This is a genomic window from Nostoc sp., from assembly GCF_036917415.1.
In the GTDB taxonomy this organism is placed as follows: domain Bacteria; phylum Cyanobacteriota; class Cyanobacteriia; order Cyanobacteriales; family Nostocaceae; genus Nostoc.
The window spans coordinates 57672-100808 of the sequence record NZ_JBALDJ010000123.1 but is presented as its reverse complement, the minus strand read 5'-3'; the positions used below and the strand labels follow the sequence as shown (position 1 = coordinate 100808).

Annotated in this window: 35 protein-coding genes, 1 tRNA gene and 4 pseudogenes; 14 read left to right on the top strand and 26 right to left on the bottom strand. The window is 41.6% G+C overall.

Features of this window, described 5'->3' with window-relative positions; translation table 11 throughout:
* The first annotated feature begins 363 nt into the window (after positions 1-363).
* Complete coding sequence (locus V7K41_RS30305) at positions 364-795, top strand: hypothetical protein (protein ID WP_334854204.1); 432 nt, start codon at positions 364-366, stop codon at positions 793-795.
* 38 nt (positions 796-833) lie between these two features.
* On the opposite strand, the gene V7K41_RS30300 is transcribed toward V7K41_RS30305, so the two are convergent.
* The 6 genes and pseudogenes from V7K41_RS30300 to petB form a co-directional block, all read right to left on the bottom strand.
* Positions 834-1205: a hypothetical protein gene (locus V7K41_RS30300; RefSeq protein ID WP_334854203.1), complete on the bottom strand. Its 372-nt coding sequence runs from the start codon at positions 1203-1205 to the stop codon at positions 834-836.
* Positions 1206-1300: 95 nt separating this feature from the next.
* A complete protein-coding gene (locus tag V7K41_RS30295) occupies positions 1301-2482 on the bottom strand; it encodes a glycosyltransferase family 4 protein (protein WP_334854202.1) in 1182 nt (393 codons plus the stop codon).
* A gap of 71 nt (positions 2483-2553) precedes the next feature.
* A pseudogene (locus V7K41_RS30290) lies at positions 2554-3294 on the bottom strand (GDP-mannose 4,6-dehydratase); the annotation flags it as partial.
* 519 nt (positions 3295-3813) lie between these two features.
* Complete coding sequence (locus tag V7K41_RS30285) at positions 3814-4257, bottom strand: ATP-binding protein (protein ID WP_292724166.1); 444 nt, start codon at positions 4255-4257, stop codon at positions 3814-3816.
* Positions 4258-5043: 786 nt separating this feature from the next.
* Complete coding sequence (petD, locus tag V7K41_RS30280; protein WP_094352635.1) at positions 5044-5526, bottom strand: cytochrome b6-f complex subunit IV; 483 nt, start codon at positions 5524-5526, stop codon at positions 5044-5046.
* A gap of 254 nt (positions 5527-5780) precedes the next feature.
* A complete protein-coding gene (gene petB / locus V7K41_RS30275) occupies positions 5781-6428 on the bottom strand; it encodes a cytochrome b6 (protein ID WP_094332660.1) in 648 nt (215 codons plus the stop codon).
* A gap of 407 nt (positions 6429-6835) precedes the next feature.
* Here petB and ctpA point away from each other — a divergent pair, with 407 nt between their 5' ends.
* Complete coding sequence (gene ctpA, locus V7K41_RS30270) at positions 6836-8080, top strand: carboxyl-terminal processing protease CtpA (protein WP_334854201.1); 1245 nt, start codon at positions 6836-6838, stop codon at positions 8078-8080.
* A gap of 74 nt (positions 8081-8154) precedes the next feature.
* Here the strand turns inward: ctpA and V7K41_RS30265 are convergent.
* Positions 8155-14052: pseudogene (locus tag V7K41_RS30265) on the bottom strand (trifunctional serine/threonine-protein kinase/ATP-binding protein/sensor histidine kinase).
* A gap of 361 nt (positions 14053-14413) precedes the next feature.
* Here V7K41_RS30265 and V7K41_RS33055 point away from each other — a divergent pair.
* Positions 14414-14570, top strand: a pseudogene (locus V7K41_RS33055) (IS701 family transposase); the annotation flags it as partial.
* A gap of 120 nt (positions 14571-14690) precedes the next feature.
* On the opposite strand, the gene ylqF reads toward V7K41_RS33055, so the two are convergent.
* From ylqF to trmFO, 8 genes are all read right to left on the bottom strand, one after another.
* Positions 14691-15572 carry a ribosome biogenesis GTPase YlqF gene (ylqF, locus tag V7K41_RS30255; RefSeq protein WP_334854199.1) on the bottom strand — a complete coding sequence of 294 codons (882 nt, stop codon included), beginning with the start codon at positions 15570-15572 and terminating at the stop codon, positions 14691-14693.
* A 73-nt stretch (positions 15573-15645) separates the two neighbouring features.
* Positions 15646-16053, bottom strand: coding sequence for a VOC family protein (locus V7K41_RS30250; protein ID WP_334854198.1), 408 nt, complete (start codon positions 16051-16053; stop codon positions 15646-15648).
* 34 nt (positions 16054-16087) lie between these two features.
* A complete protein-coding gene (locus V7K41_RS30245) occupies positions 16088-17506 on the bottom strand; it encodes a DUF3370 domain-containing protein (protein WP_334854197.1) in 1419 nt (472 codons plus the stop codon).
* A gap of 28 nt (positions 17507-17534) precedes the next feature.
* On the bottom strand, positions 17535-17699 hold the full coding sequence (locus V7K41_RS30240) for a hypothetical protein (protein WP_334854196.1): 165 nt from the start codon (positions 17697-17699) through the stop codon (positions 17535-17537).
* Positions 17700-18002: 303 nt separating this feature from the next.
* Complete coding sequence (locus tag V7K41_RS30235; protein ID WP_334854195.1) at positions 18003-18581, bottom strand: Uma2 family endonuclease; 579 nt, start codon at positions 18579-18581, stop codon at positions 18003-18005.
* A 377-nt stretch (positions 18582-18958) separates the two neighbouring features.
* Positions 18959-19031, bottom strand: a tRNA-Arg gene (locus V7K41_RS30230).
* A 44-nt stretch (positions 19032-19075) separates the two neighbouring features.
* On the bottom strand, positions 19076-20263 hold the full coding sequence (locus V7K41_RS30225) for a murein hydrolase activator EnvC family protein (protein WP_334854194.1): 1188 nt from the start codon (positions 20261-20263) through the stop codon (positions 19076-19078).
* A 502-nt stretch (positions 20264-20765) separates the two neighbouring features.
* Positions 20766-22082: an FADH(2)-oxidizing methylenetetrahydrofolate--tRNA-(uracil(54)-C(5))-methyltransferase TrmFO gene (gene trmFO, locus V7K41_RS30220; RefSeq protein ID WP_334854193.1), complete on the bottom strand. Its 1317-nt coding sequence runs from the start codon at positions 22080-22082 to the stop codon at positions 20766-20768.
* A gap of 389 nt (positions 22083-22471) precedes the next feature.
* On the opposite strand from trmFO, the gene V7K41_RS30215 reads away from it, so the two are divergent.
* Both V7K41_RS30215 and V7K41_RS30210 read left to right on the top strand, forming a co-directional pair.
* Complete coding sequence (locus V7K41_RS30215) at positions 22472-22726, top strand: hypothetical protein (protein ID WP_334854192.1); 255 nt, start codon at positions 22472-22474, stop codon at positions 22724-22726.
* Between the two features lie 332 nt (positions 22727-23058).
* On the top strand, positions 23059-24330 hold the full coding sequence (locus V7K41_RS30210; protein ID WP_334854191.1) for a ribulose bisphosphate carboxylase small subunit: 1272 nt from the start codon (positions 23059-23061) through the stop codon (positions 24328-24330).
* A gap of 283 nt (positions 24331-24613) precedes the next feature.
* Here V7K41_RS30210 and V7K41_RS30205 read toward each other — a convergent pair whose 3' ends face one another.
* The 3 genes from V7K41_RS30205 to V7K41_RS30195 all read right to left on the bottom strand — a co-directional run bounded on the left by V7K41_RS30205 (position 24614) and on the right by V7K41_RS30195 (position 27251).
* Entirely contained in the window at positions 24614-25567 is a 954-nt protein-coding gene (locus V7K41_RS30205) for a DUF4351 domain-containing protein (protein WP_334854190.1), read from the bottom strand.
* Between the two features lie 175 nt (positions 25568-25742).
* Complete coding sequence (locus V7K41_RS30200; RefSeq protein WP_334854189.1) at positions 25743-26492, bottom strand: hypothetical protein; 750 nt, start codon at positions 26490-26492, stop codon at positions 25743-25745.
* Positions 26493-26855: 363 nt separating this feature from the next.
* A complete protein-coding gene (locus V7K41_RS30195) occupies positions 26856-27251 on the bottom strand; it encodes a hypothetical protein (protein ID WP_334854188.1) in 396 nt (131 codons plus the stop codon).
* A gap of 818 nt (positions 27252-28069) precedes the next feature.
* Between V7K41_RS30195 and V7K41_RS30190 the strand changes: the two genes are divergently transcribed.
* From V7K41_RS30190 to V7K41_RS30165, 6 genes and pseudogenes are all read left to right on the top strand, one after another.
* A complete protein-coding gene (locus tag V7K41_RS30190) occupies positions 28070-28192 on the top strand; it encodes a hypothetical protein (protein ID WP_334854187.1) in 123 nt (40 codons plus the stop codon).
* 272 nt (positions 28193-28464) lie between these two features.
* Positions 28465-28932, top strand: coding sequence for a DUF4870 domain-containing protein (locus V7K41_RS30185; RefSeq protein WP_334854186.1), 468 nt, complete (start codon positions 28465-28467; stop codon positions 28930-28932).
* Between the two features lie 317 nt (positions 28933-29249).
* The gene (locus V7K41_RS30180) at positions 29250-30347 is read left to right on the top strand and encodes a Gfo/Idh/MocA family protein (protein WP_334854185.1); all 1098 of its coding nucleotides are present in this window, start codon (positions 29250-29252) and stop codon (positions 30345-30347) included.
* Positions 30348-30386: 39 nt separating this feature from the next.
* Positions 30387-30491: pseudogene (locus V7K41_RS30175) on the top strand (HNH endonuclease); the annotation flags it as partial.
* Positions 30492-30530: 39 nt separating this feature from the next.
* Positions 30531-30776, top strand: a complete 246-nt coding sequence (locus V7K41_RS30170) for a hypothetical protein (RefSeq protein WP_334854184.1) — start codon at positions 30531-30533, stop codon at positions 30774-30776.
* Positions 30715-30846 carry a hypothetical protein gene (locus tag V7K41_RS30165; RefSeq protein WP_334854212.1) on the top strand — a complete coding sequence of 44 codons (132 nt, stop codon included), beginning with the start codon at positions 30715-30717 and terminating at the stop codon, positions 30844-30846. Before V7K41_RS30170 ends, V7K41_RS30165 begins: the two co-directional genes overlap by 62 nt.
* A gap of 118 nt (positions 30847-30964) precedes the next feature.
* Here V7K41_RS30165 and V7K41_RS30160 read toward each other — a convergent pair whose 3' ends face one another.
* Positions 30965-33661: a DUF3536 domain-containing protein gene (locus tag V7K41_RS30160; protein ID WP_334854183.1), complete on the bottom strand. Its 2697-nt coding sequence runs from the start codon at positions 33659-33661 to the stop codon at positions 30965-30967.
* A 531-nt stretch (positions 33662-34192) separates the two neighbouring features.
* On the opposite strand from V7K41_RS30160, the gene cax reads away from it, so the two are divergent.
* A complete protein-coding gene (cax, locus tag V7K41_RS30155) occupies positions 34193-35290 on the top strand; it encodes a calcium/proton exchanger (protein ID WP_334854182.1) in 1098 nt (365 codons plus the stop codon).
* A 317-nt stretch (positions 35291-35607) separates the two neighbouring features.
* On the top strand, positions 35608-36744 hold the full coding sequence (locus V7K41_RS30150; protein WP_334854181.1) for a serine/threonine-protein kinase: 1137 nt from the start codon (positions 35608-35610) through the stop codon (positions 36742-36744).
* A gap of 229 nt (positions 36745-36973) precedes the next feature.
* On the opposite strand, the gene gndA is transcribed toward V7K41_RS30150, so the two are convergent.
* Entirely contained in the window at positions 36974-38458 is a 1485-nt protein-coding gene (gndA, locus tag V7K41_RS30145) for an NADP-dependent phosphogluconate dehydrogenase (protein ID WP_334854180.1), read from the bottom strand.
* 216 nt (positions 38459-38674) lie between these two features.
* Between gndA and V7K41_RS30140 the strand changes: the two genes are divergently transcribed.
* Positions 38675-39412: a Ycf66 family protein gene (locus V7K41_RS30140; protein ID WP_334854179.1), complete on the top strand. Its 738-nt coding sequence runs from the start codon at positions 38675-38677 to the stop codon at positions 39410-39412.
* 45 nt (positions 39413-39457) lie between these two features.
* Here V7K41_RS30140 and V7K41_RS30135 read toward each other — a convergent pair whose 3' ends face one another.
* The 6 genes from V7K41_RS30135 to V7K41_RS30115 form a co-directional block, all read right to left on the bottom strand.
* Positions 39458-39910: a nuclease gene (locus V7K41_RS30135; RefSeq protein ID WP_334854178.1), complete on the bottom strand. Its 453-nt coding sequence runs from the start codon at positions 39908-39910 to the stop codon at positions 39458-39460.
* The gene (locus V7K41_RS30130; RefSeq protein ID WP_334854177.1) at positions 39907-40191 is read right to left on the bottom strand and encodes a hypothetical protein; all 285 of its coding nucleotides are present in this window, start codon (positions 40189-40191) and stop codon (positions 39907-39909) included. The genes V7K41_RS30135 and V7K41_RS30130 overlap by 4 nt, the downstream gene beginning before the upstream one ends.
* A gap of 90 nt (positions 40192-40281) precedes the next feature.
* A complete protein-coding gene (locus V7K41_RS33050; RefSeq protein ID WP_442943308.1) occupies positions 40282-40413 on the bottom strand; it encodes an HNH endonuclease signature motif containing protein in 132 nt (43 codons plus the stop codon).
* Positions 40414-40442: 29 nt separating this feature from the next.
* Entirely contained in the window at positions 40443-40691 is a 249-nt protein-coding gene (locus tag V7K41_RS30125; RefSeq protein ID WP_334854176.1) for a hypothetical protein, read from the bottom strand.
* Positions 40692-40846: 155 nt separating this feature from the next.
* Complete coding sequence (locus tag V7K41_RS30120) at positions 40847-41872, bottom strand: GGDEF domain-containing protein (protein WP_334854175.1); 1026 nt, start codon at positions 41870-41872, stop codon at positions 40847-40849.
* Between the two features lie 886 nt (positions 41873-42758).
* A complete protein-coding gene (locus V7K41_RS30115; RefSeq protein ID WP_334854174.1) occupies positions 42759-42998 on the bottom strand; it encodes a heavy-metal-associated domain-containing protein in 240 nt (79 codons plus the stop codon).
* Positions 42999-43137 lie beyond the last annotated feature (139 nt).

The following is a 43137-nucleotide window of genomic DNA, read 5'->3' as shown; positions in this document are numbered from 1 at the left end:
TGCACTTGATTCAAATACTATGGCTGTCTCTTTTAAAATACGTGTTATCGGGAATGACTATGGTGTTCTTTATTTTTTATTTATAAACACCCTCTTAGTGATTTTAGCTAATGTCTGTGAGTGCAAGACCTTTCTGGACAGGGAAAAATTATGTTTTTTTTGTTGCCTTCCAGACATCAATTGTAGAGACGTTGCAATGCAACATCTCTACAGATATACACCGATTAAATCTTCACAAATAATCATTAACGGACTGGTATTGCTTTATACGGCAGCTTTTGGAACTAAGACGGATTGCTGTCGTCTATATAGATCGGACTGTATAACAATATTGCTCTAAAAAAATCTGGAGCATTAATTAAAATGAAGATGCTTAGGCTACTTGCAATTATTCCCACAGCTTTGGCGATGAGTTTGGTTTTCACTGAGGCTAATTTGGCACAGACACCAACAATCCAAATTAATCGGAATTCCCAACCAGATCCATTGATTTTGAACGGAAAGTCTGGGGGAACTGTCAAAAGTAATTGTGGCAATATTACCAGTGAACCTAATCAAGTTATCCAAGTTACAGAGTCACTACCTTATTTGCGATTAGCAGTAGAAAGTAAAGGAAAGCCAACACTGTTGATCGACGGGCCTGGAGGGCGCTTTTGTGTACTAGCAGATAGTTATTCTGGAGGTAAGTCAGAACTTTCTGGTTATTGGCAGGCAGGAAAATACTCACTGTATGTAGGCGAACTATCCCCGCAACAGTATACTTACACCCTCTCAATCTCGCAAAAAAATAAATAGTCGTCATTAGTCATTAGCAAATGACAAATGACAAATGACTATTCTTCCAGTGATTTGGCTGGAACTTCGACAGCAGTGACATCAATTGTGCCTTCTGGTGTGAAGCGCTGAAAATGACTATTTTGTACTAACAGTAACTCTTTACAGTTAGGACATTGCAACTGACTGTTATTTAAACCTGTAAATTCATATCCACAGACGGGACATCCATCGGCAACCAAGTTGCGTTGCAGCCACCAACGAAAGCCAAAAAAAGCCACAATAGGTGTCAACAACAGCAACCCAAAAATAATTAGCAATGAATTAACTAACCAACCCAAGCCCACTGATGCCAGCAACCAAAAAACTGCTAGCAGGGTGAGCCAAGGGCGGAGATTTAAAAGATTCAATTGAAATGACTTAAAGCTCATTTTTTAAATATCGTCCTGCTCTCCTTCTAGGATAGCGATTTTAGTCATTAGTTTATGACTCAGTTTATGAGTCATTTGTTATTTGTTATTTGGACTCAAATGCGCTTCATTACTGAGGATAGCAGCATTTTTTGCAAGTGCTGTTGGAAGGCATTTATGCCAAACAGAGCGATCGCCTGTTCTCTGAGCCACTCTCCATCACATCGCTGGTCATCTCCTTGAAGCATTTCTATACAAGCTGCTGCTACAGCATCAGGACTGCGGTGTGGTACTCGCCATCCCAGTTTACCATCCTGCAAGGGGTCAGCAGAACCATCGTTGTCACCGGATAATACAGGTACTCCACAAGCCATTGCTTCTAGATAAACTATGCCAAAGCCTTCTTGCGAAGGCATAATATAAGCATCAGCAAGGCGGTAATGTTCCATTAATTCTTCTGTGGCAACGAAACCAGCAAATACAACGCGATCGCTCACACCTAAATTTTCTGCAAGTTCAGCTAATCGCGGTTGGTCATCGCCGCGACCAATTACCAAATATTTCACTTCTGGAAAAACCTGAGCGATTTGTGGTAATGCCCGAATGGTGACATCTACACCTTTGTAAATATCTCCTGACCATAACCGCGCTACTGTCATTAACACTTTCGCACCAGTTAAACCATACTTCTGGACTAATTTTGGTTGTTTGGAACCAGGAGTAAATTTATCCGCATCAATTGCACAAGGCATCATTTGTACCATTTTCGGGTTTAGACTATTAGCAACACAAGCGCGATCGCGGCTGTAGCGACTAATTGTCCAAATTCTATCTGCTGATGTCAGGGCGCGACGTTCCTGATTTTTCAACGGTTCCCAGACTTCTTTGCCGTAAGTTAGCAAGGTGTAAGGAATCCCCAAGGGCTGGCAAAGTGTTTGGATTAATACTGCTAAGTTAATATGACCGCAGAAAACCTGCTGCGGACGGCTTTGCAACAGACACTTTAGTAAAGCCGCTGCCATTTGCAATCTCCCTAAATAGGGAGACTGATTTTTAAAGTAATGAAATCTTAAGTTCTCGTCTTCAAACGGATTTAAGCTATCAGCACTATCTCGCAGTAAAAAAACTTCTGCCTTATAGTCTTGGCTCAATCCCAGATAGGCGCGAAAAATATCTTTTATATACGATTGAATACCACCTTCGTGAGCAAAAATTTCTAAAAACACGAAGACATGGTTAGTTTTTTTGTTAACTTTATCACCTAAATTCAGATTTTTTGTCACTGTAGTGATTTGCATCTTAGATTATTTATACTCGCGGTAAGGGCGCGATGCCTGCGGCAAGGACTTCATCCTACGCACCGCTTTTTAACCTTACCAGTGCCAATCACATATTCTTCTGGCTGATCAATTTGCAACATTAGCCACATGGCCTCTACATAATCACCTGCAAAGCCCCAATCACGTTTGGCATCGAGATTACCCATTTCTAAAGTGTTAGTTAAACCCAATTTAATTGATGCAGCCGCTAAAGAAACTTTGCGTGTGACAAACTGAGGTGCGCGTAGAGGAGACTCGTGATTATATAAAATTCCGCTACAGGCAAATAGTCCATAGCGCTGTCTGTGATGCACCGTCGTCCAGTGGGCGTGCATTTTTGCCGCAGCATAAGGATTTTTTGGACGAAAAGGGGTTTCCTCATCTTGAGGTGAGAGGAATACATCGCCAAACATTTCTGAACTACTGGCTTGATAAAATCTGGTAGACAAACCAACTTTTCGTACTGCTTCCAAGAGCCTAGTAGCTGTACCAGTTATTAAATCAAGGGTTCCCAATGGGTCGTTCCAGGAGTCGGGTACAAAACTGGGAGCTGCCAAATTGTAAATTTCTTGGGGACGCAGTTGTTCAACTGCGGTCAACAGTGCCGCATTATACCTCAAGTCAACCGTAAAAATTTCTACCTGATTTGCCAGTATTCCCAGTTTTATCAAATTAGGTTGTCGATGTGGAGGTACTAATCCGACAACTCGATAACCACGGTTGAGGAGCAAATGGCTGAGATAGTAGCCATCTTGACCAGTAATTCCTGTAATTAGGGCTGTCTTAATCATATTTTGTTCCCTATTTTGTCTATCTCTTTAAGCACTAAATAGCACTTGTTGGAGAACAAAAATTAAGACTCTCAACACTGCTGACAAATCTTAACAAGGGAGCTAGTGTAACTCGAATGCTGTTTTTACTATATTCACTAATTCTTTTTATACAAAAATCTTATTTAAAATTTTACAAAAAAATCATAATGAATAAGCAATTTCACGTAAAAAACATATTACTCCAATTTAAATTGGAGTATACTCTTATCAATCAAATAACCATATATATTAGCAGAAACTGCTCTATTTTAAAGTGAGTGGTTCAATTTTGAGTAAAAATTTTGTTAGCTTGTTGACAACCATAGGAGAAGTTTTATTTTCTTACCCCTAAGTACGATCGAGCTAGCAAGAGAGTGTTGTAAAGAAGACAAGCCCTCTTTTTTGTGGATATTCCCTCTCTACGCTCCACTTCTGCTCACAAGCCAAAATTGACATCAGAAGTATTCTTACCTTCCTTTACCGTTGACTATTTCACTGTTACTTTTGTGTTTCTACAGAGTATTTGACAATGAGCAGGCAATTTCTACCATCCGCACCACGTTCGTATACAACCCGGTCAGCCAACCGCCGCAGGAGAAACCATCCATACCCACCTACTTGTAGAGTACCTGGGGCTGGCTCTGCGATCGCATCAGGATTGAAAGGTTTTCCGTAATCCCAAATTCTAATCTCTAGTCGGTCAATCCATAGATAAACGTTAATCTCAATGGTTGTTTCCGGGGGTAAAGCATGATGAGCGTGACGAACAGCGTTGGTAAAGCCTTCTGCTAATGCTAAATTGAGGCGATCGAGTTGGGTTTTTGACCAGCCAAGTTGAGACAAGTGTTGCAGACAAAATTGCTCAAACCATTCTTGCACCTGGTTTAAGAGCCTGAGTTCGCTCTTAACCGTCAGATGGTCTTGCTGCACTATACTAAGCATTAACTGTGAGTTGAATATAAGTAAACCCAAGTTGCTAGTTATTAAATTCTGCGTTGTTCGCAAAATTTCTCTGACATAAAAAAATCTAAATTGACATCTTCTATGTACCAAAATACAAAACATGAACGATTTTGGCATTCTGAGGGTTGTAACTAGCAACTTAAGTTAAGTAAGTAAGAAATCTTTGTATTTGTTGACTTTTGGTGATTGGAGATTTTGGAATAGATTTTCCATCCAAAACTTCAGATCCCAGATGCAGTCTGAAACTATTGAAGAAGAATTCAGAATGCAATCAGTGAGGGATTCACATCTACCACTGTATTATTGACCGAAACAGTGCTGAGTGCTGAGTAACGAGTGCTGAGTAAAAAAGTAATAATTGCACTCAGCACTTTATGTTTGAAACCACGGCTTTTAAGCCAAGGAAAAAGAAATAAATATTTATTTCGAGATGCGTAGCGCATATTTAATACGTCCAAAATCAATCCCCTAGATTTATCTATGGGGTTACTCTAAGCCGAGGCACTCAGCACTCCTGACCACTAATGAAAGCATATTTAGTGGGGGACTTAAACCCTTTTATTCAGATGCTCTTGCTAGCTTGCCTAAGAGTAGGCTACGCGAACTCGTTTTGCGTAGCCCTATTAGCTTTTGCTTTCAGAATTTAATTCTGAATTCTGGCTTCTGGCTCTCTTGTTAAAATTGACGCCTGTTGATTGTTTTCAAAAGCACATCTGCATCTGCTCTTGAAACTCACAGGCGTCAAAGCACTTTCTGGTGACTAATTTAGAATAGTCCCAAGGTCAAAGATTTATCCAATGGCAAAGCAGCACCAATACCCAGCCACAGGGTGACAAGAGTACCAACGAGGAATACTGTGGTTGCAACTGGACGGCGGAAGGGGTTTTGGAACTTATTCACGTTCTCAATAAAGGGAACGAGGATTAGACCTACTGGTACGGAACCCATTGCTAACACTCCTAAAAGTTTATTAGGAAGCGATCGCAAAATTTGGAAGACTGGATACAAATACCACTCTGGCAAAATTTCCAATGGTGTGGCGAAAGGATTTGCTGGTTCACCGGTCATTGCGGGATCTAGCACGGCTAGAGCCACAATTGCAGCGAAGGAACCCATGATCACAATTGGAAAGACGTAAAGTAAATCATTAGGCCAAGCGGGTTCACCATAGTAGTTGTGACCCATGCCTTTAGCGAGTTTGGCTCTTAACTGAGGATCGCTCAGATCGGGTTTTTTTTGTGTTGACATTTTGAAATGTGTTCTCCTGCTTAAGTTAAATTAAAGCATTTGTGAAAGCTATCAGCTACTAGGCAACCAACAGGCAAGAAACAGCGTTTCTATCTCTACAGTCATCCGCCTGAAGTTTTCTGTAGCTTTAGACTTCAGATACAAGTATTTGTTTTTTGGAACTTATGTGCAATTAATTTCTTGTGTTTCATAAGTTTAAAACAAACAACTCGATCTGAAAACTGACAAATGTTGCCTTTCACTAATAGCTGAGATTACAAAGGCCCGGAAATGCCTTGCTTGCGGATCATCAAGAAGTGAAACAGCATAAATACTGCAATCAACCAAGGCAGGACAAAGGTGTGTGCGCTGTAGTAACGAGTTAGTGTTGCTTGACCAACACTAGAACCGCCGCGTAGCAGGTCGGAAATCAGAACGCCAACCACAGGAATTGCTTCTGGTACGCCGCTAACGATTTTCACAGCCCAGTAGCCAACTTGGTCCCAAGGTAGTGAATAGCCGGTGACTCCGAAGGAAACGGTGATTACAGCTAGGATGACACCACTTATCCAGGTCAGTTCGCGAGGCTTTTTGAAACCACCAGTCAGATAAACCCGGAAGGTGTGCAAAATCATCATCAATACCATCATGCTGGCAGACCAGCGATGGATGGAGCGAATTAGCCAACCGAAGTTGACTTCATTCATGATGTACTCCACTGAGGAGAAAGCTTCAGTAACTGTTGGCCTGTAGTAGAACGTCATGGCAAATCCAGTGGCAAACTGGATGAGAAAGCAAACCAGGGTAATTCCACCCAGGCAGTAAAAGATATTGACGTGGGGAGGGACGTACTTGCTAGTGACGTCTTCGGCAAGTGCCTGAATTTCTAGGCGTTCCTCAAACCAGTCGGAAACGTTGGCCATACAATCTCAAGTTCCTAAAAGTCGGTTGCGGTTGATAAATCCCGAAGTTCTGAATCGGCAGAAGCCTTCGCTCAGACTTCTCTCCCAACTAGTAATTTTGGGATTTTAGTAAAGGGGAGTTTTTTTGTTTGCTTTTCAGCTTTCAGCGTGCTAAGAGACTTCAGAAACTTTACACTCTGTAAAGATGGAATATATTGCGATCTCTTTACGCCCCTACACACAAAATGGTGGACACAAAGTAGATTTTATCCTTTGGTGAGTGGATACGATGCATCAGTTGACTGAACAACTTGATGAGAAAAATGCACCACTTCTATAAAAAAAGTAACATAATCGAGAGATAGATTTCATCAACAACAGGGCAAGTAGGCATTATCTAGGCAATTTGGGTTGAGGTGGAATTGATAATGAGGTTCATGAACAAACAAGTCTTTCGGGTTGGATTTTCATTGTTAATGGCGTTTTGCTTGGCGTTGGGTACGCTTACTCAGTCGGCGGTGGCTTTGACTGGGGAACAAAAGCTGGTTTCGGAAGTTTGGCGAATTGTTAATCGTACTTATCTAGATGAGACCTTTAATCATCAAAACTGGGCGGCTGTTAGGCAAAAGGTTCTGGAGAAGCCACTGGCAGACTCAAATGCCACTTATACAGCAATTGGGAAGATGCTCAAGAGCCTCGACGATCCTTTTACTCGTTTTTTAGATCCAGAACAGTACCGCAGCTTGCAGGTTAATACTTCTGGGGAATTGACTGGGGTAGGATTGCAAATTGTCCTGAATCCTGAGAATGGGAAGTTGGAAGTAGTGGCTCCCATCGCCGGTTCACCGGCAGATAAAGCGGGGATTCGACCACGCGATCGCATTCTCAAAATTGAAGGCGTTTCCACAGAAAATCTCACCCTTGATGAAGCCGCAACCAGAATGCGCGGGCCGAGTGGCAGCCTTGTGACTCTCTCAATCGAACGGGACGGAGAGGCAGAAACGGAAATTAGACTGACACGCGATCGCATTGCTCTTAACCCTGTGGTTTCAGATTTGCGTGTTTCTGCTGAGGGTACACCCATTGGCTACCTAAGTCTTACACAATTTAATGCCAACGCTTCAACGGAATTGGCACACGCTATTTCTAGTCTAGAAAAAAAAGGCGCTGCTGCCTACATTCTAGATTTACGAAATAATCCTGGGGGGTTATTGCAATCAGGAATTGAAATCGCCCGTCTGTGGTTAGACTCTGGGATTATCGTCTACACTGTTAACCGACAAGGCATTCAGGGTAGTTTTGAAGCCCTTGGGCCAGCCCTGACGAAAGATCCTCTGGTGATTTTGGTGAATCAAGGAACTGCTAGTGCCAGTGAAATTCTCGCTGGCGCACTCCAAGATAACCATCGCGCCCAGTTGGTAGGCGAAACCACCTTTGGCAAGGGATTAATTCAATCCTTGTTTGAATTATCAGATGGTTCGGGCTTGGCAGTGACAATTGCTAAGTATGAAACTCCTGAACACCGAGATATTAACAAACTAGGTATTAAACCGGATAAAGTTATTTCCCAACCAGCCATTAACCGCGAACAGATTGGCACCGAAGCGGATCTGCAATATCAAGCAGCAGTCGAACTTTTGGTGAAAAACTCGATGGTGGCAGGGAAAGCTTGAAAAAGGGGACAAGGAGACAAATCGGGTGAGGATTCAGACCTCATCTGATACCATAGCTAACAAATTAGATTTAGTTATGCCGATAACGGTAGCTGAATCACAAATTCAGTTCCTTCGCCAAGTTGAGAATTCACCTCGATCGCTCCGCCATGTTTTTCTACAATGATTTGACGAGCGATCGCCAATCCTAATCCTGTGCCTTTACCGACAGCTTTTGTCGTAAATAAATGGTCAAATATTTTTTGTTTTACCTTTTCATCTATACCCTTTGCATTATCGGCGATTGTAATTATAACTAGATTATTTTCTACTGTAGTTGTAATTGTAATACAGTTTGGATTTGCTTTAATTTCGTCAAAACTTCGGTCAAAATTCGATTCCTCCAAGGCATCAATAGCATTTGCTAAGATATTCATAAATACTTGATTTAATTGTCCAGGGAAACACTCAACTTGAGGTAAAGTGCTGTATTCAGTTATCACTTCAATTGCTGGACGTTGCTCGTTAGCCTTGAGACGATGTTTCAAAATTAAAATCGTGCTGTCGATGCCTTGGTGAATATTAAACGGTACTTTATAATCTTTATCGGCACGCGAGAAAGTTCGTAAACTGGTGCTGATATTTTTCAGGCGATCGCACGCCATCGACATGGCATCAATCATCTTGGGCAAATCTTCTAAGCTATAATCCAAGTCAATTTCTTCGGCATGGTCTTTGATTTCATCATTCACATTGGGCAAGCTTGATTGATAAAGTTTTAAATGTTCAACTATATCAGTAAGGGTAGGTTTAGCTTGTTTGAGACTGGCAGCAATAAAACCGAGAGGATTATTCATTTCGTGAGCGACACCAGCAACTAAGTTGCCTAGTGCAGACATTTTCTCACTTTGCACCATTTGTAATTGGGCGTTTTGCAGATCGGTTAGCGCTTGTTCTAAATCAAGTGATTTTTGCTGCAAGGCAAGTTCAGCCTGTTTGTGTTCGCTAATATCAATTACCACCCCATCCCAGATGATTGAGCCATCGGCTTGTTGCTCTGGTCGAGCTGCTGCTCGAACCCATTTGCCGGTTCCTGAAGGCAGGATAATCCGCCATTCTTGCTCAAAGGGTGTGAGAGTTTGGGCAGAGTTGGCGATCGCTTGGGCAATAGCTGGGCGATCGTCAGGATGATTCATAGCGTAAAGGCTATGCGTCCCTGATATCACCAACTCTGGCTCTAACTCATACAAGTCCAAACATCCAGAGCTAACGTATGGTGTTTAAGTTGAACCGTCGGCCGCCAGACGGAATTGGTACACCATACCAGGAATATTATTCGCCAAATTTTGGAAGCGGGTTTCACTAGCCTGCAATTTTGCTAGAGATTGTGTTAACTGTTGAGCATAGTTCTGGGAATTTCGATAAAGTCGGGCATTTTCCAGAGAAATTGCCGCTTGAGCGCAAAGTAAGTTTAGTAGTTCGACGCGATCGCTCGTAAAGGCTTTGGTTACTAAGTTATTTTCCAGATACAAAATGCCCAGCAACTTACCCTGATGCAAAATCGGGCTACACAAGATACTTTTGGGCTGTTGTTGTTGAATATAGGAGTCATTAATTAATTGAGGATGCACCCTAGCATCAATAATCACTGTTGGTTGTAAGCTGCGTTTGACGGTATTAATTAAACCAACTGGCACATCAACAGAGTCTTCAACAGACTGTGGGTTGAGCAACATTGGGTAAAAATCGATTTTGGCAGCCTGGTTCTGTACACCGTCTAAGGAAAGCTGTGCTAACGCCTGAATTAGCAAACGATCTGACTCCAAAAGCATGAACACACACTTATTGGCTCCCGCATTTTCAATGACGATATGCAGTAATGCTGAGAGCAGTTTTTCGAGTTCGATTTCCCCTGAGATAGCTTGATAAGCTTTGAGAATGGCAGCTAAATCTAAAGCAACAGAGACGCTGCTACTGCTGGAAGTGGCGGAACTGGTGGATGTGACACTCCCCAATGTGAACATAGTTTCGTGAGTGGAGAGGGGAGAACGGGTTTGCTCAAAGATGGAGGCGAGGAGTTGCGGATAGCGTCGTTCCAAGTCGGCGACTTTGGCTTTAGCGCCCCAACGAGCATAGCCATAGTAGGCTTCAATTATGTATTCCCCAGCTATGCGCTGCTTGCCCCAGTCGAGGTAAAATTTGGCGGCTAGTTCGTTGGCAAGTGCTTCTTCTTGGGTGTAGCCGTGTTCTTTTGCAAGAGCAATGGCGCGATCGTACAATTCTATTGCCTCTGATTTATGTCCCAGAACCCGATATCGTTCTGCTTCAACCAAATAAAACTTGTGTAAATGATTGGCTGGAATATAGCTAGCCCAAGTTTTGATCTTTTCCTGATTTTTGCTCACCCGCCCAAGAATGTGTTGTTGTTCTGTTGCGGAAACTTGGGAATAGATTGCCAGATGAGCCAGAGAATCATAGGTGTGGAAGATTGGAACCACAAATAATCCGATCGCACCGCCTAGATAATTTTCAGTAGCGATCGCCCCCGCTACTGCTAGTTCAAACTTCCCAAACAGATAACCGAGAAAAAGTTTACTCACATAGAAATAGCACAGCGCAGTTTGATCGCCTGAGTGCTGGAGGACTGACAGCATTTGCTCTTGATTGAAAGCCTTACCAACCAGTTGCCATACTTCAGATCCATCGCCGATTAAATTTAAAATCGATTGCTGAAAAATCCTCAGCTGGGTGAGAAGTCCTTCTTGTTTGAGTTGAGTGAGTTGAAGACGGAAGGCATCGCTCTTTCGGCTTAACTCCCCCAGTTCTTTACCAAAAAACAAAGAGTGCATGACGTAAACGACTGCACAAATGGTAGCTGATTCTAAATCTCCTGTTTCCAGCCCAACTTGATAGCCTTCCTGGAAAAGCGCTAAGGTGTTCCTGAGCGGCTCTTTCCAATGCAATACACAACAGCATACTCCGACACAGGTTCTGGCTTTCAAATTTTTGGCATTAAACTGTTCGAGTAATTTGAGTGCCAGTTGTCCAAACTGATAGCCGCATTCAATGTCTCCTACTGCTCCACAAAGCAGCAGTCCATAGAAGGCATAACCATTTGTAGAGTATGAGGTATTGCCGTACTGAACAGATAAATTTACTTGCTCAAGGACAATAAATGGTAAAAATGCTGGAGCGGCAACAAAGGCAGAAGAAGAGACAGCTACGAGAATCCGCATAGCGGCTAATTTGTCTAACTCTGTCATCTGATGTAGAGCCATTAAATCTAGCGGTTGCCTGCCAGCTAAAATGGATTTGGTTGCTTTGAGCGCCGATGCAATATCTGATTCACTTGGTTGCTTGGGAAAATGGATTCCTAACTGCTCTAAAATCTTAAGAGCCAGCTCCACGCCCTGTAGAAATTGATGTTGGGCTTGAGCGGCTTGAATTTGGATTTCATAGACTTTAACGGTATCCAATAAGGTTCTAGCATTTTCCAAAATAACTAGTGGAAATTGTGCCATCTGCTCAAAGTTGCCACTTAGGTAAGCTGCTTCGGTGGCAGCTTCATAAAGTGTCAGGGTTAGTTCATATTCTATTTGCCACCGATCTTGTGCAAGCATTGCAATACCTATAGTGGCATACTCAAATGCAGCAGTGTATGCTGTTGCAGCTATTGCTTTTTGTGCAGCTTGTAAATTGAGTTGAGCGAGTTCTATTTTCTGAGATGGATTGACAATTAAGCTATTTCCTATATTCAGTTGATTAACAATCTCAAATAGTTTTTTATCCTGTTCTGCGGCTGGCGTATGATTTAGCAAAAGTTGCCCAATTTTCAGGTGAGTGACCTGTTTTTGCTGGTTGGGAATGATAGAGTAGGCTGCTTGCTGAATGCGATCGTGCAAGAATTTGTAAACTGTCATTTGTTCTTTGTGATTTGTCATTTGCAAATGATCGATGACCAATGACGAATCTTGATAAAACTTGTAAACCTCATTGATGGGAACGATCAATCCTTCTTGCAATGCTTTCCACGAGTCTAAGGCAGTTTCCATCTGCGACTTTTCAGAGACGATCGCCAATGTCGCCAAATCGAACTGATTGCCAATACAGGCGGCCAGTTTGAGTACCCCTTGCGTCTGGGTGGGCAACTTTTGCAGTTGAATTGCCATGAACTCTACGACATCATCGGTGAGAGCAAGCGATCGCACTTGCGCTACATCACACTGCCAAAAACCTGCCTCCCAATCAAAGGTAATCAGCCCATCCTCATGCAGTGCCTTCAGAAACTGAGTGGTGAAAAATGGATTGCCTTTGGCTTTTTGATAAACTAACTCTGTCAACGGCAATGCCTGTTTTGTTGCACAACTGAGCGAGTCGGCGATTAAATGGTTCACATCTGCTTGACTCAAAGGAGCTAAGGTCAGAGTGTTGACACAAGAGGATGCCTTTTCAATTTCATCTAGCGTCAACATGAGTGGATGAGCCGCAAACACTTCGTTATCGCGGTATGCGCCAATAATGAATAGATAGCCGCAATTGCTCTGAGACATTAACAACTTCAGCAAATTCAGCGATGCCGAATCTGCCCACTGCAAATCATCCAGAAATATTACCAACGGATGCTCTTTTGTCGCGAACACCTGAATGAACTGTTGGAACAGCAAATTGAAAAGGTTTTGTGCTGCACTGGCAGATAGTTCAGCGATCGCAGGTTGTTTGCCGATCATCTGCTCCAGTTCAGGAATCACCTCGATTAGAACTTGCCCGTTCTCACCAACTGCCGCTAAAATTTTGCTCTGCCATTGCTCCAGTTGGGTATCGCTTTCACTAAGCAACTGTCCTATCAAGTCACGAAAGGCTTGTACAAAAGCAGACAGAGGAATGTTGCGGTTGAACTGGTCATACTTGCCCTTGATGAAGTAGCCGTTCCACCGGACGATCGGCTTATGCACTTCATTGACGACTGCGGTTTTGCCGATACCAGAGAAACCTGCCACTAGCATCAATTGAGAGCGACCATTGGCAACCTGACCAAATGCCTCTAGTAAGGTCTTTACTTCTAATTCCCGTCCGTAGAGTTTTTCGGGTATGAGAAAGCGATCGCTGATATCGCGCTGTCCTAAATCAAACCAGTTGTGTTTGCCTGTTTCTCGCCACTGTTCTAAGCAGGTAACAAGGTCATGTTTAAGTCCTAGCGCACTTTGATAGCGGTCTTCGGCGTTCTTCGCCATCAGTTTGCGGACAATTTCGCCCAGCATCAAAGGCAATTTGGGATTGAAATCGCAGACGCAGGGTGGAAGTTTCGCAATGTGGTAATGCACCAACTCCATCGGTTCGTGGGACTCAAAGGGCAATTTTCCACTCAGTAGTTCAAAGAAAGTCACACCTAAAGAATAGAAGTCACTGCGGTAGTCAATGCCTCTGTTCATCCGTCCGGTTTGCTCTGGCGACAGATAGGCTAGCGTTCCCTCCAATCCATTGAGGCTCTGGATTTCCTGGGTTTCTCGTGGTAAGAGCGAAGCAATACTAAAGTCAATCAGCTTGATTTGTTTGGTGTCAGGGTGAATCAAGATGTTGGCTGGCTTGATATCTTTGTGAATGACGCGCTGTTGATGTAACTGGTGTAAAGTGTCTAGCAGTTGCAGAGCAATGGGTAAGAATTGCTCTAATGTCAGTGTTTTTCCGAGAGTAAATTGCCGCAGGGAAACACCACCAAAGTCTTCCATGACTAGGGCATAACCATTGTGATAGGCTTCCAGGCTGTAGGGTTTGATAATGCCAGGAATATCTAAGTTTTTAGCGATCGCATATTGGTTGCGAAACTGTACTAATTCGCTAAAAGTTGGGTATTCTCGTTTTAAGAGCTTGATGACAACTGGTAGGCGATCGCATTCTCGAACTGCCCGATACACTTGAGTACGAGAACCTGAATAAAGTTGCTCGATGATTTGGTAGCCAGCAATCTTTAAAGTTCCATCAACTTTTGCGCTCATAAATTTTGACGAAAATTTCTTTATACTAGTGTTATCATTCCCACTACCATATCTTGGTTAACAAACGTTAGAAAAGTTGCATTGGGTATGGGGCACTAGAGGCAAAGAGTAGGAATGCAAAGCACCTTCATATCGATCAATAAGCTTGGGTTAAGCATTTTTTCTCTTCTCTCTGTTTCCTCTGCGCCTCTGCGGTTCGTTAAAAAACTTGACTTTGATAAAGAGTTTTAGCTGTTAACCCAAACGTATTACATCAACGATCGTTTCACGCAGTTGCTGTTGTTCTTATAGTACTAGGTCGTCCCAAGTGGCTCTGATATCTAGCGCAATCGCATTTTTACAGGAACTATGTGCTACTCCAAGAAATTATATTGCTTGCACTATTTTAGTCTGGTTTAAGCTCAAAGATTTAGCCGATCAAACTGGTTAAACAATTTATCAAATCAAGCATAGATTATTGTCAAATTATTTAGTTCAGCAATGTAAAACGTCAAGACGTTAAGATGTTTATCGCCTAGTTGTTTGGCGTGTAGCCGCGCCATTACTTGTGGCAGTTGCGTAAGTCCTGTCAAAAATAAAATAGGTTTCCTATATATTATGTAGACAATTTGCAGAATTTTTACTCTTTGAATTTAGATTTAATTTGGTGGTAATTCCAAACTCATTTCACCCAACAATCCCTTGCGAAAATCTGTTAAAAGTTGCCTTGCAGCTCGCTCTATATCACCTTTGTAACGATGTTCTGCTAAGGCGTGCAAATAGGTATCTCCAGTCTCTGATGTCGAATCGAGTTGGTAGCGAGACTGTAATGGTTTTTTTGGTAACAAATCTGCGGCTACAGCTTCCAAATAGTTGAGTAAATCCACTAGAGCTGCTGCTACTAGCTGGTTATCGTAAGATGCTTCACCGATATCATCACAAATAGCTAATTTCAAGGCTGCATCTTGGTCTTCTAATCTTAGAGGGATGACACCAGGAGCATCTAGCAATTCTAAATGTTCCGAAATTCGCACCCAGCGTAGTTGGCGAGTTACCCCAGGACGGGCTGCACTTTCCACAACTCGCTTTCCCAACAAGCGGTTAATTAAAGCTGATTTACCGACATTAGGAAAACCAATCACCACAGCCCGCACTGGACGGGGTAACATACCGCGATCGCTTCTTCTTTGATTGAGTTCTACCCCAGCAGCTTGCGCTGCCCGCGCTACTTCTGCTATACCTTTACCATGTTGAGCGTTGGTAAAATAAGGGACTTCTCCTTGACGTTTAAACCAATCGATCCACAGCGATCGCATTTGCGGCGTAATCATATCTACTCGGTTAAGTATCAACACCCGTGTTTTACCCTCCACCCACTCACCTATTTGGGGATGGTGAGTCGCTAAAGGAATCCGAGCATCTCGTACCTCAAACACCACATCTACGCGCTTTAGCTGTTCTTTGAGCTTCTTTTCAGCTTTCGCAATGTGACCTGGATACCATTGAATCAGGTTTAATCTATAGTTTTGAGTTATAGCCATTTGTCCTTTGTTATTTGTCCTTTGTCCTTTGTCCTTTGTTATTTGTCCTTTGCAAATGACCAATGACAAATGACTAATGACTCCCTCTAGGAGCTTGATGTAAAATCAGACGGTTGCCATCAGGGTCATAGGCATAGATTTCTCTACCGTGGTCAGCAATGGAAATGTCTCCTGGTGGAGGATAGCCCAAAGCAGTTAGATGAGCGATCGCATCTTCTAAGTTACTTACCTCTAAACACAAACTTATCTTACTTTTAGGGTAGAAAGAAAGTGGCTTGTCGTCAGACATCGCTTCAAATTCTGATTCGTTTGTGTTCTTTGGTTTAAAAATACCTAATCGCATACTAACCAAATTAAACTCAGCATAGACATTCGGAATCAAAAGAACTGGCTTTTGCTCCAGCAATTTGGTATAAAAATTCACTAAATTCTCACAATTAACCGATGCTATGGTGACAAATGCGTTAGTGTACTGAACCATATAAGCTTTAAGTTATTTGATTTTTTTGAGACTCTCATTTTTCTAAAGTTCTTACACTCAGCACTTGCGGTGGTGTCGAATCTGGTGGATAAATCACATCTATCTGTACTATCCGCTGAGTTGAAGGTGGAAGTACAAGTTGCACCAATGGTTCTAACACCTGACCAGTTCTGTGCCATAGATGTATGTAGCGCGTCTTTTGTTCACCTTGGTCATCGAAATAGCGTAGCCGCACTGTACCACGGAAGAAAGGAAAATCTAGGGATGGTTTGCGAAAACGCACACCACCTTGAGATAATTTATCTTCCTTCAAAGGTGTTTCTAAAGTAACAGTCACGGTCTGGTTTTGATTGGTATTGTTGCTTAAGGGTAAGGTGAGTTTATATTCCACCCCATAATTACCATGTGCTTCATAAGCCGTATCTGGATAACGTACCAGCATTTTGGCCGTTTGGATTTGTTGAGTACCCAATCGACCACTGAGCAATGTGTCTAAAGCATAAGAAATAGCTTTGCCACGCTGGGGAATAGTCAGATATTTGGTTTGGGGATTATCTACCAACTTTGCTTGCCATTGGGAGCCACTAGATACACCAGCTACACGCCCATAAATCAGTGCGCCACTGGTAGCATTTGGAGGAGTAGGGGTTTTATCTCGCGGACCGGCGAAGTTGCCGGTATTTAGTAAAGCTTCCCATTCTGCAAGAGTTGGTGGGCGTTCTGTGTTATCAGAATTTTTCTTGGCAAACATTGCTAAACTTGCTGCATAAACTTGATCGCTACTACGCAGGCGCATAAAGCTAGAGCGACCATTCACCGGCTTTTCTAGATTTCGTACAGGAATGGGATGATTTAACAACATCCGGCTTTCTCCTGGCGGAATTATCAGCTTTGCGGGAAAATCAGCTTGTCGAACACCCCGGAGTACATCACCAACAGCGCGATCGCCTGGTCCTGAGTAAGCCTTACCATCGTTATTTTCTATGTAGGGGGATAAGGTGACAAAGGGCGCATCCTGCATCAAATAACTCGCGCCTTGCAATACATCTACTGTTACTGGTTTTTTACCAGGGTTCTGCACAATTACGCCCAAATATAGCGTTTGTAAATCCTTGGGAGTGTGGCTGTAGTGGTGAGCGAATAAGTCAAAGCGTCCCTGAAAGGGAAAATTAAGGTGTGCTGCTGGAACTTTTTTACCGTTTGGAGGAAAGGTAGAAAGTAAAATACCCTCAGTTTTAATCCATTCTGGGCTATTGCTGTTAAAAACGGGTATTTTATCCAACTTGCCTGGTAAGGCTCGAACTTCTCCTGGTTGCACAATTTCTTGAGGCGCTGGCTTCGGTAAAGTTTGAGCGATCGCTGAATTATCTTTTTGAGTTGTGCATCCAAAGGTTTGAGTTATGGCAAGTCCTAATAAAAGTGTGAATACAGATAATGGGAATTTAGCCAACATAAATTTGAGCATCAAGAAAGCTGTAGTGTCAAAGAGCGGAAGTTATTACTACAAGTTCCTTGAAGGGAATTTCCGATCGTGCGTAGGCATAGCCCGCCGCAGGCATCGCGATTAAATAAGTATAGTTCCAGTAGCCCACGTCAGCAGGGCTTTTGATGTTTAAAGGAAATGCCGATGGTTTAGGCGATCGCATGACCGCAAATGCGTAGCACTTTCACAATATATATTTGAGTTTTGGCTTCTCATCTCTGCATAACCCCTGAATTATTTCTATCACTGTTCTATGTGATAGATCGAGGTGCGGAATGTGGTTTTAACTTTTCGACGAGGTATACTTGCGATCGCTTCTCTGAGTTGCATTTAAGGCTCAAACTGACATTTTTCAAACAACCTCTAAGGAGACTAAGGGATGCAGCACACCAGCATCAGATTCTATAAAAATTTAAATTTGATAACTTTCTGTAATTGTAGAAATAAAATCAAGATAATCATTCATCTATGTAAAAATCTGCTGTAAATTTAAAACAAAACCAGGAAGAACATCTTCACCCGATAAACTTGTAGGAGATTGTAAAGCTTCCGGTGCTTGATTGGGGCGATAAATGATTACTTGTTTATCTTTAGGATTTATTAACCAACCCAGTTGTAAGCCATTTGCTAAGTATTCCGCCATTTTTGCTTTAGTATCTTCCACCTCATCAGTTTCAGAAACTAATTCCACTGCAAAATCAGGACACAAAGGGATAAATTTCTTTCTTTGTTCTGGGGTAAGAGCATCCCATCTTTCTATCCTTACCCAAGAAGCATCAGGTGAACGAGTTGCCCCATTTGGCAGTTTAAACCCAGTAGAAGAATCGAAAGCTTTTCCGAGCTTAGTTTGTCTGTTCCAAACTCCTAAATCAAGATACAGTTCAAAATTACGGTTTCCCGTTTCTCCCCCAGTAGGTGACATGATAATTAATTCCCCTTCAGCAGTTAACTCTAGTCGTAATTCTTTATTCACGGCTACAATTTGTGCAAATTCCTCATCACTAAATTGCAGATTAGAAGGTAATTGTAAGGTTAAAGCAGTCATAATTAATTGCGCTCCACAAAAATCCTAGTTGCATCAAATCCATGCGCTGCTAAATAGAGCAGATTTAGCCTCTACCTCTACTTTAGGTATTCTCCCCAACAAATGCTCTGTTGTTTTATTTTTTAAAAAAGTTTGGCGTAGGTCTAGGGGTGAAAGACTAAATGAGTTAAGACAAATTGTAGGTTGGGTTAAACAAAGCGCAACTCAACAAAGCCCCGAAAATGTTGGGTTTCGTTCCTCAACCTACACAGTTTAAGGTTTTTGGATAATTTTTGTATTCCAGACTATCCGTTGCCATTCTGTCTCATCGGGTAAATTAGGTTTATCCCATGAGAGAAAATAACCTCTCGATTTTGTGATTAGTCTTGTAAAGGTAACGAGCGCGGAGGGATTTGAACCCCCGACCCACAGAACCGGAATCTGTTGCTCTATCCACTGAGCCACGCGCCCTTATTCTTCAAGATTATAGCACGTCTGTGATAAAATTTGCAGCTTTAAAGATAATTAGCTGGGTCTACGGGTGTACCATTCCGACGAACTTCAAAGTGGAGATGAGGGCCAGTTGAGAAACCTGTGGAACCGACAGCAGCGATCGCTTGTCCGCGTTCAACTGCTTGTCCCTCAGAAACATACAATTCGCTGGTATGCCCGTAGAGTGTAGTCATGCCATTACCGTGGTCGATAATTACCGCTCTGCCATAACCACCATACCACCCAGCAAAAATTACTGTTCCCGAATCGGCTGCCCGAATTTTACTACCATAGCTGGCGGCAAAATCTAACCCGGCATGAAAGCGACGATAGCCAAGAATAGGGTGTATCCGCCAGCCGAAGGGACTGCTAGTAGGAGCATCGCTAGGATATGCCATTACACCAGTTCCCCGAATGATGATACTTGTTCGGCTGTTGGTTTTTGCTTGGGCTTCTGCTACCTTTTGTTGAATCAAGACTTCCAGATTTTTGGATTCTCTTTCTAGCTGATTTTGAGCGGCTTCCAAGGCGAGGCGATCGCTATTCAGGCGTTGAATCAATTCTGATTGCGATTGCGCCTGGGTTTGATAATCAGCTTTTTGTGCCAACAGTTGCTCGCGAATTAAGCCAATTTCGTTTTTTTGCTGTTCTACTTCCGTTTTTTGTTTATCGATGGAGCTTGCTTGGGTGTTGAGTTTTGCTAAAATTTGTTGGTCTGCCTGAAACACTAACTTTAACTGATGACGACGGCTGAAAAAGTCGCTGATATTTTCACTTTCAAGCAAAACCGCCCATCCAGCAAAAGCAGGCGATCGCTGGAGGTAACGCAATCGTGCTACTGTTGCTATTTGCCGCTCCTGATATGAACGTTCTGCGACATCTAAATCAGCTTCTAACTGCTGGAGGCGTTGGGTAGCGAGTTGTAATCGTGATTCGCTCTCTTGAAGATAGCTATCTGTAGTTTGCAGATTTTGCTCTAAACCAGTGAGGTGTTTTTGGGCCTCTTGTTGGAGATTTGTTAAGCGATCGCGATCGTTAACCACAGTCTGACGCTGCTGGTTTGTTTGTTGCTGCTGTTGTCGCAGAGTATCAATAGACCCTGTAGACGTTGCGTCGGCTGGAATTAATGCCAAACAAATCCACAAAATGCAGCAAAATGCAAGAGATAAACAGCAATAAATCTGCTTTTTTTCTAGAAATCGCGCTCTCATAGTGCGAAGCCCAATCAAAACGATACTTTCAAACACTATGAGGATTATTCCCAAAATCTGATTCACCCACACCAATACATTATTAAAAAGCAGGGGAGGCAGGGGAGGCAGGGGAGGCAGGGGAGGCAGGGGAGGCAGGGGAAGCAGGGGAGGCAGGGGAGGCAGGGGAAGCAGGGGAGGCAGGGGAGGCAGGGGAAGCAGGGGAAGCAGGGGAGGCAGGGGAAGCAGGGGAGGCAGGGGAGGCAGGGGAGGCAGGGGAGGCAGGGGAAGCAGGGGAGGCAGGGGAGGCAGGGGAGGCAGGGGAGGCAGGGGAGGCAGGGGAGGCAGGGGAAGCAGGGGAAGCAGGGGAGGCAGGGGGAGAAAGTTTATAACTTGCTAATCATCCCTCGATTCAGCAACGCTGGGGGAGACAAAGGGACAAGGGGCCAGGCAAAGATGAGGGAGTGAGGGAGAAGAATTAATAACCAATAACCAATGACTAATGACTAATGACTAATGACTATTAATTATGATTAGCTTTCCAATTTGCCAAATCAGTTAAAGAGCGATCGCGGTAACGTCCATAACGCTCTGGTTTACTTTTGATTTTCATTCCTAAGTCGGGGAAAATCCCAAAATTAGGCGGCATTGGTTGGAAATGCTTGGGGGAAGCGGAACTAATAAATTCTAATAACGCACCGATCATTGTTGTTGGTGGTAAAACTAAAGCTTCTTTACCCAAAGCTAACCGCGCTGCATTAATTCCCGCCAAGCAACCACCCGCAGCCGCAGCAGTATAACCTTCAGTACCAATCAATTGTCCAGCAGCTAACAATGTGGGACGCTCTTTAAATTGCAAGGTAGGATGCATTAACTGGGGAGCATTAATAAAAGTGTTGCGGTGCATCACTCCCAGCCTGACAAACTCTGCTTTTTCCAAACTTGGAATTAATTGAAAGATTCGTTTTTGCTCGCCCCAACGCAGATTAGTTTGAAATCCTACCATGTTCCACAGTTGACCAGCTTTATCTTCTTGTCGTAACTGCACCACAGCATAAGGACGTTCCCCAGTGCGAGTATCTGACAATCCCACTGGCTTCAAAGGACCATAACGCATGGTATCTTCCCCGCGCTGTGCTAGTTCTTCAATAGGTAAACAGGCTTCAAAAAACTTTGCCGTTTCCCGTTCAAAACCTTTAAGTTCTGTTTGTTCAGCTTTACAGAGTTCTTGTTGAAAGTGCAAGTACTGCTCTTTATTCATCGGGCAGTTGAGATAAGCGGCTTCACCTTTGTCATAACGTGATGCCATAAAAGCAATGTCACGATTAATCGATTCTCCCACGATAATCGGACTAGCTGCATCAAAAAAGCTGAGGTATTCCATCCCGGTAAAGCGGCGCAAATCTTCTGCCAAATCGGGACTAGTTAAAGGTCCAGTTGCCAAAACCACAATTCCTTCGGGAATTGCAGACACTTCACCCCGGTGGAATTCAACTAAAGGATGACTCGCTAAAGTTTCGGTTAAATCTTGGCCAAATTGTCCCCTGTCTACAGCTAGCGCCCCACCCGCCGGGACGGCGTGTTCATCAGCTTTTGAGATGACGATCGAACCAAGTTGGCGTAACTCTTCGTGCAATAATCCTGCCGCGCGATCGCTTGCCATTGCCCCAAAGGAATTACTACACACTAATTCTGCTAAATGTTTTGTATGATGAGCAGGACTAAATCGCTTTGGACGCATTTCATGCAGAATTACTGGCACTCCAGCTTGCGCTATTTGCCAAGCTGCTTCTGTCCCAGCTAGTCCACCTCCAATTACTTGTATCGGTTGTATTTCCATAGTTAAATTTTTAATCCCCATATTATAAGTATCCATCAGCATTACAGAAGTAAAATTAAATAAAAAGTCATGTTAAACCACAACAAGTGCAAATAAAGTATTGGGCTAATTGTAACGTTGAGACTACACTCTCAAGGTTTTTTACAATCAATTTTGCTGTAACGCGAAAAGCCACCATCAGCGGTGGGCTTAACATTTTACAACTGGTACACTGCCAGGAAGTGCGATCGCGTCCTCAGCCCTTGCCTAATTGCATTAATCAAAAAGGAGCAAAATTAGTCATAAAACTAGGATATTTTGTATAAACCCTTGATTTCTCCTTTTTCGAGGTGATACATTAAGTATGTATTCAATGATTAATTAACAATAAGTTAATTAAAACGCGATCTATGACTAAAAACAAAATTAAAGATAACGTCGATTTAAATCAAGCTCCAGTTATGTTTATTGAGGAAGTAACAGATAATGAGGAATTGAAAAGTGTATTCGGTGGCGAAACTCCTCCTGTTTCACGACTAAGCCCTGAGATTATTGCTGCTCTTGCAAAGCGCGGTATTATATTGACTAACGATCCTAACAATCCAAATACATTAACAGAAGAGGCGTTGTCTGCTTTAAAAGAAGTTTTGGGTAATAATACGTAGTAGATATAAACGATTTCCCTTAACTGTAGCGATATGCAATATTAGAACGTGTTTTCAAACACGCTGTCTTCTAAAAAATAGGCTAATCTCAGTAATCTTGGAATTATTCTAATGGCTTATCAAAGTCATTTGATATTGTAATCAAATCTTTGGCACTATCAAATAACAGTAGTTTTCACGAGTCCATGCTTGGGAACCTGCTCAAGTTTGGCAACAGCCAATCAACCCAACAAATGAACAAGCACAAGCTTGTCTAAAAGAAAAGCGATCGCTATCCCCAAAAAAAACTTAACATTAACCTTAGAAGTGTTAATTTTTCATCACATAAACTCATGGGTTACTACATCGCTCCCCGCTTTTTGGACAAACTTGCTGTCCACATCACCAAAAATTTCCTGAAGCTTCCTGGCGTGCGAGTTCCCGTGATATTGGGTATTCATGGACGCAAAGGAGAAGGCAAAACATTTCAATGTCAATTAGTCTTCGAGAAAATGGGTATCGAAGTGACTAACATATCTGGTGGCGAATTGGAAAGTCCAGATGCTGGAGATCCAGCGCGGTTGATTCGGTTGCGTTATCGAGAAACAGCAGAACTGATCAAAGTACGCGGCAAAATGTGTGTACTGATGATTAACGATTTAGATGCCGGTGCTGGACGCTTTGATGAAGGGACTCAATATACTGTAAACACGCAGTTGGTGAATGCCACACTGATGAATATTGCTGATAATCCCACAGATGTCCAATTGCCGGGAAGCTATGATTCCACACCTTTACATCGTGTGCCGATTATTGTCACAGGTAATGATTTTTCCACCCTCTATGCACCGTTAATTCGGGATGGCCGGATGGAGAAATTCTACTGGGAACCAGATAGAGATGACAAAGTGGGAATTGTCAAGGGGATTTTTGAACAGGATGGACTATCACAGAAAGAAGTTGAACAGCTAGTTGATACTTTTGTCAATCAGTCCATTGACTTTTTTAGCGCTTTGCGATCGCGCATTTATGACGAACAAATCCGCAACTACATCCATAAAGTAGGTTTTGAGCAGATATCCTTGAGTGTGGTTAACAGCGTTAAAGGACCACCAGAATTTAAAAAGCCAGATTTCAGGTTGTCTCATTTAATCGAGTCTGGTAACTTCCTCGTTGGCGAACAAAAACGCGTGGAAAATTCCCATTTGGTTGATGATTACAATCGACTCAATCGAGGTAGAAATTCTCAATTAGTACCACCTGCTGTTGTAACACCAATTAGTCAGCCGTCAAATGGTGCAACCCAACAAGCAAAAACTAATGGATTCCAAAAACAAGAAGCATCCAGTCCACATTTGACTCTAGATACACAAGCTCAAATTAGGGAATTATTATCTCAAGGTTACAAAATTAGTATTGAACACGTAGATGAGCGCCGCTTCCGCACAGGTTCTTGGCAAACTTGTGTTCATAGCAACATTGATGCCGAGTCTGATGCCATCTCAAATTTGGAGGCAACTTTGACAGAATATAACGGTGAATATGTGCGCTTAGTAGGTATCGATCCCAGAGCCAAGCGGCGGGTGGTGGAGACAATTATTCAGCGTCCAAATGGAAACAATTAGGGGCAGATACAGCAGAATCCGAGAGTTAGGAATCGGAAGTTAAATCGACGGTTAGACACTGCGTCTACACAGACAAAACCCGCAAAGGCGGGTTTAAAAAAGCTTTATTTTCTATTAACTCATATCATGTCCAGGTAATTAGCTGCTAAAGAGATAGTTCGGTTAAGGCAAGAGACGCAATTTATCGCCGTCAAGACAAAAGACTGATTATTGTAGAGACGGCGATTTATCGCGTCTTTGCAATCATTTATCGCATCTTTTTGATCTTCCATCAATAAATTTCCTATGCTGTTTGATTTGCCTCCAACCAGTTAAGTAAATCCTGAATGGTTGTAAAATCCAATAAAGCCTCGCCAAGTGCTTCTAATTGCTCTAGAGAAAGAGTTTGAATGCGTCCTTGAACCTCTTGTGGTAACTCTCCTACCCGTTTTTGTAGTTGTCGTAATACAAGTGTTTGTCCTTGTTCCTGTTTTCCTCGCTCGTAACCAATGCGCTCGCCTGTGGTAATGTAGCTCATAGTTCGCTCCTGCTCATATTGCTTAAACTCTTGCCAAAATTCTGCTTCCAAGGCTTTTGGTAAAATCATAACCCAATCAATAAATCGATAAAGGTTACGAATATCTTTTTCTTGCAATCCTAATTCATACAATCGGCGAATCAAGCTAAATTTCCAAGCTTTACGTTCTCCTGGCTTTTTACTTGTTTGCTGTGTCTTCAAATGCGCCATTACGACAGTTGCAAATGGGTTGTCACTGGCTTCTAATTCTGTCCAACGATTTTGATAATCCAGCAGCTTGACGGTTCCAAATTCAAAGTTAAGCCTGGTATTGGGATAATTATAACTATATTGATTGGGTCGCCATGTTGGGTTTGTATCGCACAAAATCGCCAAACTCATAGCAGGTTTCGCAAATCTGTCAAAAATCCGCAGGTTGTAAGAAAACATTCTTTCTGCAAAGGTATCTTCTGATTTTGCTTGGATTTCTACATGGATTAATAGCCAAGTTTCTTGTCCTTGAATTTGCCAGACTTTAACTAATTTATCTGCATATCTCCTACCAAGTTCTGCTTCACGGGCTATTTGTTGAAATTCCTTATCAAGAAATTCATGGGGACGTTCCCAATTAATTAGTTCTGCTGTTTGGGGAAAGAAAAATTGCATTGCTTGGGGAAAGTAAGCTTCTAAAATTTCTTTCCAGGGGCTATCATTATCTGCTCTTTCCAGTTCCTCGTTCATTAGTTGATTTTTATACCATCTAGTAATCCTAAATCATTTGTGAACAACAAGATACCCAACTTCTCTAATAAGTTGGGTATCTAAGGCTGCGAATTCGATTCGCCAGGTTTTTTGTTAATTCTTAAACAACTGGAAACAATATGTTTCCTCAATTTGGTAGCTAAATTTTTCTCTTTTAACTACAAGTATTTGCTGAAGCTGAGTTCATATTTCTTAAATCACCTGTAAATGTGGCTGTGTATTGATAAGGTGATGAACCAGTGCAATACATGGAATTTGTATAAGTGTTACGGGGATTCCACCATGACATTGCTTTCACAGTCAAATTTGCGCCATTCCATGATAGATAATTGACAAGTAAAGAGTTCGTTTGTCCATTATCTGGCTTTTTACCTGATAAAAATGTGGCATAATCAACCTGGCCATTATCTGGATTAATCCGGGCTATAACTGCGGCTTTTGGCCCGCCTCCACTACCATAGCTAGGCAACCACCGACCACTGGCAAAGCGGCGAAAATCATTACCTGCCTGAGTGCCTGTGGAAGAGTAAATGCCATATAAAACATCACTTCCATTCCAATACAATCCGTAACCTGTACCATCGTCATTTGTTGTCTCGTAATCATTACGACACCATGCTTTTATCCCATTATTGAAGCGGATAGTTACAGGGTTTTTATTATTTGAGAGTTGCTGATAACCAACGTAAATTCTTGCTGTTCCATTAACTACTTTGGGGCCATTTTTAGCTGCGATTGTCGCTTCACTATCATTGCAACTGAATGTCACAGCATCACCGAGCGATGTATTTATGGTTTCGGCTAAAACTGGAGCAGTTTTTTGTGTGAGAACTAAATCACCTACTAAAATTACAGACAAAGAAATGCCCGCAAAATACTTTTGTAATTTGCCAGAATAAATCATGTTATGAATCTGCCGAGACAAGGAACGGAAAACACCGTATCACTATAAACTCTAATTAGTATTTAGACAAGCAAAATGGTTAAAAACACTATGCAGCAAGACTCTCAGTATTGCAAAATATTAGATAAGACTACAAAATACCCGGTCTAATATGCGTTACTATGCATGATAGTAGCTGTATATAATTGTTGTTTATCAAAGAGTGCGAGTAAATATAAAAAATTGCAATAGGTTATGCTTTACCATAAACAATTGCAGTATTTGAGAAAATAAATTTAATTAGCAAAGTAGCCTTTGTTCGTTCCCTACAACCCTTGCAAGAAGATTGCTTTGGCTGTGTCTTATACTTTTATCCGGGCTGTATTAGGTAGTTTTAGGATTTTCATCTGATGCTTCTCCAGCAGCAGCTTTCAGGCGGCTCAATCTGCTTTTGCGAATCCGTTCGCTATCGCGAACCCCACCCGCCATTTCATATTCGCTGCTATCTTTGCCATATTTAAAAGCAACCCCTCTTACCATCTTGTCTGTAAGATTACTTAGGGTTTTTTCCATCGCATCAATTTTAGTTTTAGAAGAATCAATTACAGTTAAAGCAATGTTATAAGCATCAAGCATAGTTCTTAGCTGCTCAATTGCTTGATTCAAGTTTTGCAAATCGCAATCATCACCAAAATTCATATTTGAATCAATTGCTTTTAGTCCAGCGGATCTTAACTCAGCTTTTTCGAGAACACGGGATGTACGTTTTTTACGAGACATCAATATACTCCTTAGAAAGGTTTCTAAAGCTACTTTGCCTTACTAAAGCTATTTTTTGGTTCAGTAAAATTAGTGAATAATTATATTTGTTAAAAAAATCCAAACCAATTTGAGTAATTTTTCTTAATTTTAAGTTTTTACCTGTTTTTCTTTGCAATTGCTTTAATGTTGATGAGGAACATTGCAATCTTGATGAGGAATATTTCAATGTTGATAAGGAATATTGCAATGTTGATGAGAAATATTGTAATGTTGATAAAGAATATTTCAATGTTGATGAAGAATCTTGCAATGTTGATGAAAAACGTTGCAATGTTGATGAGGAATATTGCAATATCAATCGGGAATATTGCAATTGACCTCTTGCATAAATGCAAAATTCGCCCTCATCCCCCAACCCTTTCTCCCAATTTTGGGAGAAGGGGAGTCCTCACCCTAAGTCTCTCTCCCAAGCTTGGGTGAGGGCTTTTGATTCATGCAAGAAGTCTAATATAAATAGGACTTACGCACAGGTAACGGAAAACGAACCACAGAGGACGCAGAGGTCACGGAGAAATGAGAGTTTGAAAGGGTTTTTGCGTAAGTCCTAATAAAATTTCAGGCGTTGCATATTTGCGTGTGGGATGGGCATCTTGCTCGTCCCTTGTATTTCTGCGCGGGCGAGACGGCCAGAAATACAATAATCATCCCTTGATTCAGCAACGCCAAATTTCAGACTGTTTTCAGATTGCGATCGCCTAAGTTGATGAAATTCTCAAAGGTTTTACCTTAAAAAGCTACGCCAACGCCATCTTTAGCAGTGCTATTTGCGAAACTTTGTGCCAAAAGAGGGAAGCAGAAAGTCCAAAAACCTCTCCCATCTGCATCTGTGCGATCTTAACGATCGGTTTTTAAGCGGACACGGTATCAACTGGCGATCGCAGATCATCCCCAAAGCATAAGTGTGGGGAGACAAAGCGTAGCTTTGGCGGGGTGATTCGGATTTAATGAGCGATCGAGCAAACATGATATAACGAAGATATAGCTATAACTGCCGTAAAACAACTTGATGTAGAAGTTGTGCTACTGCCAGGAGAAAGCATAGTCTGGGAAATAAAACCTCTTCTCGTAAATTCTGACCGAGAAATACTCAGATTTTAAACTCTTGTTTGGCTTTTTTATAGATAATTACAATGGGGAATTATATTGTAAATCCACCTAAACATAAAAAGCCATGAAAGAAAAACCTAAACAACAAATGCGTATATGGGCGATGTTGTGTCATTTCTCAGCTTTGGTAGGATGGATATTATTGTTTTTTTTGGTATTTCTTGGCATTCCTTTATATTTACCTTTAAATATTTTACCTCCACTTATAATTTGGCGCTTTAAAAAATTTCAACATCCCTGGATTGATTTACAAGGTAAGGAATCATTAAATTTTCAAATATCTTTAACTTTTTACACTTTTATTGTTATAACAATATCTTTATTTTTAGTATTAACTAGCGTTAGTTTGGCAGTGACTACTAATGGTTCAATTAATGAAATGAAAAATACTTTAGACGGCTTATTAAGTATACTTATATCATTAATTTTATTCAAACTGGTACTACAATCTTTTGTAGTGACTTTTGCTGCTATTAAAGCTTACAATGGTGAGCATTATCGTTACCCCTTTACAATTAGAGTTTTACGATAAGACTATAGCAATCTTAAATGAGATTGTGAAAGTTTTTGTTATGGTCGTCCTTGGTCATTTGTCAAGAGTCATTTGTGATTACAAAGGACAAATGACAGCCAACTCCAAAAATATTTCACAAATGATTTAGGACTGCTATATCTGATAGTATACTAGATTCAAAAGAACGATTGTGCTAGTTGTTATCAAATCAATAGCAAGCGCCAAGTAGGAGGCAAATATTGTCTAAAAAGTTTGATATAACTATATATTAGATATGATTTACAAAAGAATATTAAACAAAAAATAAGTTGCATAAATATGAGGATAAAAATTAGATGATTGGAGTTGCGATCGCAGGCACTGGATTTGGTCAAAAAGTCCACATACCCGGATTCCAAGCACATCCTCGCACTGAGGTAGTTGCTGTTTATCACCGAGATATAAATAAAGCCAAAGCCATAGCAGAATCCCATAATATTTATCACGCTTCCGACTCACTTGCCGATATTGTGGCATTACCAGAAGTGCAAGCTGTCAGCATTTCAACACCGCCTTTTTTGCACTATGAAATGGCAAAAACTGTATTGCAAGCTGGGAAACATTTATTACTAGAAAAACCGACAACTTTAAATGTATTTGAAGCGAAAGAACTTTATCAGTTAGCTAAAGCAAAAAGCGTTACTGCAACTGTAGACTTTGAATTTCGCTTTGTACCAGCATGGCAATTGTTTGCAGAATTATTGTCAGAGAACTATGTGGGGAAGTTGCGCCTAATTAAAATTGATTGGTTAGGTTCTTCTCGTGCTGATACTTCACGCCCTTGGAATTGGTATTCTGACAAAGAGAAAGGAGGCGGTGCATTGGGATCTTTGGGTTCTCACGCCTTCGATTATATTCACTGGTTATTCGGATCAGTGCGTAGATTAAACGCCTATCTGAGTACTGCTATTCCTACACGAGTTGACCCTATTAGTGGGGAATCTAAGGCAGTGAATACAGATGACAACTGTATATTAACCCTGGAATTAGCCAATGGTACACCTTGTCAACTTTCTATCAGTGCGGTTGTTCATGCAGCAAGAACTCATTGGGTAGAAGTATATGGCGATCGCGGTACATTAATAGTGGGCAGTGAAAATCAAAAAGATTATATAAATGGTTTTCGTGTTTGGGGTTCCCAGCCAGGTAAATCTCTAACAGAAATAGAAATACCGAATCGGTTAATTTTTCCCAAAAATTATGCTGATGGGCGCATTTCAGCATTTATCCGAGTAGTAGACCAATGGGTGCAAGGAATTGACCGCAATCAGGAAATTACACCATCACTACGCGAAGGAATTTATTCTCAGTTGTTGATGGATTTATCTCATGAATCGCATCAAAAATCAAGTTGGGTAGACGTACCCACTTTGGAAGGATTTCTTAATAACTAGAAAACAAATGAGCAAAACTCCCCGCATTCGTATCCCGCCGGAAGTCAAAATGATATCAGCAATCTCCAAACTCTCTGTTTTACCTGTAATCAGCAGAAAACAGATCGTATCGCTCTGCGTTTTCGGCGATATTTTCAGCTTTAGGTTACGATGGTATGAGCTATTAGTTTCTCTCTCCTTTCTATGCCTCAAAATAAAAATAGCAATTCCCTAATATTTTTCAATATTAGAACTACACTTTTTTACTTATTCACTGTCATAGCTATTTTAGTAGTAGCCTTTCCCTGGCTATATGAGATTAAAACGAAAGCTGGGATCGATATATCACCTGGACGCCATGCGGGAACATTTTTTGAAAAACATACCCGTGGACTTTTCAAGTGTGAGTGGCTTTATCCCTACCATTGCGATCGCTCTCACGTTAAGTAAAGGAAATTACAGCACAATTCAGGAGTTAGAATGGGCTACACCCCTTTACTGTAAAAATAAAAAGGGATAATTATCTTCTTTTCTGTGTGTGAAATTTTTATCCAAAAATTGACCTCGTTCCCAGCTAAAGACTGAGAACGAGGTTTTGAGTTAAGTTGATACTAATGTACTGCTGTGAGTCCTTACATCTATCCCAACTGATTTGAGATCGAGCTAACATCAACGGCTAATTTTTTACCCAACTTGAGCAACTGAAGACATTGATTATCTCCTTCATTATCAAGGCTAGTGATACACACTGGCGCTATCTGACTGTGCAGACAACTATAATACAATTCTTGCGATCGCTGTAGGGAAATATCAATATTTAATTGATCCCCGACATCAATCAATCGTTCCAGTAGTTGGATATCTGCATTAAAGCTACCATTTGCATCGTGCAACAATTGCCAGAGCGATCGCGCAATTAACTGTTCTAACATCTGCTTACCGTCGGGAATATTCAGCCGACAACGCAGATGTTTTGCTTCAATAGCGATCGCCTCCAATTCTAATATGTGACTCCAACTCTTTTGGGGATCGGCAATCTCTTGCTCAAGCGATCGTAATGCGATCAGACAGCGATGCCCTAAAGCAATATCGGCTGCTACCTGTAATTCTTGTGGTACTGCTATTTCATCGCGATGAAACGCCATCAGCACCCCATAATTATCACGGTAGGCTTGAGTATATAACTGTCCTAAACGTGCCAGTGTTTCTTGACTTAGCAGCCCCATAATCCGGTGGCGTTCTTCAGCAAATAGATTTTGCAAGCTAAAAGCTTCTTTGCCAAATAGCTGTGTCATCGCCAAAATAGTATGAGCCGCACTAGCTTGTTTTAGTGCCCCAAACAACTTTTCTTTTAATTGGCTGTAGTTACGCCGCCCACTAAATTGTTGAATGCAGCAGTGGAAATCCCAGCCTCCCAAATGCAGAACTGCAAATACCAAATGCTCACTTTCCCAAGTAATCTCTGATACTAGCTTTAAATTTCCCACAGCCAGAGTTAGCGATCCCATCCGTTGTAGTTGGTAATCTAGCTCATTGGCAGCGTAGCAATAAACCCGCTTATGGTAACGCTGAGACTGTTTCTCAGCAGCATCTTTTCTAGGCAAAGAATTGTGTGTCTCTGCTGATTTCTGATTGGTAAACAGGGAAGTAATGGCGTAATGGGCTGTAACTTGCTTAAAGCCCAGTTGGGCAGTTAACACGAGTTGGCGATAAATTTCCGCACCGTGTTTGAAGTCATCCACATTACTGGGGGCTAAACCAAGACGTTTGACGAAGCCTTTTTCCAACTGCACACCTGCGACTTCCCCTGCCAATTCCAAAGCACGGGCTGCATAGCGCAGAATTTGTGTCCCCTCTGGACGAGAAATTTCTTCAAAAAACCAGCCGCAACTAGTGAACATTAACAACGCATGACGCTGCATTTCTAACAGGCGCAGGGCATCTACTTGTTCGGCTGCGGTTAGTTTGTGGGTTTGATGACGCGAGAGGAAACGGTTGACATTGGTAGCAGAGCGATCGCGCATGACTTGGATATATTCATCCCGTGTTTGCCAGGGATCGCGAAATAACTGCCTACCATGTTCCTCATACACTTCAATTAGCTGATCCCGCAGCCAATTTAGGGCATCCCGCAGGGGACGACGCCATTTCTGATGCCAAACACCGCCTTCTCCACCACAACCACAGTCATCTTCCCATCTGCCGACACCGTGGGCGCAACTCCAGGCTGTGACTGATTTTAATTCCACTTCCCAACTGGGAGAATTTAAGCTCAGGTAGTGGGCGAAGTTTGTCACCGTCCAACCCTGTTGAGGAAACTCTTTAGTAAAGGCATAGGCTAAAGTTTTCTCAGTTCCCTTCTTGTGATGTCCAAAGGTTTCCCCATCCGTCGCCACAGAAATCAACTGTGCCAGACGATGATCCCCACGCACCGCCGAACCGATACGTCCGGCAAAGTGGCTGGAATTATAAACGACATCACTAAAACCCATATCCCGCGATATCGGGCCATCGTAGAAGAAGATATCAATGTAGGGTTTGTCATTTGTGATTTGTCCTTTGTCATTTGTTTCCTTTGACTCTTGACTATCTTTCAAATAACAACGGTAGGGACGGGTGGAATCAATCTGACTGCCGCCAACTTCGATCCATTCAGGATGAGGATGATCTGGAGTGGGGAGGGGACGACAACGCAGGGCTTGAGATGGTGCAAGGACAATGAAGCGAATACCCTCAGCAACAAGAGCTTCTAGGGTGGCGTAGTCTACAGCAGTTTCTGCTAGCCACATCCCTTCGGGATCGCGGCCAAAGCGGGAGCGAAAGTCTTCTTTACCCCAGCGAATTTGGGTATATTTGTCGCGCTCATTCGCCAGAGGCATGATGATGTGATTGTATACTTGCGCGATCGCATTGCCGTGACCATCCAAGCGATCGCTACTTTTGGCATCCGCCTCTAAAATCCGCTGATAAACCTCCACATCGTAGCGTTCTAGCCACGACATCAGCGTTGGCCCAATATTAAAACTGAAATACTCATAATTGTTGACGATCCTCACCACTTCGCCTTGGTCATTTAAGACTCTGGCAAAGGCATTCGGGCGATAGCATTCCCAATGAATCCGCTCATTCCAATCATGGAAAGGTGCAGCACTCGGTTGGCGTTCAATTGCGTCCAGATAGGGGTTTTCCCTTGGTGGCTGGTAAAAATGACCATGCACCGTCACATAAACACCATTAGCCTTTCTCAGGGGATCGGTTTCTTTGGTGTTATTGGGATCTGAATGTAATGTTAACGTTGAGCCAGAGCTAGCTGGCATTTCAGCAGCAGAAGTCATGTATATTTATCCAAAACAAAAAACTTGCAGTTGTACCGAAAATATTGTGCGTAAACCTTTCTCCAATAGTTTGAACACAAAATCCGGTATAAACAACAACTATGGAATCCAACTAAATTTTTGACAAAGCGGTTTCATTGTAGTGGAAAATCTGCGTTATCGCACAGTCCTTTTCCTGAAGGCTCAAAGTAATTACCTATTGAACAAAGCTTCAGTTAGAGGTTTTTTCTTCTTTAGCGCTAATCAAAATTTTAATTGTCTTTTAATATATTAAACCCCATTTTTGATGTAATATTTTGGCTCAAATTCATACTTTTGCAACAAAAGATTACAAGAACTGATTATATCGCAATTTTGCTTTACACAACAGCCACAGCGGTGAACGGAAAACAGTACAATCTCTGAATTGTTCTATAGGCGGTTGAGAGTATCCTATGGGAGTGCTGAGTGAAAGTGATTGTTAATTCAACACTCCAAATTTGAAACTTAGGATTGCTCGCTGTGAATGATACCCTCAACTTAAGACAACAAATGTCAACCAAAAACATTATTCTTTTCGCTTTACTATTGTTCATCCCGGTTTCTGTAGCAGCCCACTTTCTGGAATGGGGAGAATTGACAGTTTTCATTACAGCTGGATTAGCAATTCTGCCCCTAGCAGCTTGGATGGGTACAGCCACAGAAGAAATTGCTGTCGTAGTTGGGCCATCGCTGGGGGGCTTGTTAAACGCTACCTTTGGCAATGCTACAGAACTAATTATCGCCCTAGTAGCGTTGAACGCTGGGTTAATAGATGTAGTCAAAGCTAGTATCACGGGATCGATTATTAGCAACTTACTACTGGTAATGGGTTTTTCCATGCTTTTGGGAGGACTGCGCTACAAAGAACAGACATTTCAGCCAATTGTGGCGCGGGTGAATGCTGCTTCGATGAATTTGGCAGTGATTGCCATTTTGATGCCAACAGCAATGAACTATACCTCTCAAGGAATTAACGAACAAACACTGCAAAATCTTTCTATTGCTGTTGCTGTAGTATTAATTCTGGTTTATGCCCTAACGCTGCTATTTTCGATGAAAACCCACTCCTATCTATATGATGTGGGTTTAGCGGAGGCAGAAGCAGAAGCAGAGGAAATATCTCATGGTAAACCAAATATGGCTTTATGGGTTGGCGTGCTGCTAGTATGTACCTTGCTAGTGGCAATTGAATCAGAAATGTTAGTCGATTCTCTGGAAGTGGCTACATCTCAACTAGGTTTGACGGCGCTGTTTACAGGAGTAATTTTGGTTCCCATCGTCGGTAACGCGGCTGAACACGCCACAGCAGTCACCGTGGCGATGAAAGATAAGATGGATCTTTCCCTGTCGGTAGCTGTGGGATCGAGTATGCAGATTGCCCTATTTGTTGCACCCGTGTTAGTTATAGCAGGGCGGGTATTGGGCCAACCAATGGATTTGGATTTCAAACCCTTTGAATTAGTAGCTGTAGTTGTGTCAGTTTTGATTGCCAACAGTATTAGTTCCGATGGTAAATCCAATTGGCTGGAAGGCACTTTGTTATTAGCTGCTTATACAGTATTGGGGTTTGCCTTCTACTTCCACCCAGTTATGGAAGGTATGGGGTAATATTGCAAGTCAAAAGTCAAAAGTCAAAAGTTTATATATCAAGGCTTTTGCAAGTTTTAAAATGGTGGCTTGATTTCCGCTGCGCTGTACTAGTACAACATGGCGTAAATAAACCACCCATTCCAAATCAATGAAACGCTTACGCTGTATTTATTTTTAATCTTTAATTTTTAATTTTTAATTCCGCCTTGCGATACTAGTTAATTAGTAGTGCGTAGGCGTAGCTCGTCGTAGAGATCGCTTATATTTTAACGGATTCACAAAAGTCTCCACCCTTAACGCCAGTAAAATAAAGAGATATAAGAGCGATCGCCTATATGAGCTACTGCCTTAATCCTCATTGTCCCAAGCCTGAAAATCCTGATGATGTCAAGTTTTGCTGGACTTGTGGTACTAAGTTACTCCTCAAAGAACGTTACCGTGCTATCAAACCAATCGGACAAGGTGGTTTTGGCAAAACTTTCTTAGCTGTGGATGAGGATAAACCCTCAAAACCACGCTGCGTAATTAAGCAATTTTATCCCCAATCCCAAGGTACTAACACTCTGGCAAAAGCCGTAGAGTTATTTAACCAAGAAGCAGTACAGTTAGATGAATTGGGCAAACATCCCCAAATTCCCGAACTACTGGCATATTTTACCCAAGAAAATCGGCAGTATCTCGTACAAGAATTTATCGACGGGCAAAACTTAGCCCAGGAATTGGCCCATAAAGGTGCTTTTAGTGAAACACAAATCTGGCAACTATTAAATGATTTATTGTCAGTTTTGCAATTTTGTCACGCCAAACACGTAATTCACCGCGATATTAAGCCAGAAAATATTATTTTACGCGAGAGCGATCGCAAACTAGTATTAGTAGATTTTGGTGCTGCTAAATCTGCTACTGGCGCTGCCTTAAATAAAACTGGTACTAGTATTGGTAGTCCAGAATATGTTGCTCCCGAACAAATGAGAGGTAGGGCTATTTTCGCCAGCGATATTTATAGTTTGGGTGCGACTTGTATTAATTTATTAACAGTGCGATCGCCCTTCGATTCTTATGATACCAACAACGATACTTGGGTATGGCAGCAATACTTGCAAACTCCCGTCAGTAATGAGTTGAGCTGCATTCTCAACAAAATGCTAGAAAGTATTCCAATTCGGCGTTATCAAACAGTAGATGAAGTTCTCAAAGACTTAAATCAACGGTCGCAAGTAGCAGCACCAGCGATAGCGGCAAAACCTATCCTTCAATCACCACCAAATTCTCCACCCACTTTTGTATCGAAATCTCCTAGTCAACTCGAGCGGGAATTAGAAGAAATGAAAACCCAATTTTTGGGTGGTAACAAACCTCAAACAAATAAAATACAACCACCAAATCCTACATCTCAGCCTACTAATAAAAGCCAAATAGATGAAGAATTAGAAGAATTAAAAGCCAAATATCTTGGTAATAACAATCCTTAATATTAAGGTCTTGGGAACCACATAAGCTTTTACACCTCTAAGAAAGCACATTTAGGCAGCAGACGAGGAGAGGAACAGGGGAGAAAGATTGATGCCTTTTCTCTAAAATGAAAAATATACAAGTTAAATGTGTATTAGCTTAACAATGAATAATTAACAATTAACACTGATAATTGACAAAAAAAGTGACTCTCAAAGAGCCACTTTCAAATTTACAATTTAAGACTCTCTAATTTGTAGGTGTAGTTGGTTCTGTAGCTTGCAGCTCTCTTGGTGTGGAAGTTTGCACTGATGCTTCAGAAATCGGCGTCCATTCGGTGTGGAAGGCTCCAGGCTTATCAAGTCGCTCGTAGGTGTGCGCTCCGAAGTAGTCGCGTTGGGCTTGAGTGAGGTTTTGGGGCAAGCGATCGCGTCGATAGCTGTCAAAATAATCTAATGACGCACTGAATGCTGGCACTGGAATTCCCAGTCTTGCTGATGTTACCAACACTTCACGCCAAGCTGTTTGTCTATCGAGAATCGTCTGCTTGAATTCAGGGGCTAATAGCAGGTTAGGTGGCGCTGGATTTTCGTTAAATGCGTTCTTAATCTTATTCAAAAATCCAGCACGAATAATACAGCCACCCTTCCAAATCCGCGCCAATTCACCTAAATGCAAGTTATAGTTGTAGGTTTTTGAAGCTGTAGCTAACAGTGCCATGCCTTGAGCATAAGAACAGATTTTCGAGCAATACAGAGCATCTCGCACCATATTGATAAAAGCTTTGGTATCTCCCTCATACTTGCCAGAAGGGCCTGTAAGTATCTTGGATGCTGCTACCCGTTCTTTTTTGAAGGAAGACATAATCCGGGCGTTCACCGCTGCAATCATTGTTGGTACAGAAACTCCCAAATCCATTGCAGTTTGCACTGTCCAGCGTCCGGTTCCCTTTTGCCCTGCGGCATCAACAATCAAATCGACTAAAGGTAGATTTGTTTCTGGGTCAATGTAGGGGAAAATCTTTGACGTAATTTCAATCAAAAACGAATTGAGTTCGTCGGTGGTGTTCCACTCGGTAAAAACTTCGTGTAACTGATTATGGTCTAGTCCAGCAACATTTTTCAGCAAGTCGTAGGCTTCAGCAATCAGCTGCATATCGCCGTACTCAATGCCGTTGTGTACCATTTTGACGTAGTGACCGGCGCCACCAGGACCGCAATAGGTTACGCAAGGACCATCGTCAACTTGGGCAGCAATTTTATTAAAAATTGGCGATAGATACTCGTAGGAGCTTTCTGTACCTCCTGGCATGAGTGAAGGCCCATTTAGCGCACCTTCTTCACCACCGCTAACACCCATCCCGATAAACCGAAGTCCAGCCGGTTCTAATTCTTGAGTGCGTCGTTCTGTATCTTCAAACCAAGAGTTGCCACCGTCGATAATGATATCACCTTCATCTAGCAAAGGTCGGAGTTGAGAAATCACCGCATCTACTGGCTTACCAGCTTGCACCATCACTAGAATTTTGCGGGGACGTTCCAATGCGGCAACAAATTCTTCTAGGGTGAAGGCGGCTTTGACGTTCCGTCCTGGTGCACGCTGCGCCATAAACGCATCCGTTTTTTCTCGGGAGCGGTTGTAAACTGCAATTGGGAAGCCATTGCGCTCGACGTTGAGAGCGATGTTCTCACCCATAACGGCTAATCCAATCACACCAAAGCTTTGTAGTGTCATAAAAAATTTCTGGCTAACTCTTGCAGATCCTTTTACTTTAAGGGTAGTCCGATATTTTCCCTTCTCCCCTAAAGAAGACCTTAAGACTTAATCTAAACGACAAAAATCCACAACTAACATGGATAATTAATTTTAAATTGTATCTAAATCAACAATTGACTGGCAAAATTTGCAAAATTGAAATAATCAAAGGACGCAGTAAGGAGTAACCAAATAATGCTGGCATTTGTCCTAGCTTTGGTAGTGGGTCTTGGTAGTTTAGCCATTTACATAGCAGCTTTCTTTTTCCCAGAAATCCACCGCAAGAATGACTTTATCTGGAGTGGCGTAGGATTGTTTTATGCTTTAGTTTTATGGGTGTTTGCGCCACGCATTACTGGAGGTTTGTTGCTGGGTCATCTGGCTAGTGTGGCTCTTTTGGTCTGGTTTGGCTGGCAAACTCTATCATTACGTCGGCAATTGACTCCACAGGCACAACAAACCCAAGTACCCAGTCCTGAGACGGTAAAAACTGGCATTCAAGAACAGGTGAATAAGTTGTCTCTTCAGGAACGGCTGGGCCAGTTGCAAAAAGGTCTGGGTAGTACCTTCAGTGGCGTGAAAGACAAGGTGCAGCAGACTGTGAGCAAAAAGACACCCACAACCCCCAAACCTGAAGATATTACCTCTGTACTGTCAGAGAAACCTGCTGTTGAGATTATTGACAAAACTATTGTCATACCAGAACAACCAGCAGAGGAGACAATTACTACCGACACCGAAGCAAAAACCGAGAGTGTACCGGAAGCGATTCCACCACATCCCCCATCTCCTGAATTGGTGGAAGCAGCGCAACCAGATTTTGAAATGGAGGATAAGCAACCGATTACCGTAGAAGAAATTGCGCCGGATACGATACTTGCTCCCCCAGCAGAAACGCCACCGGAACAAATACCGCCGAATCAAGCTAGTTAAATGCAGTGAAACCCAACGTTAACCTAATATGATGTTGGGTTTCACTCAACTTGTTTTAATGTTCTGCCATAAATCGGCTACAACAAACCTAGATAAATGACCAACATTAGTTGTTGCGATCGCTACATCTGCACCGATAATAGTTACAGCTTGGGCTACTAAAATTATGTCACCGTCAATCGTCTTATCACCAGCTGTTGGTTGTCCTTGTTGACGAGCTTGTGCCCAAAATAATGCAGCTTGACGCATTGCAGTTGTTGTGATGGGTAAATATTCTAGAAGTTGACTTAATTCATCTAAGCGAGCAATACCTTTAACTTTGTTTGCCCGTAATAATTCTCGCCGCACTTCATAATCGGCGATTTCAGGAATTATAACTCGACTGCCAGAGGAAACGAGTAGTTGCAACCATTGAGTACAAGCAAGGCTTTCAGCAGACAACTTTGGATTTGTGACTAAACCTAGTGGCCCTGAATCTAACAGAATAACTTGACTCACCAAGTTATACCTTTTAACTCAACAGGGAATAATTTACGATCGGATAAACGATCCTCATCTAAGGCATGAATTAAGTACTCTCCTGTTTCTTTCTGCTCATCAGCGTCACCTTCATCAATCCAAGACTGAAGCGCATTGACTAACTTAGACTGTTTCTCTTTTGGCAGAATATATTCTTGTAAAATCTGCAAAGTATATGTCTCAAGAGAAAGCCCTTGCTGTTTAGCTTGTTGTGCAAGATACTGTTCTAATTCTGGTGGCAAGTTCAGGGTTAAGGTCATAAGTCTTTTTTGAGTGACACCATATATTTTAAAGCCGCCAAACCAGAAAGATTTAGATTACCTACGGATACAGAAACATCCTATAAAATACTATCGTTTTATATTCTCTCTACGGATTTTCTCTGCATGGGCTTTACGTGTCAGCAATTGCAGATTATCGATGGTAGTAAAACCACCCTGAGACATAGGTTTTATGTGATGGATTTGAAAATCTTTCCGCATCTGAGTTTTAACTTTACTGACTGCACAAGTTATAAACCCTTTTGCATCTGTGTGCTTGGCGAATACAGCATTTTTAAACTTTGAAATATAATTTTCAAATCCTGTATAAAGTTGTCGTATGCCTCTTCTGTGTCGTCATATAACAACACATCATAATTGGTAGGCTTAGGTTCATATCCTTCAGACAGTTCAAGAATGGAAAAATGATAAATTCCAAGAGGAACTCTCTTTAAAAACTCTAATTTTTTCACACAAGTAGTATCAATTGAATCATCCATGATGCGAGCAAATTATTCAATAATCTCAATAGAATAAATGTATAAATAAACATTCTAATTCAGGCGATCGCACTTTTGAAAGTATGATTAGTGTCCAAAGAAATTGGGAATCTGAGCCGTTCATGACTCAATGTCTGATTAGAACCTCCTCACTTTCACGAAGAAACAACTTTCAAATGTGAGGCATGATGAGATAAGTAGTTCGAGTGAATCACCCGATTACGCCCAGAAGTTTTAGCCTGTAACAGACATTGATCGGCACGATACAGCAGGCTTTCTCCTTTTTCATCATCCTCAGCTTGCAGAGAGGCTGTACCCAGGCTAATGGTGACATTAATTGTTAGTTTATTGTTGAGTGCAAATGGTTCGTCGCTGACTACGCGATTGAGACGACGGGCTACTAATAGTGCTTCTTCATCGGTAGTGTTAGCCAGAAGAACCACAAATTCTTCGCCACCATAGCGGAATGCTGTATCTTGACAGCGCAGATTGTGGCGCAAACGCTGACATAATACTTGCAAAATGCGATCGCCTACTAAATGTCCGTGAGTATCGTTAACTTTCTTAAAATGATCTACATCCAGAATAATCAAACTCAGGGAAGTTTTTTGAGTCCTAGCTCTTTGAATTTGTCTGGGCAAGTCCCATTCTAAAGCACGACGATTATTTAATTCTGTCAACGAATCTGCTAAGGCGATCGCAGATAACATATCATTTGTCCGAATCAAATCTCGGTATTTTTGCGCTTTCCGCAAACCAACTGTCAATTGAGAAAGTATTAGTCCATGATTGGCAGTTAACTCTGCCAAGCTATAGTCTGTTTTTTCTTCAATAAGATGCCAAATATATGCATCGGCTCCTTGCTTTAGGGCAGCAGCACTCATCTCCAATTCCCTATGCCAACCCTTATTTCTATCAGTCAGCTGCTGGGAACGATCCTCGAAGAGAATACAATATATCCACGATAGTTTTGTCTGATCTTTCAACCAACCGCAGAGTTCCATACTGCCATCTAGGCTAGCTTGCACCAGGATTATATCGGGGGGTGTTGTTTTAATCCCCGACACTGCTCGATCCAAATTGTCTATAACTTCTACACTAAAAGCAGTCGCATAACGGATCTGATCTGGAAGTGTGGCGATAAAATTATTTTTTCCAAAGATCAGAATAGAAATATTCATTGCTTTATTTTTTATCCTATTTAAATTTTAAATAAATTCACTTGGGTAACTACTGCTCTTGTCGTCTAATACTAAATATGATGTTTTCGGCTAAATTATATTTGTTGACATCTTGTTTTTTGAGCATCGCTTAGATAGTGAACTTCCAAATTTAATCTCATTTTAAGACTTTATATTTACTATTACAGTTTTGGAAATATTCATTTCTAACAACTAATGTCTTCTTTACAGTTTGTTTTTAAAACAGTAAAAACACTGAATATTATTTAAATGCATAAAAACTATTCCTGTGGTTTCTTAAGTACTATTTCCCTGATGGAATTACCGAAATAAATAGTTTGTAATAACCATTGTATTATTTAGCTAAATTTATTCTCAAGTATAAAATTAAAGAAAATATAAAATTTTTTCATTTAATTGTCAAATCCAAAATTTTATTATGTAATTAAAAATATCATTTCCCATAAAAACTTTTAGCTTTTTATTTATAAGTTAAGCTTCAATCAAATATTAAAAAAGTATTTAAATTATATATTAAGATATACAGTAAAACTCCCTCCTGCTATGCACAGTAGTTTTTTGGGGCTTACCTACCCTAGAAATAAAGACAGAAATTGTCGAGTAAAAACTTATAATTTAAGTGAAGTTTAACAAAAAAAACAACGCATTAGCAGGAGAAATAAAATCTTTCTGCCTACACTTTATCTGAATTTGTCTATTTACTTAATTCACGTATTTTTGATTTGCTGTAACATCATAAACTTGGAAAACAAAGCTAAATAAAAAAATTATGTCAAAACCTGCCCCTATTTTGGGGAAATTGTTTCTATTCCGCCCCTCTACAGGCGGAAAATATCAAAAAATTTTGTTAGCGTCGCCTGAGATATCAAAGTCTAAACTTCTTCTGTGAAAAGCTGGAATCCGATCGATAACCTTCTACAGCGTAACCAGCAGCAACAATTATCTGTTTGATTGACTCCTCAGAAGCTTCGGACTCCACCGTGACAGTTTTAGCGTTAAGATCAACATCCACTTTGACCTCAGATTCCATAACGTAGATAGACTCAGTAATTATTTCTGCACATCCTTCAAAAGCAATATTTGATACTTTCAGTTGTAGTGCCATTTGTTACCTCAGTATGGGAATTTTAAAGTATTTCTTAATGATTAATTTTAAGCATCGAAATGCGATGTCTACGACGCTTACTGAGCCTTGTCGCTGGCGCAGCCTCTCGTAGATAAGTGCGGGCTACGCCTACACGCAT

What these genes read in the sequence shown, in the direction of transcription:
- V7K41_RS30305 (WP_334854204.1), top strand. Translation starts at nt 364, where the DNA reads ATGAAGATGCTTAGGCTACTTGCAATTATTCCCACAGCTTTGGCGATG.
- V7K41_RS30300 (WP_334854203.1), bottom strand. Translation starts at nt 1,205, where the DNA reads ATGAGCTTTAAGTCATTTCAATTGAATCTTTTAAATCTCCGCCCTTGG.
- V7K41_RS30295 (WP_334854202.1), bottom strand. Translation starts at nt 2,482, where the DNA reads ATGCAAATCACTACAGTGACAAAAAATCTGAATTTAGGTGATAAAGTT.
- V7K41_RS30285 (WP_292724166.1), bottom strand. Translation starts at nt 4,257, where the DNA reads ATGCTTAGTATAGTGCAGCAAGACCATCTGACGGTTAAGAGCGAACTC.
- petD (WP_094352635.1), bottom strand. Translation starts at nt 5,526, where the DNA reads ATGTCAACACAAAAAAAACCCGATCTGAGCGATCCTCAGTTAAGAGCC.
- petB (WP_094332660.1), bottom strand. Translation starts at nt 6,428, where the DNA reads ATGGCCAACGTTTCCGACTGGTTTGAGGAACGCCTAGAAATTCAGGCA.
- ctpA (WP_334854201.1), top strand. Translation starts at nt 6,836, where the DNA reads ATGAGGTTCATGAACAAACAAGTCTTTCGGGTTGGATTTTCATTGTTA.
- ylqF (WP_334854199.1), bottom strand. Translation starts at nt 15,572, where the DNA reads ATGGCTATAACTCAAAACTATAGATTAAACCTGATTCAATGGTATCCA.
- V7K41_RS30250 (WP_334854198.1), bottom strand. Translation starts at nt 16,053, where the DNA reads ATGGTTCAGTACACTAACGCATTTGTCACCATAGCATCGGTTAATTGT.
- V7K41_RS30245 (WP_334854197.1), bottom strand. Translation starts at nt 17,506, where the DNA reads ATGTTGGCTAAATTCCCATTATCTGTATTCACACTTTTATTAGGACTT.
- V7K41_RS30240 (WP_334854196.1), bottom strand. Translation starts at nt 17,699, where the DNA reads ATGCGATCGCCTAAACCATCGGCATTTCCTTTAAACATCAAAAGCCCT.
- V7K41_RS30235 (WP_334854195.1), bottom strand. Translation starts at nt 18,581, where the DNA reads ATGACTGCTTTAACCTTACAATTACCTTCTAATCTGCAATTTAGTGAT.
- V7K41_RS30225 (WP_334854194.1), bottom strand. Translation starts at nt 20,263, where the DNA reads ATGAGAGCGCGATTTCTAGAAAAAAAGCAGATTTATTGCTGTTTATCT.
- trmFO (WP_334854193.1), bottom strand. Translation starts at nt 22,082, where the DNA reads ATGGAAATACAACCGATACAAGTAATTGGAGGTGGACTAGCTGGGACA.
- V7K41_RS30215 (WP_334854192.1), top strand. Translation starts at nt 22,472, where the DNA reads ATGACTAAAAACAAAATTAAAGATAACGTCGATTTAAATCAAGCTCCA.
- V7K41_RS30210 (WP_334854191.1), top strand. Translation starts at nt 23,059, where the DNA reads ATGGGTTACTACATCGCTCCCCGCTTTTTGGACAAACTTGCTGTCCAC.
- V7K41_RS30205 (WP_334854190.1), bottom strand. Translation starts at nt 25,567, where the DNA reads ATGAACGAGGAACTGGAAAGAGCAGATAATGATAGCCCCTGGAAAGAA.
- V7K41_RS30200 (WP_334854189.1), bottom strand. Translation starts at nt 26,492, where the DNA reads ATGATTTATTCTGGCAAATTACAAAAGTATTTTGCGGGCATTTCTTTG.
- V7K41_RS30195 (WP_334854188.1), bottom strand. Translation starts at nt 27,251, where the DNA reads ATGTCTCGTAAAAAACGTACATCCCGTGTTCTCGAAAAAGCTGAGTTA.
- V7K41_RS30185 (WP_334854186.1), top strand. Translation starts at nt 28,465, where the DNA reads ATGAAAGAAAAACCTAAACAACAAATGCGTATATGGGCGATGTTGTGT.
- V7K41_RS30180 (WP_334854185.1), top strand. Translation starts at nt 29,250, where the DNA reads ATGATTGGAGTTGCGATCGCAGGCACTGGATTTGGTCAAAAAGTCCAC.
- V7K41_RS30170 (WP_334854184.1), top strand. Translation starts at nt 30,531, where the DNA reads ATGCCTCAAAATAAAAATAGCAATTCCCTAATATTTTTCAATATTAGA.
- V7K41_RS30160 (WP_334854183.1), bottom strand. Translation starts at nt 33,661, where the DNA reads ATGACTTCTGCTGCTGAAATGCCAGCTAGCTCTGGCTCAACGTTAACA.
- cax (WP_334854182.1), top strand. Translation starts at nt 34,193, where the DNA reads ATGTCAACCAAAAACATTATTCTTTTCGCTTTACTATTGTTCATCCCG.
- V7K41_RS30150 (WP_334854181.1), top strand. Translation starts at nt 35,608, where the DNA reads ATGAGCTACTGCCTTAATCCTCATTGTCCCAAGCCTGAAAATCCTGAT.
- gndA (WP_334854180.1), bottom strand. Translation starts at nt 38,458, where the DNA reads ATGACACTACAAAGCTTTGGTGTGATTGGATTAGCCGTTATGGGTGAG.
- V7K41_RS30140 (WP_334854179.1), top strand. Translation starts at nt 38,675, where the DNA reads ATGCTGGCATTTGTCCTAGCTTTGGTAGTGGGTCTTGGTAGTTTAGCC.
- V7K41_RS30130 (WP_334854177.1), bottom strand. Translation starts at nt 40,191, where the DNA reads ATGACCTTAACCCTGAACTTGCCACCAGAATTAGAACAGTATCTTGCA.
- V7K41_RS33050 (WP_442943308.1), bottom strand. Translation starts at nt 40,413, where the DNA reads ATGCGGAAAGATTTTCAAATCCATCACATAAAACCTATGTCTCAGGGT.
- V7K41_RS30125 (WP_334854176.1), bottom strand. Translation starts at nt 40,691, where the DNA reads ATGGATGATTCAATTGATACTACTTGTGTGAAAAAATTAGAGTTTTTA.
- V7K41_RS30120 (WP_334854175.1), bottom strand. Translation starts at nt 41,872, where the DNA reads ATGAATATTTCTATTCTGATCTTTGGAAAAAATAATTTTATCGCCACA.
- V7K41_RS30115 (WP_334854174.1), bottom strand. Translation starts at nt 42,998, where the DNA reads ATGGCACTACAACTGAAAGTATCAAATATTGCTTTTGAAGGATGTGCA.